56 protein-coding genes and 4 pseudogenes (1 of these 60 running past the window's edge) are annotated in these 57,671 nt (G+C 39.4%); 29 read left to right on the top strand and 31 right to left on the bottom strand.

The window, feature by feature from the left end; genetic code table 11:
• A protein-coding gene (locus PESP_RS17155) for a LysR family transcriptional regulator (protein WP_089349251.1) crosses the window boundary here: on the bottom strand, positions 1-309 show its beginning. It extends 585 nt beyond the left edge of the window; only the first 309 of its 894 coding nucleotides appear in the window; it begins with the start codon at positions 307-309; its stop codon lies off the left edge, out of view.
• Between the two features lie 101 nt (positions 310-410).
• Here PESP_RS17155 and PESP_RS17150 point away from each other — a divergent pair, with 101 nt between their 5' ends.
• The 7 genes from PESP_RS17150 (at position 411) to PESP_RS17120 (ending at position 5,393) form a co-directional block, all read left to right on the top strand.
• Entirely contained in the window at positions 411-1,403 is a 993-nt protein-coding gene (locus PESP_RS17150) for a zinc-binding dehydrogenase (RefSeq protein ID WP_089349250.1), read from the top strand.
• Between the two features lie 61 nt (positions 1,404-1,464).
• Complete coding sequence (locus PESP_RS17145) at positions 1,465-1,764, top strand: putative quinol monooxygenase (RefSeq protein ID WP_089349249.1); 300 nt, start codon at positions 1,465-1,467, stop codon at positions 1,762-1,764.
• Between the two features lie 148 nt (positions 1,765-1,912).
• Entirely contained in the window at positions 1,913-2,137 is a 225-nt protein-coding gene (locus PESP_RS20735; RefSeq protein WP_342744503.1) for a VOC family protein, read from the top strand.
• Between the two features lie 93 nt (positions 2,138-2,230).
• Complete coding sequence (locus PESP_RS17135; protein ID WP_174694399.1) at positions 2,231-2,968, top strand: type 1 glutamine amidotransferase domain-containing protein; 738 nt, start codon at positions 2,231-2,233, stop codon at positions 2,966-2,968.
• Between the two features lie 73 nt (positions 2,969-3,041).
• A complete protein-coding gene (locus PESP_RS17130) occupies positions 3,042-3,626 on the top strand; it encodes an NAD(P)H-dependent oxidoreductase (protein ID WP_089349248.1) in 585 nt (194 codons plus the stop codon).
• Positions 3,627-4,148: 522 nt separating this feature from the next.
• The gene (locus PESP_RS17125; protein ID WP_089349247.1) at positions 4,149-4,589 is read left to right on the top strand and encodes a hypothetical protein; all 441 of its coding nucleotides are present in this window, start codon (positions 4,149-4,151) and stop codon (positions 4,587-4,589) included.
• Positions 4,590-4,682: 93 nt separating this feature from the next.
• A complete protein-coding gene (locus tag PESP_RS17120) occupies positions 4,683-5,393 on the top strand; it encodes a hypothetical protein (RefSeq protein ID WP_125939520.1) in 711 nt (236 codons plus the stop codon).
• Positions 5,394-5,623: 230 nt separating this feature from the next.
• Here PESP_RS17120 and PESP_RS17115 read toward each other — a convergent pair whose 3' ends face one another.
• The 3 genes from PESP_RS17115 to PESP_RS17105 form a co-directional block, all read right to left on the bottom strand.
• Positions 5,624-6,064, bottom strand: coding sequence for a GNAT family N-acetyltransferase (locus PESP_RS17115; protein WP_089349245.1), 441 nt, complete (start codon positions 6,062-6,064; stop codon positions 5,624-5,626).
• A 75-nt stretch (positions 6,065-6,139) separates the two neighbouring features.
• Positions 6,140-6,931 (bottom strand): helix-turn-helix domain-containing protein, encoded by a 792-nt coding sequence (locus PESP_RS17110; RefSeq protein ID WP_089349244.1) that lies wholly within the window; start codon positions 6,929-6,931, stop codon positions 6,140-6,142.
• A gap of 299 nt (positions 6,932-7,230) precedes the next feature.
• Positions 7,231-8,115, bottom strand: a complete 885-nt coding sequence (locus tag PESP_RS17105) for a LysR family transcriptional regulator (RefSeq protein WP_089349243.1) — start codon at positions 8,113-8,115, stop codon at positions 7,231-7,233.
• 110 nt (positions 8,116-8,225) lie between these two features.
• On the opposite strand from PESP_RS17105, the gene PESP_RS17100 reads away from it, so the two are divergent.
• From PESP_RS17100 to PESP_RS20640, 3 genes are read left to right on the top strand one after another with little or no spacing between them, the layout of a single operon-like run.
• Positions 8,226-8,765, top strand: coding sequence for a DUF2938 domain-containing protein (locus tag PESP_RS17100; RefSeq protein ID WP_307725824.1), 540 nt, complete (start codon positions 8,226-8,228; stop codon positions 8,763-8,765).
• A gap of 21 nt (positions 8,766-8,786) precedes the next feature.
• A complete protein-coding gene (locus PESP_RS20645) occupies positions 8,787-8,930 on the top strand; it encodes a hypothetical protein (protein WP_245852286.1) in 144 nt (47 codons plus the stop codon).
• 8 nt (positions 8,931-8,938) lie between these two features.
• Positions 8,939-9,196, top strand: a complete 258-nt coding sequence (locus PESP_RS20640) for a hypothetical protein (RefSeq protein ID WP_245852285.1) — start codon at positions 8,939-8,941, stop codon at positions 9,194-9,196.
• Between the two features lie 44 nt (positions 9,197-9,240).
• Here the strand turns inward: PESP_RS20640 and PESP_RS17090 are convergent, their stop codons facing one another.
• From PESP_RS17090 to PESP_RS17080, 3 genes and pseudogenes are all read right to left on the bottom strand, one after another.
• The gene (locus tag PESP_RS17090; protein WP_089349241.1) at positions 9,241-9,744 is read right to left on the bottom strand and encodes a GNAT family N-acetyltransferase; all 504 of its coding nucleotides are present in this window, start codon (positions 9,742-9,744) and stop codon (positions 9,241-9,243) included.
• 42 nt (positions 9,745-9,786) lie between these two features.
• Positions 9,787-9,990: pseudogene (locus tag PESP_RS17085) on the bottom strand (GNAT family N-acetyltransferase); the annotation flags it as partial.
• A gap of 154 nt (positions 9,991-10,144) precedes the next feature.
• Positions 10,145-10,393 (bottom strand): annotated as a pseudogene (locus PESP_RS17080) (GNAT family N-acetyltransferase); the annotation flags it as partial.
• A gap of 170 nt (positions 10,394-10,563) precedes the next feature.
• Here PESP_RS17080 and PESP_RS17075 point away from each other — a divergent pair.
• The 8 genes and pseudogenes from PESP_RS17075 (at position 10,564) to PESP_RS17050 (ending at position 15,841) form a co-directional block, all read left to right on the top strand.
• Positions 10,564-11,076 carry a ZrgA family zinc uptake protein gene (locus PESP_RS17075; protein ID WP_089349240.1) on the top strand — a complete coding sequence of 171 codons (513 nt, stop codon included), beginning with the start codon at positions 10,564-10,566 and terminating at the stop codon, positions 11,074-11,076.
• 61 nt (positions 11,077-11,137) lie between these two features.
• Positions 11,138-12,472: a dihydroorotase gene (locus tag PESP_RS17070; protein WP_089349239.1), complete on the top strand. Its 1,335-nt coding sequence runs from the start codon at positions 11,138-11,140 to the stop codon at positions 12,470-12,472.
• Between the two features lie 17 nt (positions 12,473-12,489).
• Positions 12,490-13,398 (top strand): GTP cyclohydrolase FolE2, encoded by a 909-nt coding sequence (gene folE2, locus PESP_RS17065; RefSeq protein ID WP_089349238.1) that lies wholly within the window; start codon positions 12,490-12,492, stop codon positions 13,396-13,398.
• Positions 13,399-13,426: 28 nt separating this feature from the next.
• Entirely contained in the window at positions 13,427-13,669 is a 243-nt protein-coding gene (locus PESP_RS20545) for an LbetaH domain-containing protein (protein ID WP_214631493.1), read from the top strand.
• Positions 13,648-13,713: pseudogene (locus PESP_RS20770) on the top strand (hypothetical protein); the annotation flags it as partial. The gene PESP_RS20545 and the pseudogene PESP_RS20770, both read left to right, overlap by 22 nt.
• A gap of 135 nt (positions 13,714-13,848) precedes the next feature.
• Positions 13,849-13,986 (top strand): hypothetical protein, encoded by a 138-nt coding sequence (locus PESP_RS20635; protein ID WP_245852280.1) that lies wholly within the window; start codon positions 13,849-13,851, stop codon positions 13,984-13,986.
• An 18-nt stretch (positions 13,987-14,004) separates the two neighbouring features.
• Positions 14,005-15,630 (top strand): HAD family acid phosphatase, encoded by a 1,626-nt coding sequence (locus PESP_RS17055; RefSeq protein ID WP_089349237.1) that lies wholly within the window; start codon positions 14,005-14,007, stop codon positions 15,628-15,630.
• Between the two features lie 43 nt (positions 15,631-15,673).
• Positions 15,674-15,841 (top strand): SEC-C metal-binding domain-containing protein, encoded by a 168-nt coding sequence (locus tag PESP_RS17050; protein ID WP_089349236.1) that lies wholly within the window; start codon positions 15,674-15,676, stop codon positions 15,839-15,841.
• An 85-nt stretch (positions 15,842-15,926) separates the two neighbouring features.
• Here PESP_RS17050 and PESP_RS17045 read toward each other — a convergent pair whose 3' ends face one another.
• Together PESP_RS17045 and PESP_RS17040 are read right to left on the bottom strand one after the other, a co-directional pair.
• Positions 15,927-16,364: a hypothetical protein gene (locus PESP_RS17045; RefSeq protein WP_089349235.1), complete on the bottom strand. Its 438-nt coding sequence runs from the start codon at positions 16,362-16,364 to the stop codon at positions 15,927-15,929.
• A 1-nt stretch (position 16,365) separates the two neighbouring features.
• Positions 16,366-16,944, bottom strand: coding sequence for a DUF3299 domain-containing protein (locus PESP_RS17040; protein ID WP_089349234.1), 579 nt, complete (start codon positions 16,942-16,944; stop codon positions 16,366-16,368).
• Between the two features lie 80 nt (positions 16,945-17,024).
• On the opposite strand from PESP_RS17040, the gene PESP_RS17035 reads away from it, so the two are divergent.
• Both PESP_RS17035 and PESP_RS17030 read left to right on the top strand, forming a co-directional pair.
• The gene (locus PESP_RS17035) at positions 17,025-17,735 is read left to right on the top strand and encodes an ABC transporter ATP-binding protein (protein WP_371862738.1); all 711 of its coding nucleotides are present in this window, start codon (positions 17,025-17,027) and stop codon (positions 17,733-17,735) included.
• Complete coding sequence (locus PESP_RS17030) at positions 17,729-18,967, top strand: ABC transporter permease (RefSeq protein ID WP_089349232.1); 1,239 nt, start codon at positions 17,729-17,731, stop codon at positions 18,965-18,967. The genes PESP_RS17035 and PESP_RS17030 overlap by 7 nt, the downstream gene beginning before the upstream one ends.
• Positions 18,968-19,063: 96 nt before the next feature.
• On the opposite strand, the gene PESP_RS17025 is transcribed toward PESP_RS17030, so the two are convergent.
• On the bottom strand, positions 19,064-19,564 hold the full coding sequence (locus tag PESP_RS17025; RefSeq protein WP_089349231.1) for a lactoylglutathione lyase family protein: 501 nt from the start codon (positions 19,562-19,564) through the stop codon (positions 19,064-19,066).
• A 101-nt stretch (positions 19,565-19,665) separates the two neighbouring features.
• Between PESP_RS17025 and PESP_RS17020 the strand changes: the two genes are divergently transcribed.
• A complete protein-coding gene (locus tag PESP_RS17020) occupies positions 19,666-20,535 on the top strand; it encodes a LysR family transcriptional regulator (RefSeq protein ID WP_089349230.1) in 870 nt (289 codons plus the stop codon).
• Between the two features lie 60 nt (positions 20,536-20,595).
• On the opposite strand, the pseudogene PESP_RS17015 reads toward PESP_RS17020, so the two are convergent.
• From PESP_RS17015 to PESP_RS16975, 9 genes and pseudogenes are all read right to left on the bottom strand, one after another.
• Positions 20,596-21,717, bottom strand: a pseudogene (locus tag PESP_RS17015) (multidrug effflux MFS transporter); the annotation flags it as partial.
• Positions 21,718-21,768: 51 nt separating this feature from the next.
• Complete coding sequence (locus PESP_RS17010) at positions 21,769-22,527, bottom strand: IS5 family transposase (protein ID WP_089346266.1); 759 nt, start codon at positions 22,525-22,527, stop codon at positions 21,769-21,771.
• Between the two features lie 612 nt (positions 22,528-23,139).
• Positions 23,140-24,219, bottom strand: a complete 1,080-nt coding sequence (locus tag PESP_RS17005; RefSeq protein ID WP_089349228.1) for a heparan-alpha-glucosaminide N-acetyltransferase domain-containing protein — start codon at positions 24,217-24,219, stop codon at positions 23,140-23,142.
• Complete coding sequence (locus tag PESP_RS17000) at positions 24,203-24,841, bottom strand: hypothetical protein (protein WP_089349227.1); 639 nt, start codon at positions 24,839-24,841, stop codon at positions 24,203-24,205. The genes PESP_RS17005 and PESP_RS17000 overlap by 17 nt, the downstream gene beginning before the upstream one ends.
• The gene (locus tag PESP_RS16995; RefSeq protein ID WP_089349226.1) at positions 24,834-27,182 is read right to left on the bottom strand and encodes a GNAT family N-acetyltransferase; all 2,349 of its coding nucleotides are present in this window, start codon (positions 27,180-27,182) and stop codon (positions 24,834-24,836) included. Before PESP_RS16995 ends, PESP_RS17000 begins: the two co-directional genes overlap by 8 nt.
• A gap of 25 nt (positions 27,183-27,207) precedes the next feature.
• A complete protein-coding gene (locus PESP_RS16990) occupies positions 27,208-28,386 on the bottom strand; it encodes an MFS transporter (RefSeq protein WP_089349225.1) in 1,179 nt (392 codons plus the stop codon).
• Positions 28,383-29,702 carry a lysine N(6)-hydroxylase/L-ornithine N(5)-oxygenase family protein gene (locus PESP_RS16985; RefSeq protein WP_089349224.1) on the bottom strand — a complete coding sequence of 440 codons (1,320 nt, stop codon included), beginning with the start codon at positions 29,700-29,702 and terminating at the stop codon, positions 28,383-28,385. The genes PESP_RS16990 and PESP_RS16985 overlap by 4 nt, the downstream gene beginning before the upstream one ends.
• Complete coding sequence (locus PESP_RS16980) at positions 29,702-31,240, bottom strand: pyridoxal phosphate-dependent decarboxylase family protein (RefSeq protein ID WP_089349223.1); 1,539 nt, start codon at positions 31,238-31,240, stop codon at positions 29,702-29,704. The genes PESP_RS16985 and PESP_RS16980 overlap by 1 nt, the downstream gene beginning before the upstream one ends.
• A gap of 332 nt (positions 31,241-31,572) precedes the next feature.
• On the bottom strand, positions 31,573-32,250 hold the full coding sequence (locus tag PESP_RS16975) for a haloacid dehalogenase type II (RefSeq protein WP_089349222.1): 678 nt from the start codon (positions 32,248-32,250) through the stop codon (positions 31,573-31,575).
• A 551-nt stretch (positions 32,251-32,801) separates the two neighbouring features.
• Between PESP_RS16975 and PESP_RS16970 the strand changes: the two genes are divergently transcribed.
• The 3 genes from PESP_RS16970 to PESP_RS16960 all read left to right on the top strand — a co-directional run bounded on the left by PESP_RS16970 (position 32,802) and on the right by PESP_RS16960 (position 37,127).
• Positions 32,802-34,346 carry an EAL domain-containing protein gene (locus PESP_RS16970; RefSeq protein ID WP_089349221.1) on the top strand — a complete coding sequence of 515 codons (1,545 nt, stop codon included), beginning with the start codon at positions 32,802-32,804 and terminating at the stop codon, positions 34,344-34,346.
• A gap of 763 nt (positions 34,347-35,109) precedes the next feature.
• Positions 35,110-35,832: a hypothetical protein gene (locus tag PESP_RS16965; RefSeq protein ID WP_089349220.1), complete on the top strand. Its 723-nt coding sequence runs from the start codon at positions 35,110-35,112 to the stop codon at positions 35,830-35,832.
• Between the two features lie 728 nt (positions 35,833-36,560).
• The gene (locus PESP_RS16960; RefSeq protein WP_125939519.1) at positions 36,561-37,127 is read left to right on the top strand and encodes a hypothetical protein; all 567 of its coding nucleotides are present in this window, start codon (positions 36,561-36,563) and stop codon (positions 37,125-37,127) included.
• Between the two features lie 298 nt (positions 37,128-37,425).
• On the opposite strand, the gene PESP_RS16955 is transcribed toward PESP_RS16960, so the two are convergent.
• Positions 37,426-38,217: a DODA-type extradiol aromatic ring-opening family dioxygenase gene (locus PESP_RS16955; RefSeq protein ID WP_089349218.1), complete on the bottom strand. Its 792-nt coding sequence runs from the start codon at positions 38,215-38,217 to the stop codon at positions 37,426-37,428.
• A gap of 313 nt (positions 38,218-38,530) precedes the next feature.
• On the opposite strand from PESP_RS16955, the gene PESP_RS16950 reads away from it, so the two are divergent.
• Together PESP_RS16950 and PESP_RS16945 are read left to right on the top strand one after the other, a co-directional pair.
• Complete coding sequence (locus PESP_RS16950) at positions 38,531-39,436, top strand: LysR family transcriptional regulator (RefSeq protein ID WP_089349217.1); 906 nt, start codon at positions 38,531-38,533, stop codon at positions 39,434-39,436.
• Position 39,437: 1 nt separating this feature from the next.
• On the top strand, positions 39,438-40,385 hold the full coding sequence (locus PESP_RS16945) for a LysR family transcriptional regulator (RefSeq protein ID WP_089349216.1): 948 nt from the start codon (positions 39,438-39,440) through the stop codon (positions 40,383-40,385).
• A gap of 64 nt (positions 40,386-40,449) precedes the next feature.
• Here PESP_RS16945 and PESP_RS16940 read toward each other — a convergent pair whose 3' ends face one another.
• Both PESP_RS16940 and PESP_RS16935 read right to left on the bottom strand, forming a co-directional pair.
• Positions 40,450-41,457: a zinc-binding alcohol dehydrogenase family protein gene (locus PESP_RS16940; protein WP_089349215.1), complete on the bottom strand. Its 1,008-nt coding sequence runs from the start codon at positions 41,455-41,457 to the stop codon at positions 40,450-40,452.
• Between the two features lie 198 nt (positions 41,458-41,655).
• The gene (locus tag PESP_RS16935; RefSeq protein WP_089349214.1) at positions 41,656-42,540 is read right to left on the bottom strand and encodes a LysR family transcriptional regulator; all 885 of its coding nucleotides are present in this window, start codon (positions 42,538-42,540) and stop codon (positions 41,656-41,658) included.
• 111 nt (positions 42,541-42,651) lie between these two features.
• Here PESP_RS16935 and cuyB point away from each other — a divergent pair, with 111 nt between their 5' ends.
• Positions 42,652-43,377: a cysteate racemase gene (gene cuyB / locus PESP_RS16930; RefSeq protein WP_089349213.1), complete on the top strand. Its 726-nt coding sequence runs from the start codon at positions 42,652-42,654 to the stop codon at positions 43,375-43,377.
• Positions 43,378-43,395: 18 nt separating this feature from the next.
• Here cuyB and PESP_RS16925 read toward each other — a convergent pair whose 3' ends face one another.
• From PESP_RS16925 to PESP_RS16910, 4 genes are all read right to left on the bottom strand, one after another.
• On the bottom strand, positions 43,396-44,646 hold the full coding sequence (locus PESP_RS16925; protein ID WP_089349819.1) for an NADH:flavin oxidoreductase/NADH oxidase family protein: 1,251 nt from the start codon (positions 44,644-44,646) through the stop codon (positions 43,396-43,398).
• 160 nt (positions 44,647-44,806) lie between these two features.
• The gene (locus tag PESP_RS16920) at positions 44,807-45,325 is read right to left on the bottom strand and encodes an HD domain-containing protein (RefSeq protein WP_089349212.1); all 519 of its coding nucleotides are present in this window, start codon (positions 45,323-45,325) and stop codon (positions 44,807-44,809) included.
• A 136-nt stretch (positions 45,326-45,461) separates the two neighbouring features.
• Complete coding sequence (locus PESP_RS16915; protein WP_089349211.1) at positions 45,462-45,776, bottom strand: hypothetical protein; 315 nt, start codon at positions 45,774-45,776, stop codon at positions 45,462-45,464.
• Between the two features lie 198 nt (positions 45,777-45,974).
• The gene (locus tag PESP_RS16910; protein ID WP_089349210.1) at positions 45,975-46,841 is read right to left on the bottom strand and encodes a hypothetical protein; all 867 of its coding nucleotides are present in this window, start codon (positions 46,839-46,841) and stop codon (positions 45,975-45,977) included.
• 176 nt (positions 46,842-47,017) lie between these two features.
• Here PESP_RS16910 and PESP_RS16905 point away from each other — a divergent pair, with 176 nt between their 5' ends.
• Positions 47,018-48,112: a helix-turn-helix transcriptional regulator gene (locus PESP_RS16905; protein ID WP_089349209.1), complete on the top strand. Its 1,095-nt coding sequence runs from the start codon at positions 47,018-47,020 to the stop codon at positions 48,110-48,112.
• A 382-nt stretch (positions 48,113-48,494) separates the two neighbouring features.
• Positions 48,495-48,899 (top strand): MerR family transcriptional regulator, encoded by a 405-nt coding sequence (locus PESP_RS16895; protein WP_089349207.1) that lies wholly within the window; start codon positions 48,495-48,497, stop codon positions 48,897-48,899.
• A gap of 34 nt (positions 48,900-48,933) precedes the next feature.
• On the opposite strand, the gene PESP_RS16890 is transcribed toward PESP_RS16895, so the two are convergent.
• The 5 genes from PESP_RS16890 to PESP_RS16870 form a co-directional block, all read right to left on the bottom strand.
• On the bottom strand, positions 48,934-49,296 hold the full coding sequence (locus PESP_RS16890; RefSeq protein WP_089349206.1) for a DUF7674 family protein: 363 nt from the start codon (positions 49,294-49,296) through the stop codon (positions 48,934-48,936).
• A gap of 185 nt (positions 49,297-49,481) precedes the next feature.
• Positions 49,482-50,948, bottom strand: coding sequence for a DNA recombination protein RmuC (locus tag PESP_RS16885; RefSeq protein WP_089349205.1), 1,467 nt, complete (start codon positions 50,946-50,948; stop codon positions 49,482-49,484).
• Positions 50,949-51,713: 765 nt separating this feature from the next.
• The gene (locus tag PESP_RS16880; RefSeq protein WP_089349204.1) at positions 51,714-54,857 is read right to left on the bottom strand and encodes a DEAD/DEAH box helicase; all 3,144 of its coding nucleotides are present in this window, start codon (positions 54,855-54,857) and stop codon (positions 51,714-51,716) included.
• 437 nt (positions 54,858-55,294) lie between these two features.
• Entirely contained in the window at positions 55,295-56,257 is a 963-nt protein-coding gene (locus PESP_RS16875) for a transcriptional regulator (protein ID WP_089349203.1), read from the bottom strand.
• A 15-nt stretch (positions 56,258-56,272) separates the two neighbouring features.
• On the bottom strand, positions 56,273-57,511 hold the full coding sequence (locus PESP_RS16870) for an AAA family ATPase (RefSeq protein ID WP_089349202.1): 1,239 nt from the start codon (positions 57,509-57,511) through the stop codon (positions 56,273-56,275).
• Positions 57,512-57,671: the final 160 nt, after the last annotated feature.

Raw genomic sequence — 57,671 nt, 5'->3', positions numbered from 1 at the left:
TGTAAAAGAAGCTGACGCAGTTATTTTTATTTTTCCTTTTAACGTATTTGTTGGGTCGAGGTCATGTTCAATCTCATCGCTAATACTTAAAAGTCTTTGCGCATGGTTATATAGCTTCTCACCCGTAAATGTCGGACTAAGGGTCCGTGTTGTTCTATAAAATAATTTAGCACTCAGTCTGTTTTCGAGCGCTATCAACCTTTTACTCACTGCTGCAGCCGTTAGGTTGTGAGCATCAGCAGCCATTCGAATAGATTTAAGTTCAAAAATCGTACTGAATATCTTTAGTTCTTCTATTGAATCAATCAAATTATCAACCTTTTGGAATTAATCATTAAACTTTTAGTGTGTTTTTGGTTGTTAATTATGTTGATAACATCACTTTCGTCAATAACAAAGAGGAAATTATTATGAAAGCAATAGCTATTAATGGTCATGGTGACGTTAATGTTTTACATGAAATCGAAGTTGATGCGCCAAAACCAAAACGCGGCCACGTCGTAATAGATGTAAAAGCGACAAGTGTTAACCCTGTTGATACTAAAATCCGTCAAGGCAGTGAAGGCACTGCTGGTATGACTTATCCAGCAATCCTTCACATGGATGTATCGGGCGTAATCAGTGAAGTAGGTGAAGGTGTAACTAACTTTAAAATTGGTGATGAAGTATACGGTTGTGTCGGCGGTATCGTTGGCATTCCGGGTACTCTTGCAGATAAGGTTGAAGCTGACGCTGTATTATTAGCACATAAACCTAAAACGCTTAGCTTTGGTGAGGCGGCTAGCTTGCCTTTAGTAGCAATTACAGCATGGGAAGCTATTATTGGTCGAGCTGAAATCCAGCCGAGCGATAGAGTGTTGGTTCATGGTGGTACAGGTGGCGTAGGCCACATTGGTCTTCAGCTTGCAAAAGCACTAGGTGCACATGTTACAACGACTGTTGCAGATGAAGCTCGCGCAGAAACTGCAAAACAATTAGGCGCAGATGAAACGGTTCTATTCCCTACAGAAGAGCCAAAGGAATATGTTGAACGACTAACCAATGGTCAAGGCTTCGATACGGTATTTGATACAGTGGGCGGGCCCGTTTTACAAAACTCATTAATCGCTGCAAAACTGAAGGGGCATGTTATCTCTACAATTGGTTATGCTGATTATAACTTAACTGAAATGCACTTTAAGGCTCTAAGGTTAGACCTAGTATTTATGGCGATTTCAATTATTCATAACATCGATAGAGAGACTCACGGTGACATTCTACGCCGACTTGCTGGGCTTGTAGATAAAGGTCAAGTTAAACCTCTTATCGATAGTGTTTTCCCTTTAACTTTACAAGGAGTTAAAGATGCTCACACTCGTCTAGAATCAGGGTTAGCCACAGGTAAAATCGTAATCGAGCGTTAAATTTCAGCTATTTAATTAAAGGCTGTGTAAGCAGCCTTATAAACCAAGATAAAGGTTAAAAATGGACAATGAAGTAATGGTCGTTGTGGATATTCTATGTGAAACACAACATTACAGCACTGTATTAAATGCAATTTATGAATGTTCGAGTGACAGTATTCTTGAAGATGGATGCGAGCGTTATGATGTTTTCTCTGATGTTAATGGGTCACAAAGAATCACATTAATTGAAATGTGGCGTGACATAGATACTTTAGAGCAACATAAGATACTGCCTCATTATCTTCAATTACAAACGTCTTTAGAAGGTAGAGTGCTATCAGTCGATATTAAAGCAGCTCGTGTGTTTGAGGGCTTGTGATAAATGAAATATCTTCGCATATCAGATATTAAAGCATCACTAAGATTTTGCTTTGAGGTCTAGGGTTGAAAGCTCTAAAAAGGAAAGGCTACTTTGAAGCAAAGTTTTCTCTTATCTTTTAGCTGCACAAGGTGATGACAACGCTCAAATTGAACTTACTTATAACTGGGAGCCTGAGTATCTAAATACAGGGAGAAACCTCGGTCATATAGCCTACAGAGTTGAAAATATATACGAGACATGCGCTCATTTACAGGAACTAGGCATTGAAGTAAATCGATTTCCTCAAGACGGTCAAATGGCTTTTTTACGCTTTGCGGATAATATTTCCGTCGAGTTGTTACATGCAGGTGAGCCGCTACCAAAAAACTGAGACTTGAGCTCCAATGCCTAACAATGAAAGTTTGTAGCGTATTTTACAAGTAACCGACAAATCGGTTGGTTTAATTTATATGAGAAAGATAGTATGAAAATTTTATTATTATTAATGACACTAGTTTTCGCGGCTCCAAGTTTTGCTGCGGATAAAATCCTTTTCGTACTGACTAGCCACAATAAAATGGGTTCGTTAGATATGAAAACTGGCTTTTGGTTAGGTGAGTTAACACATCCTTATTACGTCCTTGCTGATGCAGGCTTTGAAGTTGATGTTGCTAGCATTGAAGGTGGAATGGCCCCAATAGACCCTAAAAGTCTAGATTTTTCAGATGAAGATAATGCTAGGTTTATAAATGATAAAAAGCTCATGGCTTCAATTATAAATACAAAAGCGATTGAAGATGTAAACAGTAAAGATTATCAAGCAGTAGTTTATGCAGGCGGTCACGGAACTATGTGGGACTTCTCGAACAATGAACTTATCAATAAATTAACTGTTTCAATATATGAGCGAGGCGGTATTGTAAGCGCGATTTGTCATGGCCCAGCGGCTCTTACAGACGTCAAGCTTAGTAACGGACAATACCTCGTTAAAGGAAAAAAATTAGCTGCATTTACTAACGAGGAAGAGTCAAATATAGGGCTAACAGAAGTTGTTCCTTTCTCACTACAGGATACATTAATGTCCAAAGGTGCAAAGCACATTTATGGTGCTGCATGGACGGTAAACGTTGTGAATGATAGGCGAGTTATTACTGGTCAAAACCCGCAATCAGCTCGTAAAGTGGGCGAAGAGATTCTAACTGGATTAAAAGGCATCAAATAGGCATTTAATGTCAGACACTTATCAATTAAAGGTTTTTAAGTGAATTTCAATAAAGAATGGGTAGTAGTACATAGTGAAAAATATCTTAATTTTAAATGGCGGTAAATGTTTCGCTCACTCTAAAGGTGAGCTTAACAATTCGCTCACAGCCTTTGCTGAAAACTTCTTTGTACAAAGTAACTGTAATGTTCGTAACACAACTATTGATAAGGGATATGATGTCGATGAAGAAATTTCTAAATGGCTGTGGGCTGACTTGGTAATCTTTCAGATGCCCGCATGGTGGATGGGGCCTCCTTGGACTGTGAAAAAGTACATGGATGAGGTGTTTACCAAAGGGCACGGTAAGTTATATGAAAGCGACGGTAGGTCTAGAAGTGATATTTCAAAGCAGTATGGATCTGGAGGCTTACTTCACGGTAAAAAATACATGCTTTCTGTCACGTGGAATGCCCCAGTAAATGCGTTCATTGATAGTGAGCAGTTTTTTGAGGGGACTGGGGTAGATGGTGTGTATTTACCCGTGCATAAAGCAAATCAGTTTTTAGGAATGAAGCCACTAGAAACTTTTATTTGTAGCGATGTTATGAAAAATCCCCAAGTAAAAGTCGATATGGAGCGATATAAACTACATTTAGGGGCAGCACTTAAGATCTGATTTAGCATTGTTAAGTATTTTTAAGTAGCTCTACTCTACGGACTTTATGCCTCATAAAAACACCTTGTTCTTTCTTACATGGTGTTTTACCTAGATAGTCAGCTGATATATGAAGCTACAGCTCCAAGTTATCAACGACTAGTTAATAACTTACTACAGAAAGCGTAAAAAAGTCTTTAAGTCAAAATATATGGGACATAAGCGATTTTTATGTGAATGTCTGCTCCTGGCACTGAGCAGAACTTCGGCAAAGAGCGAGAAACGGTCATTGAGATTGGCTAAATACCGTAGTTAATTGATTGGTCAAACTGCTTTTTGCGCGAATATTCATGAAGATGAACGGCGTAAGCATATTATTTTATTTAACTATACTTTAAAGCTTAAGAAAACATAGTGATAGTAATGCTTTAGGTTATTTGTTAAAACTAAATAACGTAGATAAATGAGCGTGGGGGTCGGCAGAAATATACGCGATGAGCTCACTATAAAATGTTAGGCGACTGAAGCGATAAGGAATCGAGAATGACAGAAGTAGCGGCATTATCTGCTGGAGACATTGAAGAATTAGTCTATGCGAAGCTTGAAGGATACAAAAATCAGAGTGTACTTGAGCAATACGCCATGTTCATGGGCAAAGCTCAAATTCTGGAATTTGGTTTAAAGGGGCTGCTCTCAAGAATGTATGGCGTTCCATCAGAGAGCATGAAAAAGTGGACTCTTGGAACAACCAAAAACGAGCTAAGAGATAAAGGCTTAAGGCCAGATTTTATTGCCTATCTAGAAATTATCGTTAATTATCGTAATGATATGGCGCATGAATTTCTTCTTAATAATACAATAACTCAATCAATGGCTAATTTCAGTGAGTGTAAGCTTTACGGTGATTTGTTTCGAGCAATCTATGAACTTGAAAAAATTATGATTCTTTATGACTGGTGCGAAGAGAACAATGGTTGGCAATAGCGCGCCTAAGCAAATGCATGTTGTCGGACTAGTTTTCCGCTGCGTTCCAAACCATCGGCAAATGCGGGCGTTAGGCGCTTTGGTGGAATATTTATGATAAGCAAAAAATTTTCTGATTCTCGTCGCCAAGTTCAAGAGCGATGGTGCCGCATGGAGTTCCAAAAGCGTTTTGGTAAAAAGTTAAAAGCATTACTTCTGTGGCGATTACACAAAAAATTAAACAAAGAGTTCCAGCTTAAAGATAAGGTTATCAACAACACAATTCTTACGTTTGTTGAACAAATGGAAAAGATAAACACTGAATATTTCCCTGCATCTCAGCAGTTTTTTAATCTGAGTCTTTACTTCCTTCTAGCCGAAAGAGATATCCAAGCCTTGAAAGCTGATGCTTTTGCGCATCCGAATGAGACGAAAAGAGGCATAGCTTTACGTACTCTATTGCTGACAATTTATGAGTGGGATATGACAAAGGTAACTGGTAAGAAAATGGGTTTTATCTTTGACTGCACTGGCTTATCAGCCGAATCTAAAAAAGAAGTCTCTAGTTCATTGAAGGAGCTTCGAAAAGCTCATAAAGTGACAGTTCAACAATTTCGAGAAATTCGACTTAACACTATAGCTCATAGAGACGCTGATGCATTAAACCAGTACAAAATTATTTCGAGGTTGGACATTAGAGATTTTTCAGGGCAAATTACTAATTTCTACCAAGCGTCAGATAGACTATTGAAGTCTCTAGTAATAGCAACGACAGAGATTGGGTCTCAACGCAGTTTATTTAATCAAATACTGCATCTTAAATAACGCGCCTAACAAACAATTTAAGAGTGATTCACCACGCTTGGTATTTTTGATTTGGGTTTGGTTTAGTCATTAAGGTGCTTAATTGAGCCTGTAACACCTCAATTGGGCATTACCAATGTCCGCTTATGGCACTTTGAGGAAGCTCGGCTTGGAACGATGAGCGGTCCGTCAATCTTAGGCAACAGCAAGTTAAATATATAAACTTGCTGTTCAATGATTAGATTTACTTATCAAAAAACACGAACAAACCCATAATCGGGTTCAAGCTCCCTACGAGTAATAGTCCATCCATTCTTTAAGTAAAAATTCATTGCCTGAGTGTTAGTTTCAAATGTTTCAAGTGTTGGTTTCATATTCCTAGAACGGATTTTTGTTTCAGCAAACGATAACAATATTGCTCCAATACCTTTTCGTTGCTGACTCGGTGATACCATCATGATATGAATTAAATCATCAATGATCACAACGTAACCTTTTACAGCTTCACTTTCATCAACGGCAACAAAAGTACTCTTAATATGTTGATCGATCTCATCATTAACGGCCCCACTGGATATGTAGCCATTAACCATATCCTCTCCCATAAATCCAGTGTAACAAGTTATAATTACTTGTTTGGATAGGTCTTTTAATGACTTAGTATCACTAATAATTGCTTGTCTAATTTTCATCTATATTTCCTGTAAAGAACAACAGGGCTAATATACACCTTGCTGTTTCAGTAAAATTGATCAAATGCGACAACCTTAACTGTTAAAGTCACCAAATAAATCAATGGATAGGTGCTTTTCAATTAAGTACCGTTTTGGAGTAACACCTATTGCTTTTTTTAACTGTCGAATCAGGTGTGGTTGGTCGCTAAAGCCAAATCGATAAGCAAGGTCGCTCCAGTTAATACTGTCAGTTTGCTCTTGATAGATAGCCCAAATAAGCCGATCCATTCTTATCATTTGTTCATATTGCTTAAGTGATAAACCCGTTGCTAATGAAAATTGACGCTCCAATGTTCTTCTAGAAATAGGCAGTAAATCTAAATTATTACCTTCATTGATGCTCAAACGAGCCTTATGAACATTTTCCCATACTTGTGTATCCACAGGAGAACTAAAAGCAAGTAGCTGAGACTCAATAATTTTTGCTGTTTCAATCGGTTGATTGATATCCATTTCATCAGTCCATTTAAAACAAGATGGTAAAGCTTGGATAACCTTATGACTGGATTCTATCGTTTGCTTGAACCCCAAACCAAATGCCCCTTCAGGAAAGAACTTAATTCCAATAAGTTGACGAGGGTACTCATCATCGACATAAAGAGTTTCGGTGTAAGCAGACAACCAATGGCCGCCTTGCACCTCCAATTTTAATCCGTTCTTATGGTAAATGTGTTGAACGGTTGAAGGAGATAAAATTGCATTTGCTGCGGGGTTAGGAAGTAGCAAAGCAGACATTTTGCTAGGGGTTGTTACTTGTAATGCCCAAATGTACTCAACATAAGGAGATAGAAGATCTGATGTTGGTTTAAGTTTCCACGTATTCATTCATCAATAATAATATAAAAAAGAGAATATGTAACACTATATAAGGGTAGTAACAGATTTAAGTTTCTCTGATACTCGCAACGGTTAAACAGGTGGTTAGAAGCCAATGATTTATATTGGCTGTGAGTTCAACCACTCGATGCAACATAAAATATTGATAATAAATGAACAGGCATTTTACTGTGTCGGATGGCGCTTCGCTTATCCGACCTACACTGGCACATATCTAACAGCTCAAGTTAATACTCCACGAACTTAGTTAATTCACTTTAACACCCTACATTTAACAGCAAATCCATTTACACATTAGAGCGGGTTGATTCTATAAACCCTTTTACATAATCAAGCTGTAAGTCGTCATCTCGCACGCCTACATTAACGCTTTTTTGCAGCCCTTTATTACCTATGCGGATGCCTTTTATACCTAAACGGCTTTCGTGTGATGACACTAGCCACTCGGGTAATGCTGCCACGCCACGATTGGCAGACACTAATTGCAACATCATTTCGGTGGTTTCTATCGGTACTCTGCGTTTAGGTTGCACGTTAGCAGGGTCTAAAAATCGGGTATATACATCTAAGCGGTTGTAGCCTACGGGCACGGTATAAAGTATTTGGTCTTCGAGATCGTGTGCTGTAACAAACGTTTTGTTGTATAGCGGGTTTTGCTCGCTCACTACAATACATAAATTGTAGTTAAATACCGACCTAAAGTTTAAGCCCTCTGTATTTACGGGGTCGGGGGTTATTAGTACATCTATTTCGTTGGCGTTTAGCGCTGCTATGCCATCAAACCTAAAGGCACTTTTTATTTCTACGTCTACCTCTGGCCATGCTTTTAAAAATTGCTGAATTTTACCCATTAGCCATTGCTCACACGGGTGGCACTCCATTCCTATGCGCATTATTCCTCGGCGGCCTTGGGCAAACTCTTGCAGTACTCGCTCGGCATATTCAAACTCTGCGACCATTTTGTCTGCAAGCGAAAGTAAATAAAGCCCCGCCTGAGAATACACAAGCGTATTGCCTTTACGGCGCCACAGCTTAACGCCAAATCGGCGCTCTAATTTAGCAATAGTATGGCTCACAGCCGACTGGCTTAAGTTTAAACTTTCGGCCGCGGCGGTCACGCTTTTAAGGCGATTAACCTCTTTAATAATGTGTAGATGATTACGTTCAAGCATTATGATTTATATTCATTCCAAAACCAGTTTTTACCATTAGTGTTCATAATGGTGTTTTGGTAATATTATCACATTACATAACCAAGTCTACGCGCTTTGCTCTTTGTGTTATGTATACTCAACAGCAAAACGCCTACCAATTTACGTATCGTCGGGAGACACAACACATGATCAACGACTCTATCTATACTTTTATATTAATAGGTATAGGGGGCACACTAGTGTTAGATATTTACGCGGGGTTACTCGCTAAGTTTTTTGCTTTACCCGCCACAAATTGGCGATTAGTCGGGCGCTGGGTAGGCCACATGAAGTCGGGGCAGTTTTATCAGCCTGCGCTACCTAAGGCCGAAAAAATACCGGGTGAGCTTGCCATTGGATGGGTTGTACATTACCTAATTGGCATAACGTACGGTTTAATATTAATGGTGTGTGTAAACACCCAATGGCTTGATTTGCCAACCATACTACCTGCTTTACTTGTTGCATGGTTTGGCATAGTTGCCCCCTTTTTTATTATGATGCCAGGCATGGGGGCGGGCATGGCCGGTGCAAAAACACCTAACCCCACAGTTACGCGCATAAAAAGCTTTGCAGGGCACACTGTGTTTGGCTTAGGCATGTTTTTAACCGCACTTGCATTAGCATAATTTTAAGTAGGAAAACAGTACATGAACGTTCTAAATTTAAGCACCTATTCTGCGCATATTAAAATAGTGGGCTTAATAGCTATTGTTATTTCAATAGCTGCGTGGAGCACAGATTTATTAGGCATTGTGTATGTGTCCCCTATTGTAGAGTGCAGCGATCAGTAATTGGCCTTTTGGGTTTATTATTAATAACGCCTGCGGTTACACACTGGATAGGCAAATATTTTGCTTCAGTAATTGGTTTTTTTGGCGCAACAGTCGCTGCTAATCAGCACTTTATGGGCTGGAAAAAAATATCAGCTGGCTCCTTTGAATTTAAAGATAACCTGTTAGTTGACCCATTTATTTTATCGGCCTTTGCACTAACAGGTATTATTGGACTCACTTATTTAGCAGTAACAGCCGCAAAGTTACCCGCTAAAACGGTTTAACATTCACCAAAGGCACATACACACTCATTGCGCTGTTTGTAGGATTATAGGCCTACTACAGCGCTGCGCCTTTCCATTAAAGCTACATTGCGCCATACGCCATGCAGCTGTCCTAATTTTTCTCGGTTTCCAACTTGCCTAAAACCATTACGAATATGTAGTGCAATGCTGCTTATGTTTTCAGGGAATATACTGGCTTGTAGCATCCATATACCGTTGCTTTCTGATTCCTTAATGAGTGCACAAAGCAATGCGTGCCCCAAACCTTTACCTTGGGCTTGGTTTGCAACATATACACTTACCTCGGCAACGCCCGAGTAAACCTCACGGCTAGAAACCGCAGATAACCCAGCCCAGCCAAGCACCTTTTCATCCTCAACTGCAACAAGACGACAACAGTTGAGCATAGAACTATTCCATTGCTCCCAACTTTTAGCTTCAGTTTGAAACGTCGCGTTGCCGGTATCAATACCTTGCTGATATAAGTTTTGAACGGCTAAAAAGTCGTTCTCTGAAAATGGTCTTATGATGACAGTATTTCCTTTCAACTATTATTATTCCTTAAAATTAGCGGTCTACTTATCAATGAGTTAACGGCTAATTTTAATAACCGCTAACATATCGTCTTCGTCCTCATCGAGGCCAACTTCTTCAAACCCAAAGCTTGAATAAAAGTCTTTAGCTATTGGGTTTTGCGGGTTATAACAAATTTCGATTTGTTCAAGCTTAGAAATCGTTTTAATCTCTTCAATTGCCATAGCCAGTGCTTTGCGCCCAATACCTTTATTTTGATAATACCAACTCCATTAAGTATGTGTTCTAAATTTTACGCCGAAAAAACAATTCAGTTCTAGGCGTAAATTGATGTAAATGGTTGTTCCCTTCACGAAATTTAAAACAAAGAAATGGGTTGTTTTAGCAAGTAAAATAGATCAGCTATTTATTGGAGTTGGTATAAGTTTGATCAACCATAAAGCGCCAAATAGAAACCTTTGTAGGGGTTTCTTGTACCCACATAAAAAAGCCAACAGGTGTACTATTTAAGTAAATCGCTCTACAGGTATACCCGCTATTGTAGTGCGCCTCAACCAACGACCACATATTACACGCTACGTATTCTTCTTGTGTTTTAGCAACCTCTAAATCGCATACGGCTTCGTAGTTATAGGCGGTGATATCTTCCAATGAGAGTTTCATGTTTTTCCTTAAAAAGTAACTAACCTAAATTTACCAGCACCTGTACCTATAAACAATAAATGGCTTTACCAGCCCAATAGAGCCTTAATTATTATCTTTTTAGGATATAACCAATATGTTATATTATAACAATTGCTGTATTTAGCTCTATTTTAAATAAGGGTTAGCTTATGAAAACGTTTACAAAAGGGCTGAGTGTTGCCCTGCTATTAAGTATGGGCTTTAGTGCTCATGCTCAAAAGCATGTGCATGGGGAAGGTGAGTTACTTATTGCCCAAGAGGGTAGCGTGCTGCAAATGCAGTTTATTATTCCTGCTGCTGATGCGCTAGGTTTTGAGCACCAAGCTGCAAACTCAGCAGATAAAAATGCTATTGATGTACTTGCCCAGCAGTTAAAAAATAGCAGCCATGCTATTGATATAAAAGGGCAGTGTATTTTACAAAGCACCGAAAACTCACTTGCTCACAGCCACAGTGATCACGATGACCACGATGACCACGATCATCATAATGTTGAAGCCACCTACAATTTTAACTGCAAAACGCCGGTTTTAGGCTTTTCGGTCACGTTGTTTAAGTTAATGCCTTCACTTAATGCGCTTAACGTGCAGTGGATTAGTAACGCAGGGCAAGGCTCAACAGAAGTGACGCGCAACAACCCTGTTATTAGTTGGCAAAGCTAATATTTAGCCGCCAACTCACACCTATTAAACATAAATTGCTGACTAAATAAGAGCTGAAAGCATGAAAAGCCAACTAATAAAAAATGCCCAATTGGTTAACGAAGGTAAAACGCAACTTGCTGATGTACGTATTACTAACCAATTTATTGAATGCATTGCCCCTAATATCACCCCGAGCGAAAACGATGATGTAATTGACGCTAAAGGCGCGTACTTACTCCCAGGTATGATTGACGACCAAGTGCATTTTAGAGAGCCGGGGCTTACTCATAAAGGCTCTATATTAACTGAATCACGTGCTGCAGTGGCCGGCGGAATAACCAGTTATATGGAAATGCCCAATGTTAATCCTTCAACCACAAACAAAGCTGCGCTTGAAGAAAAATACGCCATAGCCGAGCAGCACTCTTATGCCAATTACTCATTTTACCTTGGCGCAACCGAGCACAATTTAGATGATATTAAAGCGCTCGATCCTAAAAAAGTATGTGGCGTAAAAGTGTTTATGGGCGCATCTACCGGTAATTTATTAGTAGAGAACCCAGAAGCACTAGAGGGAATTTTTCGTGAATGCCCAGTGCTTATAGTTACCCATTGCGAAGACGGTAAAACCATTAGCAAAAACAATCAGCGCTATGAGCAGCAAGGCATTATACCTAACATTACCGACCACCCTAAAATACGCGACGCAGAGGCTTGTTATGCCTCATCGTCGTATGCGGTGTCGCTTGCTAAAAAATACAATGCGCAACTGCATGTATTACACATAACGACCGAAAAAGAGCTGAGTTTATTTACTAAAGGCGATATAGCCAATAAAAGCATTACCGCAGAAGCCTGTGTTCACCATTTATACTTTAGCGAGCAAGATTACCCAGCTTTGGGTAACTTAATAAAATGTAACCCTGCCATAAAAGCTAACACCGATCGTGATGCGCTTATAAACGCGGTTAAAAATAATCAAATAGATATTATTGCTACCGACCACGCCCCGCATACGTGGCAAGAAAAACAAACCGATTATGTTAATGCGCCAGCAGGTTTGCCCTTAGTAGAGCACGCACTTTTAAGCTTACTTGAGCATGTAAAACACAGCCGTTTAAGCATTGAACAAGTAGTTGAAAAAACCGCGCATAACCCTGCGCTGCGTTTTTGTATAAATAAACGAGGCTTTATAAAAGAGGGCTACTACGCCGACCTAGTGCTGGTAAGTACACAACACACCACAAAGGTGAGCCATGACTCTTGCCGCTACCTATGTGGCTGGACGCCTTTTGATGGTGTTGAGTTTTCTTCAAAAATAGTAAGCACTTGGGTTAATGGCGAGCGCCTTTACGATGGCAAAACGGTCACTAAGCCAAGTAAACCTGCTATGCCTCTTGTATTTAATCGTTAACCGGAATATTTAAATTTATGAATGCTAAAAGCCATTTGCCCGATATTACTTCGCAGCCTAATTCTCTTAATGCACGCCCACTACAATGGGTGGGTATGGAAGAGGTTTCACTGCCGTTACATATTTTAAATAACAAAGGTGAGCAACTACATACTCACGCCAAAGCAGGCATATTTGTTAGCCTTGATAAAGCAAATGCAAAAGGCATACATATGTCGCGCTTGTATTTATTGCTTAATGAACAACTGGCTAATAAGCCGCTCAATGGCCAAGTTTTAACAACTCTAGTTGAAGACATGCTGAGCTCTCAGCAAGGCTTAAGCTTAAGTGCCAAAGTAGATTTAGCTTTTGAGCTTGTAATAAATAAGCCCGCGCTTTTATCTAATCAATCTGGGTTTCAGGCGTATCCGGTGGCTATTAGCAAAACCATTACAAATGGCGTTATTAAAACCGAGCTTAGCCTAACAATTCCTTATTCTAGCACGTGCCCGTGTTCGGCCGCGCTTTCTAGGCAAGCGTTAAGCGACGCCGTAGCAGAGCAATTTACAGAGCAACAGCTTGATAAAAATGCCTTGTTAGAGTGGCTTACATCGCAGCAAGGCAGTGTAGCTACACCGCACAGCCAGCGCTCGTATGCGTATATAAACATGAGCTTACAAGGCGAGCAACTTCCTGATTTACCCACTCTTATTACGCAAATGGAACAAGCCATAGGCACGCCAGTACAAACCGCGGTAAAACGAGAAGACGAGCAAGCCTTTGCCAAATTAAACGCCGAAAACCTACTGTTTTGTGAAGATGCCGCCCGCAGGTTAAAGCACGCCCTTGAGCAAAATACAGATATTTGCGACTACCACTTTAAAGTTGAGCACCAAGAAAGCCTACATGCGCACAATGCCGTAGTGTACGACCAAAAATTTGCATAGCCACACTGTTAAATAGTAAGGAGTAAACATGTTAAGAAAAAATCCAAACGGCCACATGCCGAGCGTAGCGCAAAGTGCATTTATAGACCCAACAGCCATTATTTGCGGCAAAGTAATTATTGAAGACAACGTATTTATTGGCCCCTATGCAGTAATTAGAGCCGACGAAGTAGACGACACCGGCGACATGCAGCCTATTGTTATTAAAAAAAATTCAAACATACAAGATGGTGTGGTTATTCATTCTAAATCGGGGCGGCGGTTTCTATAGGCGAGCGTACATCTATAGCGCACCGTTCAATTATACATGGCCCATGTAGTGTAGGTGACGATGTATTTATTGGCTTTAACTCGGTAGTATTTAGATCAGAAATTGGCAATGGCTGTGTAGTAAGGCACAACTGTGTAATTGACGGGTTAAACTTACCAAACGATTTTCATGTGCCGCCAATGACCAATATAGAGCCCGGCTTTGATTTAAACAGCATAAGTAAAGTACCGCCAGAGTACTCAAGCTTTTCTGAATCGGTGGTCTCGGCCAATCACGATTTAGTAAAAGGCTATAAAAAACTGGCAAACGAACTCTAACAACAAAGGACTAAATACATGAAAGTGCTTAATGCATTAACGATTACTTTTATTGGCGCACTTAGTATTGGCTGTACCTCTAGCGTAACACCAAAAAATACAAATAGTGCCGCGGCTGAGCATAGCGCACAAATGGCAAACACAGCGCAGCCATTAAAAGTAGTAACGTGGAACGTTGAGCACTTAGCTTACCCCATTAATACAGGCTGTAAACCCAGAACACCTAGCGATATTGAAGCCATGAAAGCCTATGCAAATTCGTTAAATGCCGACGTTTTCGCCCTGCAAGAGGTGGCGTCTAAAGAGGCATTAAAGCAAATATTTCCCCAAAGTGAGTGGCAACTTATTGTGTCGAATAGGGCTGCAAGCCCCGCTTACACGTGCCGTAAAACTGGGGCTTTATCAACTCAGCAAAAAGTGGCTTTTGCAGTTAAAAAAAGCATTTCTGTATTAAAAAGTACGCCCTTTGAGCCGCTAGGTTTAACAAAAACAGGGCTACGTTATGGTTTACAATTAACAGTAAACTCGCCGCAAGGCCCCACCGATATACTTAACGTACACATGAAAAGCGGCTGTTTTGTAGATGACTACCTTAAAAGTGACTCGCCAGCATGTAAAACCTATGCCCAACAAGCGCCTGTTTTAGATAGCTGGATAGCAAAACGAGAAACTACAAACACACCATACATTGTACTGGGTGATTTTAACCATCGTATTTCTGCTCCCTATAACCGATTAACCCGCACTTTAATAAGTAATGAGCGCTCAACAAGCATAACAACTAAAAATTTACCTGGTTGCCAAGCACGCTATCCTGCGCCCATTGATCATATAATTGTGGGTAAAATGGACGCTACAAATATTGCAAACTCTGCTCAAGTACACCTTTTTAAGAATATGCAAAAAGAGGCTATGCTGAGCGACCATTGCGCGGTATCGGTTTCAATTTCAGATAATGCAAATGCACTATCGGCATCGGTTTTGTGGCAAACAACCAGTAAAGAGTATCAGGCATTAACAACTTACATGTATCAACAAGCTCAAACCGCAGTTGCGCAATTACCGCGCACTGCAACTAACTGGGTGGCCGTGATGGATGTAGATGAAACCGTACTTGATAACTCGGCCTATCAAAAGCAAACCGAACTGAGCGGTAAAGGTTATACCCCAGATACGTGGCAAGCTTGGGTAAAAAGCGAAAACGCAACGCTAGTGCCTGGTGCTAAATCGTTTATAGAAGCGCTTTACAAACAAGGCGGCAAAGTAGCCTTAGTTACCAACCGCGATAAAGCAAACGATGTACACACATGGAATAACCTTAAAGCCGTTGGCTTGCCAATAACGGTTGAAAACACCTGTTTAATGGGCCGCTCTGAGGCCGATAAAACCGCTGTAGATGGCACACACTTTATTAACGATAAAGACCTTCGCCGCCAACAAATAACACAAGGTAAAGCCGATTGCTATACACCTAAAGGCACGCAAAATAATTGGCAACAACCGCAGGTTATAAAATTTCAGATAGGTGATAACATAGAAGACTTTAGCGGCATCACGCAAGAATCGGCTAATATAAACACGTTACAACCAAAGCTTGGAAAGTCTTTATTTTTACTACCAAACCCTATGTATGGCTCTTGGTAGACACTATTTAACCAGAGCTCAGGTTATTTAAAAAGGAAAAAACATGACAGATAAACCTTCAACGCCAACCAGTTCAGGCTGCACTAACACAAGCTGCTGCCCGCCACCGCAAAGCCCTATTACGCGTGGTACGCCTAAAGTAGGGCGAAACGATCCGTGTGTATGTGGTAACGGCCGTAAATATAAAAAGTGTTGTGGTAAAGGTGCCTAACGCGCACTTATCACTTTTTATTTAAAGCTACAAAAATAGGGCTAACATAACGTTAGCCTTATTTTTATTTATAAGTTAAATGTATTTAACTCGCTGTTACTTCTATTTTTTGCTCTAGCGTAAAAGGCTTTGCATTTAAAAGGCCGCTTATTTGCACCAAAATTTCTGATTTACCGGGTTTATTAGCAACGTATTTTATGCTGTGTATTCCGCGTGTACGCTCTAATAATATTGAAGGCTTGCTGATAAGTTTAATACCTTGTGGCGCTACAAACTTAACACTTACCGCGCTGTAACGTTTAGGCACTAAGTAGCCAAAATTAGCTGTGCTTGTATCGCCAACATTTACTTGCGCTTGTTTAGCGTGCTTTACAGAAAAACGCTCAAATATAGGCGTCTGAAAGCTTTGACGAGCAAACGGATGAAACTGATTTAAGCCAACCCCTGAGTGAAATTCGCACGCATTAACGCCAACAGACGCACTTGCTAATACTAATGAGCAGAGCAGATATTTTTTATTCATATTATTCCTCGTACGGTAAAACTCGGTCTAACTTAAGCTCGTAAGCCGATGTACCTAATTCGTTTTCTACGGTATTTATTGTTATTTTCCCTTCAAACCAGAATGCGTCGTATAGGCTTTGCAGCTCAACGCCTTGTTCAAATTTAACATAAATTATTTGGTTTGGCGGCGGTGGTGGCATATGCAAACATGCCCCAAAGTAAGGCACTACAAAAAACTCACTAATGCGCTTACCTTCTTCAGATTCAAGCGGCACGATAAAACCAGGCACGCGAATCTTTTTATTATTATAGCTCTCAATTACTCGTGCGGAACTTAATGCTTGCTGATAGCGTTTATCTTGCTCGTTTTCGAACGGCTTAGCGTCTAGGCTATCGAGTGTGTCTTGCTCTGAGCCATCTTCAATTTCGGTTAAATACTCTGGCGGATTAAGCAGTGCGTCTAAATCGTCTTTAGGCATTAACTGAATCCACTCTATTTCTTCGTAGCTTGAACTTTTAGCCACTGACTCACAGGTAAATACTAAACTGGCTAAGGCTATAACAAACCAAGCAACCATTTTAGTTACATTTTTTGACATATTTTCATCTCAATTGGCTTAGGGCTTCAGGAAAAACGTTATAACATATCAGCCATTATCAAACCATAGGAGTCTCATCTTTGCCTAATACATTCTCTTCGGCCTCAACTCCCTTTGCCATACATATTAATCAACTTAACTATAAGTACCACAAAGCCGATAAAACCTCGTTTTATATTCCCACTTGGCAAGTAAAGCAGGGGGAGCAAGTGTTTTTACACGGCGAATCTGGCTCAGGTAAAACCACATTACTTAATTTGTTAGCAGGAGTGCTAACACCACAAGGTGGCGATATAACCTTGCTTGAGCAAGCATTTTCAACGCTTTCGTCAAAAAAACGCGATAAATTTAGAGCCCAGAACATTGGCGTGGTGTTTCAGCAGTTTAATTTAATACCGTATTTAAGTGTTTTAAAAAATATTCAGCTGGCGAGTTACTTTGCAAAAACGGGCAATACAAAAATAGAGCAAGAGGCGAGCGCACTGCTTTTAGCGCTTAAGTTACCGACTACTATTTTGCACAAAGCAGCAAATACACTAAGTGTTGGCCAGCAACAACGTGTGGCCATTGCCCGCGCTTTAATAAATAAACCAAAACTGCTATTAGTTGACGAACCCACCTCAGCATTAGACGCCGCATCGCGCGATGCATTTATGACCTTACTCATTGATTTATGTAAGCAGCACAGCATAACGCTTGTATTTGTAAGTCACGACATGCACTTACAACAATTTTTTGAGCTAAGTGTTGATGTAACTTCGCTTTTAAAAGAGGAGGGCAGCAAATGCTAGTATCGTTAGCGTGGAGCAGCTTAGCCAGTAGGCGAAAATCGGTCATACTTACTTTTTTATCATTACTTATAAGTATAAGCGTGCTGTTAAGTGTTGAGCATATTCGTCAACAAGCCAAAGAGAGCTTTAACAGAACCATTTCAGATGTAGATATGATAGTAGGCGCACCTAGTGGGCAGTTAAATCTGCTGCTTTACTCGGTATTTAGAATGGGCAGCCCCACCAGTAATATTAATTACAAAAGCTATGAAACCCTAAAAGGCAGCTCATTAGTTAAATGGGCAATTCCCATTTCGCTTGGCGACTCGCACCGTGGTTTTAGAGTAATGGGCACCAATAATAGCTACTTTGAACACTTTAAATACGGCACTAAGCAACCACTTACTTTTAATAGCGGCCAGCCATTTAAAGCATTATTTGAAGCGGTGATAGGGTCCGATGTAGCCAAAAAGCTCAATTATAAAATTGGCCAAAGCGTAGTGATTGCTCATGGTATTGGTAACACAAGCTTTACCCATCACGACAACACCCCTTTTATAATTAAGGGCATACTTAGCCCCACCGGCACACCTGTTGATAAAACCATACATGTAAGCTTAAACGCTATTGAGGCCATACATTTATCACCGGCAAAACAAGCTAAATTACTTAATAATGTAGACTCAGTAAACACCACTCCCGAGAGCATTACCGCAGTAATGCTCGGTTTAAAGTCTAAATTTTCCACCTTTAAATTACAGCGCGATATAAACAACTATAAAGCCGACAGGTTAATGGCTGTGTTACCCGGTGTTGCCATGACCGAGCTTTGGCAAATGATGGCAACCGTTGAAAACCTACTGCGCATTATTGGTATTTTGGTGTTGGTATCGTCGTTATTTGGCTTATCAACCATGTTACTTGCCTCTATGGCGCAGCGTAAAAACGAAATTGCCGTGCTACGTGTACTGGGCGCAGGGCCAAGCGTTATTTTTAGCTTAGTACTGGTAGAGGCCTTAATTTTAGTAATACTGGCAAGCATAGCAGCGGCAGCTTTGCTGAGTTTAACTTTATGGCTTTTAGGGGATTGGCTAGGCGCCACGTACGGCTTATTTTTAAATGCAAACATGCTTAATATAGAGACTTTAAAAGTAATCGCCGTTATTACTGTTGCGGCTATTATTACCTCAGCTATACCCGCGTATGAGGCCTATAAAAATGCCTTACATAGCTCGCTTGGTGCTAAAAGTTAACACCTTTAAAAATTTAATCATGTAATAAATAAAAAGGCCGCAGTAATAAATACTGCGGCCTTTGTTTTTAGCTAAACTTTTTTAAACTAGCTACGTTTAGTAAGCGCCTGCGCTGTAAATAAGCTCGTAGCTGTGGCTGTAAATCTCAAGGATGTTACCAAATGGGTCTTCCATGTAGATCATGCGGTACGGCTTTTCACCAGGGGAGTAGTAACGTGGCTCTGGCATACGTTTTTTACCGCCTGCAGCAACAATACGATCCGCTAAGCCTTCTACATCTGGGTCTTGTACACAGAAATGAAAGATACCGGTTTTCCAGTATTCAAAGTTGTCTTTAGGGTTTTCTTGGTCTTTAAATTCAAAAATTTCTACACCAATACGGTCGCCTGTTGAAAGGTGCGCTATTTTAAATTTTTCCCAATTTGGACCAAATACATCGGTACACATTTCGCCAATTGGGCTGTTATCTTCAGTGATCACGGTAGGCTCCATTATGGTGTACCAGCCCATCACCTTAGTGTAAAACTCTACGGCTTTTTCAACATCCGGTACTGAAATACCAATGTGCGAAAAACTACGTGGATATGTATGACTCATAATATGTCCTCTTTAACTGTGATTAGTTGATGAAGTTAGTTTACGAATTAGCCGTTATTAAGTAAAATTATCATTAATCATCATTTTGAGTATGTTTTGTAATGATAAACCCTACATGGTTAAACACGTTTTGTACGTTGGTTGAGGTAAATCATTTTACCCAAACTGCCGAGCGCCTTTTTATGACCCAATCGGGCGTGAGCCAGCATATTAAAAAGCTTGAGCAACAAGTAAACTGCGCGCTATTGGAGCGCCACGGCAAACAATTTACCCTTACCGTACATGGGCAAAACCTGTATCAACAAGGCAGCTTGTTATTAAAAGAATGGCAATTTTTAGAGCAACAATTAAAAGATGACTCGCCTTACAGCGGCCTAGTAAAAATACAATCGCCAGGTAGTTGTGGGCTACAATTTTATAGCCAGTTATTAGCATTACAGGCTGAGCATACCGAGCTTAATATTGATTATCGCTTTGCACCCAATATAAGTGTAGAGCAAGCTGTGGCAAACCACAGTGCCGACATAGGCTTTTTAACCCAAGCCCCCACGCTTAGCGAAGTTACCAGCCACAAAATAGGTAAAGAATCTCTATTATTAGTTACCCCCGCACATATTAAAAACCCAACGTGGGAGGTTTTATGTGAGCTTGGCTTTATTGGCCACCCCGATGCAAAACACCACGCACAGCTATTACTTAGCGAAAACTACAGTGAGTTTGAACATGTTGATCAAATTCAGCGCACGGGGTTTTCTAACCAAATAAGTTTAATACTGGAGCCGGTAAGTTTAGGGCTGGGTTTTACGGTTTTACCTGCGCACGCAGTAAGTGCTTTTAATAAACCTGCGCTTATTAAAACGCATCATCTAGCTAATCCAATCAGTGAAAATATTTATGTGTGTCATCATCGTAATAGGCCAATGGCAAAACGTATGAATACAGTAATTGAAGCAATAAAAACAGGGGAATAACTTTAAAAAGGCAGTACAGCCAGATTTATTTGCTGTACTACCTTTTGGGTTTTAGAGAGTTTAAACCTTAGACATATAGGCGCTTACATACGCCTTATTTTTAAATACTAGCCACAAAGTAAGCGCTATAAGGCCAATACTTAGCTGAATAAACCCTAAGTTTTTAATTAACGTATCTGGATTAAGCGATACAAGCGCCATGCCTATTGCGCCTGCAATCATAGAGCAAAACTGAATAACAGCTACAGCAGAGCCCGTATCCGTTGTTTGCTGCTCTAACATTAGGTTAGTACCGGGTACACGAGTAATAATAACGGTTAAAGTAGCTATTGCTGCCAGCGCACCAAAAATCCAAGGCGATAAACCGCCTATAAAAATAGTGCTAACACCACATGCTGTGAGTATTAAAAAGCTAGCGGTAATTATTTTTTTTATAGATACACGCTTAGAAAGCCGCATATAAAGCGTTGGCCCAAACGACGCGCACAGCGCATTAGCGGCAAAAGCATAACTAAAGGCTTGCTCAGATAAACCAAAGCCATTTATATACACGTATGAACCCGCAGCTAAAAACGACATTAACGCCATAGGCACAATAGTAAAAACAGCCAATAGCGATAAAAATGGCGGATTTTTAACAACCATAGCTAAACGCCCCCACGACTGAAATACAGACCCTGCGTAACGTGTATGCAAGGTTTCGCGGTAAAAAAAGGTAAAAAGCATAGCCAACGAACCAAATACCGCCAAAGCAGCAAACATCATATGCCAATTAGCAATTTTTAATAGCAATGCGCCCAGCACAGGGGCAACCATAGGAGCAATAATAACCAGCGACATAATAGTGGCTATAATTTTTTCTCGCTCGCGGCCATCGTACAAATCTTTAACTATTGCCGTAGCTACAACCGTTACTGCACTTCCGCCAAAGGCTTGTAATAAGCGAGCACCTATTAGCATTTCTACAAAGTTAGATAACGCGCAAAGTACGCTGCCTATTACGTATATTCCAAGGCCCGTAAGTAAAATAGGTTTACGACCAAACTTTTCGCTTAGCGGTCCCCAAAATAATAATCCTATTGCGTAGGCTGCAAAATATACGCTAAGCGTTAAGTTAACCATGGCTTGATTGGTATTTAGTTTCTCAACCATAGTAGGTAAGGCAGGTAAATATAAATCGGTAGTTAAAGGGGGAAATGCACTAGGGGTTGTTGATCTTTGTTTGTATTTTAGTCAGGTATGCATCGATAACCACATAATAGCGAATGCTAATGAAACCATTGATGCATAGTTCCTTTCTAATTTATCGTACCGAGTTGATACTGCTCTGAAGTGCTTTATTCGTGCAAACGCATTTTCAACTAAGTGTCGATACTTGTATAGATCCCAATCCATATCATTGTTTTTCTTGGTGTTATCTTTACGCCGAGGGATTAGTGGCTCACTTCCATGCTCAGTTACATAGTCACGAATTGATTGGCTATCGTAGCCCTTATCAGCAATCACATAGTCACTTTTAGGCGAATGTTTTATTAGGCTTTCTGCCATAACAAAGTCATTTCGCTGACCACCTGTTAATTCAAAGTGTACTGGGTATCCATAGCTATCAACGGCCAGATGAATCTTAGTTGAAAAGCCACCCCGACTTTTACCTATCGACTCATCTTTGTCGCTCTTTGCACCACTACTATGTTGATGTGCTCGCACAATACTGCCATCAATGAATAGCCATTCAGAATCAGTGATGAGGGCTAAATGTTTAAAAATAGTATTTAAAATGCCTTTCTTAGACCATAAGTTAAAGCGCCTAAACACAGTACTCCAAAGCCCAAAGTGTGGTGGTAAATCTCGCCAAGGAATTCCTGTGCGCATTCGATACAAAATACCTTCTAGCGTCATTCGGTGGTCAAATTTATTATAAACTCGACCACTATTGAGCATTAATTCTTTGAGCTTTAACCAGCGTTTATCTGTTAACATTGTTCTTGGCATAGCAACATCCGTTCTCGGTGGTATGTTTGATTTTTGGCGAAACCAATTATACCTTGTTGCTATGCCATTTACTTTTTCAACAAAGATCAACACGCCCTAGGGCGTGTTGATCTTTGATGATTGAATTTGCAGCAGTGTGTTTGGCTTTTAGGCAAGGCAGAGCCTATGAAGTGTGGTTATTCCACATAAATAGGCGATAACGCAGCATAAATGCCAAACATGCGCTGCCCTTCGGGTTCGGCCTAGGGGCGATAAACTCTTTGTTGCTCGATTTTTACTTAGCCCACTAGGTTACAAATCTCGCGCCGCGATTTAATCCCCCCTAGATTGAACAAATTTCAATCCGCAAAGATCAACACGCCCTAAAATAACTAAAAAAATTAACGTGCCAGTTTTGCCTAATACAGGCTGTTCTACTTTCAAACTAAACTCCAAACAAAATAACTGACGAATACACAATCTTGCATATAAATAACGAGGTAAATAAAAAGCACGACTGCACTCGTTAACTATTTTATATACTCTTAGCTCATGAGTATATTGCTCATTTTTTGGTGCACGTTTTGTTATGGCTGGCTATTACCTTACCGGTAACAGCCCAGAGAGTTTAGTTTATGCTGTACGCTTAGGCTTTTGCTTAATTGCGAGTATGGTTTGCTTAGTTTGCAAATACACTTTGTGCACTGCAAAGGTTAGTAAACCCATAAGGCCCATTAAGCACAGTGTTGGCCACAGTGACTGAGTGTGATAACCAAACACGCCCATAAGCCAGCAAATTAGCACCCATTGAATAATGTAAAGGGCCGTTACATGCTTGCTCGCATACAAAAGAGCCCGTGTAATAGGGCCGTTGAATTTATTACCAAATACATATTCTATTACAGCTAAACCAAATAAATTTAAACCGATTAAATAAATAATACCGCCGCCATTTAAATGGAAAAAATTGCCAAACTGCCCCTTAAAATCAGCAATAAGCCACGCTGTACCAATAATTAATAATGCAGCACCTAACTTTGCGCATACACTAAATAAGTACGCAGCATTATGCTGACTATTTATGTATAAACGCCCAAGCACGTAGCCGGTTAATATAGCGCTTATCCACGGAAACACCGGAAAATAAACTTGGTAGTTATTAGCAAAAAACAAATCGCTTATATACGGCGAAAGTGCAAACTGCTGCCCCCTTACAAACTGGCTTACAAGTGCAATAGCAATGGCTAAGCATGCAATCCATGCGGTTTTCCAACGGGCAATATTAAGTGCCCCAAATAGCAATAAGCTTACTCCGGCAAGTTGTAAAATATCACCTGTGAGCACCATAAATTGTAATTGCCCCGCACTGAGCGGACTTTGCCAGCCGTACGCATTTATAAATGCCTCGGGCATGGTGTTAAATACCTCAATGGGTAGCCAAAACTTTGCCGCATTCATTAAATACGCAAGTAGTAAAAGCTGTATGCCGCGCTTAATTAATAACATGGGTGTTTGCCTACGCGAAAGTGCCATAGATAGCCCCATTGCCACCAAAAACGAGGCTGTGCCTTTGCCAAGTATATGAATAACAGCGCCAAATAGGCTTTCACTTTGCAACTCCGTGCTCGAGTACATCCATAAAGTGTGTACTAAAATCATAATAAAAACGCTCGCACCTCGGGCAAGGTCAATCGTTTTAAGACGTGTGTTCATTGGTTTTAATATCCTTTTTTGGGCAGGTTTGGCATTTGTTATAACCTGCTAAATAATAACGACAGCACGTTAAGCGCTTAGGCGTTAATTTAAATGGGGTGTGTAAATTAAAGTGATTACTGATTAAGTTATGTAACTGTTGATGGCAATGTGTAATGTGCTCAGCACTTGCTAAATTTAAGCTATGAGCGCGCTCAAATGCACTGTTAAGGGTGTCGATTAACAACCGGCCTTGCTCTTTTTTACCCAGCGCATAGTTAATATTTATCCACTTACCTACACAGCTTACAAATTCAATTAGTGCATTACTTTGCTCAGCTTTACTTAATAAAGGCGCGCCTGTAAGGGTAAACCCACGGCTATACGCGCCGCACATTTTTAACTGTAACTGCATTGGATCATGCGTGTTGTGTTTGCACGTATGCCAATAACAATAGGCATAAATAGCTTGCCAACAAAGCTGCAAATATAAATGCCGGCTAATAAATTGCGTAGGCGCATGGGGGTAGTGCGCCTTGCAATGTGAAGCCAATACATACACTAAATTTAAGCTTGGATGAGCCGCAGCAACCGGCTCATTTGGGCAAAACAAAAAGTGCGAAAGGGTGTTAGGCTTAGCCATACAGCTTTGCCGATACCGGGTTATCTAAATTTCCTGCAAACTGTAAGCTGCCTGCGGGGTCGGTTAAATCAACCATTTGCTTATTATTGCCAAGCTGTAAGCGGTTTAAGCAGGAGTGTGCAAATTCATCACTAAAAAAGTCATACTCTTTAAAGCGCTCATTTAAGGCGGGGTTGGCTTGTTGGTACGCGTTTACACTTTGCGCAACGCCTTGCCAAAAATCGTGCTCGGTAATGCGCGCCTCTCTTACTAAAATAGCGACTAGGTATCTAAAAAAGCAGTCAAATACATCGGTAAATATACTTAGTAATTCAAGCTCTTTAGGCATGGCAATATGAATACGCGACACTTCCTCAGGTAAAGACTCAGTGCTATTAAGCAGCGCGACTTCTTCGCCTATGTCTTTCATGTAAGCGCCCACAGGCACTGAATTTTTAAGCTTTAAAATGAGGTTTTCGCCGTGGGGCATAAACACTAATTTATGGGCATAAAAACAATGCACTAAAGGAATAAGGTAGGCGTTAAAATAGCTTTGCAGCCAAGCGTGTGCGGTTAAACCGCTTTGATCTATTAATGCACCTGCCATACTTTTACCGTTGTTATCTAGGTGCAGCAATGCGGCCATGGTGGTGAGCTGCTCATTATTTTGTAAATTATGGTTTGGGTTTTCGCGCCATAAACACGCAAACATTTTACGATACGGTGTATCACCGAGTGCACTTTGCTCAAAAGTGTGATGTGCATACCCTAACGTGGCGTACTCTCTAAGTGCTGTAAAGTTACACGCGCTAAGTGTTGGGTCGTGGTTTACTTTATTAAACACCCAATCATTTATGGCCGGAGTGACCGCCATATATGCACGCGAAAGCCCGCGCATAAAGCCCATATTTAAAATAGACAGCGCCACTTTTAAATACGGTTTATGCGGGTGCGAGCAGTTATATAACGTACGAATAGATTGCTGCGCTTGATATAAATCGTCGCCTTCTCCTAAATACACTAAGCGGTTATTGGCAAACTCGTTGGCAAACACCACACTTAATTTATGTTGGTACTGCCACGGATGAGCCGGCATAAATAGGTAGTCGTCGGGGTTTAAGTTTTGCGCTTTTAGCGCTTTGTTAAACGCATCACGAGTGGTTAAATCAAGCTCGCCACTAATATGGCTTGGGTAGTCACTAAAGTATTCACTATAAGCAAAATCACATACTGTTTTGTGCGCCGCTAACCACAGCACTTTAAACGGTTTACCCACTTCTGGCGCATAGCGTAAAAAGTCGCTTTTGCTAAAACCAATTCGGCCATTATTAGCCACAAATGCAGGGTGGCCTTCGCTCATTGCAGCCTCTATTTGTTGCAGCCCTAATTTCGCAAGTTCGGCTGCGCTAAGCGTGTTGTTTTCGCGTTTATAACAGGCACTGGCAAGTGTGGCGTTAAGCTCTTCAAGGTAGGTGGCTAAACGCTCGCCAGTTAAACCCAGTGCAGGGCCTTGCACACTAAAAAAGTGCAGTACATCAAGCGCTACTTGCTCATTGTTAAGGTTATAAAAACATAAGCTTGGCTCGTCTATATCTATGTGGTTAAGCGCCATAGCGCGGCCATTAAATAAAAAGTAACCCCCTTCAATATTAACTTTAAAACCATGTGGGGTTTGCTCTGCAACCAATAATCGCTCGTGTACAAGCTCGCTAATGGCCTTACTTTGTAAGTGCCTGTTTGCCCACTGCCAGTGATCAAACTTTACATAGTCAGAATTTATATGCGCTTGGGTTTTATGATGTAAATTTACATGCGTTTCAAACGCGGCTTTATTACAAAATCCAAGGTATGCGTTTTTATCACCAAGAGTTATTTGCTTAGTATGCACAAAGCCTAAACGCTTATTTAAGGTATGAATTTTACTATTGGCAATATCGGGCTCTACCACTACCCGCGCATTATCGTTATGGGTAAAAATACTGTGCAATACGCACTGCATTATTTCAAAGCTAAAATGGCGTTTGGGCTTTGTATTTGGGGCAAGTAAAATATGCATGCCCGTATCGTTTGGCATTACCTCATAGGCAGCGGCAAGTAGCTTGTCGTGCTTTGGACTGTAAAGCTCAACAAGGGCAAGTAGCTCATTATTTTGCTCAATAACATACGCATGATGATGTGGGTTGTTAATTATATCTTGGTAGGCGCTGCACATTTGCTCGGGTGTGTGTTTACTCATACCCCAAAAATGCGCATAAGGCAGTGTAAGCCACTGACAAATAATAGGCATGTCGCTTTGCTGTAGTAACCGCATAGTTACATTACCTGTGTGTTGTAACGTGGTTACAAAAGATGAAAAATACATAAAAACTCCTAAATCTTTTTAATTATTAAGTGGCTGTGTGTGCAGTGCGGCCAACAAATTTAACCCGCCATAGCAAAATAGCGCCAAGGCTTGCAAAGCCAATGGCTGCAAAGTAAAAAGGCACGGTTGTATTAAAATATTCCACACTCATACCCACCAATAACGACGCTAAAATAACGCCAATATTTTGCGCAACATGCACTTTGGCAAAATCACTGCCGTAGTGAGCGGGCTCACTTTTGGCAAATAACATAACCTCTAATAAAACCATTACTTGAAACAGCGCAATACCGTAAAGAATGCGCGAGCTGACAACTAACCACACCGACTCTTGTGCCTGTAAATAAAGCCCAATAGCGCCAAAAATAAGCGCGCACAATAATGTACTGGTGCGGCTAAGCGTAGGAACAGGTAAGCGCTGCCTAAAGTGGTTAAACAACAGCATTAGTAGGGCTGAAAAAGCAGGAATGGCGTACACAAGCGCACTTTCAAACGCACTGCTTTGCGCGCTCATGCCCTGCCAATGGGTCGTAAAAAATGGCCTAATTAAAAATGCGCTAAAGTAAACCACCACGCTTATAAAGCAAAATTGCCAAATAAAGTACGGGGTACGAGTGCGCGGTTTTTCGCTTTCAATAGCGTGCTGATAAATACCTAGCTTTAAGCTCAGCATTAAATAGGCGCACAGCAGCACTTGTATTACATCGCCCGCCGCACTTAATAACAGTGCATAACGCGGTTCGTTTAAGCTAAAAAAGTACCCGCCCACTAACGCGCCACCAATAGCGCCAAAGTGCATAAGTACCGAAAACAACCCAATAATAGAAAGGTGCTTACTTTGCTGCTCTAAACGCAGTGCAAACGGATAAATAAGCAGGTAACTGGCCTTAAGTACCAACATAAACTGGTAATAAAACCAAAATTCCCACACGTTAGTTGCAAAATAACAAAGCAACCCAAAGCATGCGGCAATCACTTGCGTTACAAGCCAAAGCGCCAGCTCGTGGTATTTTTTAGCAACCTTTGCCCACAGGGGCAGCGCGAGCATAACGGTAATACAACAGTTAGCTACAAACACCCCTATAAGCGTGGGGTTACTTACAGAAAATTCGCTGGCAAAAAATTGCGGATAAAACGGCAGTAATAAGGTATCGCACACCACCGAAATAACCGTAAGCAAAATAAGCGCTAAACGTAAACTCATGCGGCATTACTCTTTTGCTGTGAATGAGTTTCTACATCGCTTAAATCAAAGCACTGAAATGCAATTTTTTGCTCAACCTGATACGGCGCATAACCGAGTATTTCGCGCAAAATTATACTGTTGCGGTAACACGCCATGCCTAAATCGGGGGTTACAAAACCATGGGTGTGCTGCTCTGCATTTTGTACAAATATACGTTTTTGGTCGGTATCTATTGCGTATTCACGGCTTACTATATAACGGCCTTGCTCATCTTCTGGGAGCTGCTGTGCAATGGGGTTTAAAAAAGCGGGGCGCTTGTATTTAAAGCCCGTGGCACAAATTAAGTAATCGGTTTTTATTTCAAAGGCTTCATTTAGCTCTTGATGGTAAAACTCAGTTACTAAACGCCCAGCGCTCTTACGCGTATTAGTAAGTTTGCTGTTCGTTTTAAATGTGGTAGAAATGGGCCCATCTAAGCTTTGCGCGTAAAGGGTGTCAAAAATGTCATTAATTAAATCGCCATTTATGCCTTTAAATAAGTTTTTTTGATTTTGGTTAAGCCAATCTCGTTGCTCAGTTTTTAAATTATAAAAGTAATCAACATACTCAGGTGAGGTCATCTCAAGGGTGAGTTTGGTGTACTCCAGCGGAAAATAACGCGGCGAGCGAGCTATCCAATCTAGTTGCAAACCTTGTGGCACGGCTTGTTGTAATAGGGTGTGATAAATCTCAGCGGCACTTTGTCCTGCTCCCACAACCGTTACGCGTTTAGCGGATTTTAGCTCATCAAGGCGGTGGCAAAAGTCGCTACTGTGCATTACGTTATTAGAATTACTTTTCACTGCACAATCAGGAATATATGGGGCAGGGCCGGTGCCAAGCACTAAGTGGCGCGTAACATATTGCTGCTCACCGCCTGGGGTATTACAGGTAACGGTATAGCACTGAGTTTGCTGGCAAAACTCAACCTTAGTTACACTTTGCTCAAAGCTTACGTTACTCAACTGCGAGCACACCCATTGGCAATAGAGGTTGTATTCTTTACGCAGTAAAAAAAAGCTCTCACGAATATAAAATGGGTATAACCGATTATTAAGCTTGGCATAATTTAAAAAACTGTACTGGCTAGTAGGATCGGCAAGGGTCACCAAGTCAGACATAAATGGCGTTTGCAAAGTAACACCTTCTAGCATCATGCCTGGGTGCCAATCAAATTGGCTACGCTGCTCTAAAAATAAGCTTTTAACGCCTTCTAGTGGTTCACTTAAACACGCTAACGATAAATTAAACGGGCCAAGGCCAATGGCTATAAAGTCATAAGGTTGGTTGCTCATTATTGTTGCTCCTTATACGTTTGCCACGCAATAGTGCTAATTTGCTCAAGCACGGCGCGCACATCGCTCAATTGGCACTGGGCATTGAGTAACGTAAATTTAAGGTAGTGACGGCCGTTAATTTTGGTGCGCGCAATCATGGCGTCACCCGTTTTTAAAAATGTTTGGCGTACGTGCAGGTTTAGGGTGTCGAGTAAATCGGGGTTATGTTTTAACGCCTCTGGCGCAAAGCGAAATACCAGCGCGCTAAGCTCTGGGTAATTTATAACGTCAAAATCAGGGTGCTCGTTAAGCACTATATGGGTTTGACGAGCAAGGCCAATTACTTTATCAAACGCTCGGCCAAGTGGCGCTTCCCCCATAGTGCGCAGTGTTAACCAAAGTTTTAAGGCATCAAAACGGCGTGTGGTTTGTAAGCTTTTATCAACTAAATTTGGTGTGCCATTACCGGCCTCCGCTAATGGGTTTAGGTAGTCGGCGTAGAGTGTAATATGGCTAAAGTGGCGTTTGTCACTTAACAAAAAGGCACTGCAGCTAACCGGCTGCATAAACGATTTATGGTAATCAATAGTAATTGAATCTACGAGCTCTATACCGTTTAAGGCACTGCGATGGTGCTCACTCACTAATAATCCGCCGCCGTATGCGCCATCTACATGGCACCAAAGCTGCTCTTTTTTAGCAAGTTTTGCTATGTCTTCAATAGGGTCAATTGAGCCAAAATCGGTCGTACCGGCGGTAACAACCACCGCTATAGGTAAATCGCCCTTGGCTTTAGAATCTGCAATTGCATGGTTAAGCGCGTCCATATCCATTTGCATTTTGCTGTTTGTAGCCACTGGGACTACCGCGTTATAACCTAAGCCCAATAACGCCGCAGCCTTTTGAATACTAAAATGCGCCACCTCTGAGCAATAAATACGAAAACGCGAGGCAACGTTTGGCAAACCTTGTAGTTTTACTTGATGATCGGGGGCATAACGGCTCACGGCTACTTCGCGTGCAACAAGCATTGCCATTAAATTCGATTGTGTACCACCACTTGTAAAAACGCCATCGGCAGTGCTCGGTAGCTTTGCTTTTTCACAGCTCCAATCAATTAATTTTTGTTCAATAAGGGTCGCGCCAGCGCTTTGATCCCACGTGTCTACTGAGGTATTGATTGCGCCAATTATGTGCTCTGCCACAACCGCAGGGTACGTAACAGGGCAATTTAAATGCGCCATGTAACGCGGATGATGAAAATACACAGCGTGATCTAAATACACGCTTTTAAGCTCGTTTAATACCGCAGGAAAATCAGCGAGAGGTTTGGTTAAATCTACATTGTTAACAGTGGCGGCAAGTGTATTAACCGCCACGCCAGAAAACGGCTTTTTTGCTTTTGCCATTGCTTGTTGCACAGCCGAAAGCCCCTGCAGCGACGCTATTTGATAATTAATAAACTGATCGAGATTAAATTGAGGAGGTAACCCGTTTTGTTCAAATAATGCTTGGTTTTCGACTGAGCTGAGCTGCGCCGATTGTAATTGTGACATATTCGCTCCTTGGTGTACTTGTTTTGGGGGTGGAGATCTTAATAGTAACAATTTGCATTTTCAATAATGATTAAGGGTTAGATATAAGCTTATTTTCGCATTTATAAGTGATTGATTGGTTATAAGTAATTACTTTTAAAACTAATAAAGTACATAAAATGAGCTACTCAAATATTTATAGTGCACTTTAATTAGTGGGGTTTGTTCGCTCGAGATTTGAAAATTGGGGAGAGGTTTATTTAAAACTTAGGTTTTTAGGCAGACTAAAAAATAAGGCTAAACCCTCTTTACAGCTAAAGCAGTAAAGAGGGATATAAAAGTAAAAATGCGGTTTAATTGATCTCTTCGAGCTTGTTTTCTAAATCCACTAAGTCAGTGGCAATAGTCGTTGGCTGAATTTCCCACGGATCAAAAATAGAGTCTTCTGAGCGTTTTATCCACGCACCGCGCATACCGTGCGAAATAGCGCCAGTTATATCAAACGGATTACTCGAAATAAGCCACGTATTTGCACCTGTTGAGTTGGTTTCGCGTAAAAAATGGCTGTAAACACCAGGATTTGGCTTAAATGTTTTCATATCGTCGGCGCTTACAACGCGTTCAAAAAGCTCACTAATACCAGCGGTTTCGAGCAATTTATTTACCGCATCAGCAGCGCCATTAGAAAACGCAAACAATCGGTAGTTTTGTGCTTTAAGTTGCTCAAGCCCTTTTTTAACATCATCAAAGGCCGGTAAAATTTTATATTGCTCAAGCAATTGCTGTTTTTGGTCATCACTAAGCTGCGTTTTATGCGCTAAACACGCGTAATCGAGAGCATGTTTTGTACATAATGAAAACGGTATATAGTTTTGCATTAATCCGCGCCTAAACGAATATTCCAATTGTTTTTCGCGCCATGTATTTGAAAAGTTTTGCGCGTTATCGCCAATCATATCTTCAAGTAAGGTCAGTACGCCATGGGTATTTATAAGCGTGCCGTATACGTCAAATGCGAGTGTAGTTGCCATGTTTGCTCCCAGTAAGTTTAAGTTACTTGCAGGTTAGTAGCTCTGAGCTTAACTTACTTTGAACACTTGCTCAAATTAATAAAGCTTATAATATCTGATCACACCAATGATTTTTAAGCTTCTTTATCGTAAAAAGAACAAAAGCTAAATAAAGCTCTTTTTCTTTGCTAATTTGAGTATGCAAAGCAAGTTCAGCACAAAAGTTTCTAACCAGTCGGTATTATTTTATACGGTTTGCTTTTTAAAATACCTACATGCTATGAGGGCCCATAAACTAAATTAGCTCATAGACAAGCACTTATTCTTTTCAGCATTTGTCATCGTAATAAATATGGGAACAGTACAACCGTCGAGTAAAATTATTAAGCTACCTAAAAAACTCCTAAATATCAGTAATTAAGTATTGATTACTTTGTTTTTACCTTGTATTTGATTAAATAAAAACGAAACAACAAACAGTATTATTAAATTAACTGGTATAATTGCAAACGCGCTTGTGTTTCATCTTTAAGGCGTATTAATATGAAGTCAATAAGGATATTGGAGTTAAATTGTTGTTTTCAAGAGTTGCAAGTAAGACTAAAGCACTAGTTAAAAAAATAATAAAGCCTGATGCTTTTAAAACTGCATGTGTAATCTCAGCCGTTCTCGTTATGGGTAATATCGCTTATAACGTCTCTAGTGTAAATTCCACAATAAAAGAGAATGCCTTAGCGTTCTTAAATCAAAGTAATGATCTCTATTTAAAGCAGCGGGAAGAAACAAAACGCGTATTATTACCTATAGTAAAAAATGAATGCCCGTCTCTTAAAAATGCAATGAGGAAGGCTGTTTATCACATAAATTCAATAGACGCTATAGGGCTATTCAATGGTGATGGTGTTGTGTATTGTGAAAGTATACGAGGTAAAAATAACCTTAACTTTTACAAGTTATTAAACGTTAACAAGCTACCAGAAGAAGGGTTATCTCTTGGCACCCCAACTTATATTAATATTCAAAGTATATTCAACTATTTCAACATAAAAAAAGATACGTACATTGGTATTGTTAGTCCTAAGCATCATTTACTAGATATTTTTTCAAAAACGCTGGAAAATCAACACATCAAATATCAGCTATTGCTCAATGGGGCTCTACTAGCAAAAAACACTGAACAAATAGATGGAGTAACTCTTAAAGCTAAGGATTTCCCTTTAACTATCAAGTATGAAAAGCAAATTCAGCTTTATCTTGAGCATATATTTCATAATTTAGTTTTACTTATAGTGTTAATAGTAACCACCTTTATAGTTACGCCATTTGCATTAAAATATTTTAAAGTAAGGGTGCTACAAAGAGATTTAAAATATGCAATTGAAAACGAAACGATTGATGTCTATTTTCAAGCTATTGTAAATTCAAAAACGAACAGCCCTATAGGGTGCGAAGCGTTATCTCGATGGAAACACAGTAAACTAGGCTATATCTCGCCAGCGATCTTTATACCAATCGCTGAACAGTTTCAATTAATAGATGACTTAACCGCGCTGGTACTAAAGAAATGTATTCAGATGATTGAATCTAACCCCGTCTTTTTTGCGAACAGGTACGTTAGTATGAACATTAGTCGCTGTTCTATTTTAGTCCCTGAGTTTATCTCTCAACTCGAACACATTTTAGAACTGCATCCTCGTACCGCTAAACATTTAGTACTAGAGATTACAGAGGAGCATAAATTTAATTTAGAGCAAGTGGCCGAGCTCAAAAAAAACTTAAAGCGTATAGAGCTATTTGGCCCTAGCTTTTCTGTGGATGACTTTGGAACGGGCTACGCAGGGTTAGACTTTTTACGAAACCATAAATTTAGAGCGATAAAGATAGATCGTGCATTTATTCATAACCTTGAGGAGAATTCGGATGCTATCTCACTATTAGAGTCTATATACGACATGGCTGCACACCTCGATTTAAAAGTAATTGTTGAGGGAGTTGAGAATAAAGAGCAGTTAGATATAGTACAAAGCATTGGCTTTAAGTATATTCAAGGTTTTTACTATCACAAGCCCAGTAATTTAGAAGCTTTTAAAACACACTACATGCTCGCAGATTTCTAAATAGAAAGCGTAACCCCCCCATTACACTTTGATTAAAAACCTAAGGCGCTTGGACTATACTCATTAAAATTAATAAAAGTTATAGATATCAAGCGCTAAAATACCCATTTCAATATCACTAAAGAGTTTTTCAACTTGCTTTTCGCCTGTATCCATAGCAGCAAAGAGTGGTAAAAAATGCTCTTGGTAGGGCGGTTAAATAACACATGGGGGCTTGAGAAAAAATACTGATAAGCGAATACGAATATTAAGTTTTAAATAAATCCATAGTTTATTAAGAATTCAAATACACCGAAGAAAATTCATTGAACTGTACAATGAGAGTGTAAGCCAAGGTAAGACTAAAAAACACTACGTAAAACTTCTAGCTGTATAAGTATTAATACGGTGAATGATTTTGAAAACGGTACATGCTATTAATATAGGCTGTGTTTGATTTAATGGAAACACTGTAATCGAAGGCAAGAATAGGTATTGTGATACCACAACATGGTAAAACAATAGCAACAAAGAAAATAAGTAACTTAATTTCTAAATATTACACAAAGCCATAAAAAATAGATAATTAAACGTTTATGGATTCGGACTAAAATAGTAGCGTCTCGTTGATTGATTATTAATTTATTGGTTTGAAATTTTCACTATCTGAATCTATGGGGGGATATATTTATAGACATAAATATATAGGCGCACTTAGTTAAAGCGCCCAATTAATAATCTAACTTATAAATTGAATACTAATAAATTTAGCATGGACGATATAATGAAAAAAGAAAGCTTAACTCAGCCCTGTAACCTCAACTTAAAAAACCAAGCTATTGAGCCTGAACAGATTTGTGTTAATAAAAGAGCGCATCCCGAGGTCGAAAATTCATTAAATGACACTGATATACAGATCCCAACAAGAAGAAAAGGTCGACTTTCTAGGTCAGCCTCAAAGTCCGCCGGTATAAGGGCTGATACTAAAAAAGATTTTGGCTTAAATTTAACTTCAAGTAACTGGGGCTTTGTGGCACCCAGCAAACAGTATGAAATGTTTCGTGCGGTTTCAACAAATCAGATAGAACAGGTGAAGCCTTTACTTGAGCAGGGAGCTGCTTTACGAGATATACCTGTCTATTCACTCGACTTTAGTAAATTCATGATGAGCCAAGGTAGTGCATTTATCAGGGGGGAAGTGAGTTTTCAACATGGCAGCTACACGAGGACTCTACCAAACTGGTATCTAGGAAGCGCTATTTATTTACTAGAAAATGTGGCTCCTGCCCTAAATGATGAATCTCTAATCAGAGATTTTTTTAGAGGGTTATGTGCAATCAACAATGAGAGAATAGGTAATGGTGATGTAAACGATTGCTTTATAATTAGGGAGCAGCTTTCTCTAGTACTCTTATGCACTCCTGAGGAGCTAACTATACTCACACGCATTTATAATAAGCTACGACTTGGCTTTAATCTTATATCCGTCGTAAAAATGAAAATATAGGCAAAAGCAGTCCTATTTTGTTAGCAAGTTATTACTAAAGCACTTAAAATTCCAGCATTTATGATGTCTTAATTATATTGATCTTCATGCACTCTACGTGCAGATAGTACAAATTAAATGTGCTTAACGGGGAGGGTAAATTATGTGATGTGATGTAATCTATTTTACCTCCTCCATCGTTTAGAGCGGACTACGTGATTTGAAAAGCTGATTTCTTACAATGTTCGCTTGGGTATTAGTATCATCCCCCTTTGATACCTTTGCTATTAAGGTTACTATGTTAAGCTATTATACTTCATTGGCTTGGCAATTTAGCTCATGGGCTCATGAAATTCGTACCTTTGATATGTATACCAACTTTTCATTATAATGAAACCTCATAAGCTGGCGATTGCATCTGGCTCTTAGTTTGTGAAAGTTACCCCAATATAGGTCTTCTGCATTATCCAGAAAAGTTAAGGCATAAAGCGCCCTTTCTGTTGTTTGCCATGGCACGTTAAAGTCAGCCTAAAACGGATAAACAAAATATGTTTTTCAATAAAAGATACTGAACTAGCAAAGATATATATTTAAAGCCGAAAGATAAGCTCAGTAATTTTTGACAATCATCAAAAATGAGCCTATCTGTTTCTTGTTGAGTGACTATGCTTTACTACTTGTATTTTAAAGGTTGTTTATTTCTCCCCATTTTTGCTGCTGAACACAGTCAAATAAAGGTCAATATAATTGTGATGAAGTTGAATGGAAGAAAAATTTTTCGACAATGGTTTCAATCATTAGAATGGCCTTATAGCTTTAAGTGCCAACTAATAAAAATTAGTAGTGACAGCGATATTTATTCATTGATAGGGTTTCACCCTTTCATCAAAATAATTGCTTATGATGAGGGTATTGAACTGAGGCTTATATTTGAAAATATTGTACCAAGTATACCATATTACGTTGAACCATCATTTATTGGCGATCTTGCTCCAGCGTATTCTAAACATGGCTTCTACAATGAGTGGGATACAGAAAAACACATCAAATTTTATTCATCTTGTGATGATTTGATTATTTACGAAAACATAAAACCTATTTTAGATTATATAAATGACTGTGTTCGTGATGGCGGAGGAGCAATATACTTAATAGCCTCTGGCTGTGGAACTGGAAATGGTGCGCTAACAACAACAAGTAAAGCCAGCTATAGATGTAAGCGTGCTTTAACATCAACTAATGAGCTAAATGATATTGTATTTTTTGCTAAAGCAAAGTCGAGCAATTATTTAAAGTTCAATTGGCACTGGTGCTAAAAAATCCCTGTGTACAAAACTAGATGAAAGGTTTTATCTTTTGTTATGGATTTTCACAAAAAAACTCAAGGCTGCCTATCAACTAAAATTTGAAATTACTCGTATTTACTGCTTTCTCACCATATTTAAAACACCTATTCAAATACTCCGATTACTGTTCATCAAACAATCCTTCATCCCTAGCAGTTTAGAAAGTATATTATTTATTAGTTGCAGCTAAACCCAACATGCGCTTTGTAAACCCCCATTACACTTTGATTAAATAAACGACTAGGTGCTTGCACCGTAATAATTAAAATTAATAAAACTTATACGCATCGAGCGCTAAAATATCCATTTCGGTATCACTAAAGAGCTTTTCAACCTGTTTGCCGCCTGCGCCCATTGCGGCAAATAATGGTAAAAAGTGCTCTTGGGTAGGGTGGTTAAATAACACATGCGGTGCTTGGTTTAAATAATCTAATAGTGCTGCTGTGTCTTGCGCTAAAAGCGTTTGTTCAACCCATTGAGTAAACGCTTTTACCATTTGCACACGGTTGGGTGTAGGTGGCTTTTTAAATATTTCGGGTAGGTTATGGCTAATTCCGCCGGAGCCAATAATTAATATATTTTGCTCGCGAAGAGGGGCAAGTAACTGTCCGAATTCGTACATGGCTTTTGCGCCTAAACGCGTATTTATAGACACCTGCACTATAGGAATATTAGCCTCTGGGTACATTAAGCGCAGAGGTATCCATACGCCATGATCCCAACCTTGGGTTGCATTAAGCTCGACCTCAATACCTTTTTCTTTAAAGCGCGCTGCAATAACGTTAGCAAGTGAAGGCTCGCCCGGTGCAGGGTATTTAATGTTATACATATTTGCAGGGAAATTATAAAAGTCGTGAATGGTTTTGGGCGCTTTGCCTGCAGTAATCACTATGTTGTTGCTTGTGTCATTGTTAGCAACATCAAAATGGGCCGAAAAAATAATAATAGCGCTCGGTGTTTTAAGCGTTTTCCCAAGCGATGATAAAAAATCAGAGGTGGGAGATTGCTTAACTGCCATTATTGGCGAGCCATGTGAAATAAATAAAGTGGGCTGAGCCATGCTATTTCCTAATGATACCAATGCGCAATAATACTTAATCATTTTTCTGGGCTAAACGTGTCGCTATCTGTGTTAAAAACTCTCATTTACGACTGCATGGATGCAGAAGGTAGAGCAATGCAGGAGCGATTGCCGAGAACAACTAAATAGCAAATTTTTTGCCTAGCTATCAACACGTTTTTCCATCCTAAAAATAGATCACTTAATTAAGCGAATTGGTATTAGTCTATTTTGATATAGCCATTTTATTGCTTTTTAATTTGGTGATAAATGTGCTATTTATTTATAAATTACAAACAACGTATTGTTAATTATGGACAAGTTAACCACCATGAAAACTTTTGTGAGCGTAGTGCAAGAGGGTTCATTTTCTAAAGCCGCCGATAAACTCGATATATCGCCGCAATTGGTGAGTAAATATGTATCAGCACTTGAAGAGGGGCTGTCTACCCGTTTATTACACCGCACCACACGAAAAGTAAGCACCACAGAGGCGGGGGATCACTATTTTACTCGCTGCCTACAAGTACTTGGCGATATAGATGACATGGAAGATTCGCTTAATAACTTAAGCGAAAACGTATCGGGTGTGCTGAGTATTAGTGCGCCTATGTCTTTTGGGGTTAAGCATTTAGCACCACTGCTGGTTGAGTTTCAAAAGCAATATCCAAATTTAAAGTTAGATTTAAAACTCACTGACCAATTTGTAGATATTGTTGAACAAGGCATTGATATAGCGCTGCGTATTGGGGTGTTAAAAAATTCATCCCTTATTGCTAAAAAAATAGCGCCTATACGCTTAGCGGTATTTGCATCGCCTGCGTATTTAAAGCAGCACGGTACACCCACTACACTACAAGAGCTTCAGCAGCATAACTATTTACGCTACGCCAACGCTGAGCCGACTAAAAGGCTTACAGGAGTCAATGAGCTTAAAAGCGAGTTTAAACTTGAAAGTAATTTAGTAGCTAACAACGGCGATTTATTGCTAAATACAGCCATTGCAGGCGGCGGCATTGCTATGCAACCTACCTTTATAGCTGGTGAGGCACTAGCACAGGGTAAAGTTGTGCGTATTTTGCAAAACCATGAGCCAGAGCCTATGGGGCTTTACATGGTGTACGCAAACAGGCAGTTTTTACCTAGTAAAGTGCGTGCATTTGTTGATTTTACGAGTGGCTATTATGGCGATGTGCCTTATTGGGATTTAGGAGAATGACATGTCGATAACCAATCAATTAGCGTTATTTGTAGATGTAGTGCAACAAGGCTCATTTGCTAAAGCCGCCGCATTAAACGATATGGATAATTCATCACTTTCTAAGCAAATTAAAAAGCTTGAAAGCAGCTTAGGTGTGCAATTACTTAATCGGTCTACGCGCTCGTTTTCGCTTACCTCAGCAGGAGATGAAATACTCCAGCAAGCGCAAATTCTTATAGATACCCTTAGTGATATTCATAGCATTGCCGACTCGTACCAAGCCAAACCTAAAGGCATTTTACGCATTACCTCAGGCATGTTTTTTGGGCAACAGTATATTCAGCCTGTTATTAATATATTTATGCAAAAGTACCCAGAGGTAAAAATTACCCTAATGCTGGATGATAAGCGCAACGATATTATTAGCGACCATTACGATTTAGCGTTTAGAATTGGCAAACTTGACGACTCAAACCTAATGGCAAAAAAAATATCTGATATGCACTTTGCACTGGTTGCCTCGCACGATTTTATAGCGCGCCATGGTATGCCAAACACACCTGAGGAGCTTTTAGCTTTGCCTGCGATAGTTTACGGCAATGGCGATGTAAGCCTAGATCAAGTTAAATTAAGCACACAACCACATGGTGATGAATACAAAACTCACAAAATGAAGGGCAATTATAAAGTAAGCGACGTACGCGCCATGCTTGATGCTACTAAAGCAGGTGTTGGGTATGTAATGCTTGATTTATTTAACCTAGAAAAACCCATAGACGAAATGGGTTTAGTGCCGCTTTTAACCAATTATAAGCTTTCGGCTTCTGGCGCGGGCATTTATGCATTGTATCCGCACCGTAAACAAACGCCACTAGTAAGCGAATTTATAAAAACTGTACAAGAGTATATTGGCAGCCCTGCATTTTGGGTTAACCATATTCCTAATTACAAACAACTTTATAAATAACAGGCATAAAAAAGCCCCGTAAGGGGCTTGGGTATACTCAAAAAAATTTTATACGTAAGGTAGCTTAAAAGCCTTCTAAAACCACTTTACCTTTCGCTGTTTGGGTTTCAAGGTGCTGATGCGCTTTGCGTAAATTGGCAGCGTTAATTTTACCTAAGTGCTCACCTACAGTAGTTTTAATTTGCCCTTGGTCAATCATAGTGGCTACGTTGTTTAAAATAACGTGTTGCTCTTGCATGTCATCTGTTTTAAATAACGAGCGAGTAAACATAAGCTCCCAATGTACCGACACACTTTTATTTTTAAATGGCACAATATTAAGTGTTTCAGGGTCATCAATAAGTGCAAATTGACCTTGTGGCTTCACTACTTTTTCAATTTCAGGTAAGTGTTGCTCTGTATTGTTTAAGCTTACTACGTAATCTACTTCGCTTAAGTTTTTAGCTGCAAATTCTTCACTTAATAGATTGCGGTGATTAATAATAGTATCGGCACCTAAATCTTCTAACCACGATATAGTTTCGGGGCGAGAAGCGCTTGCAATAATATTTAATTTAGTACGCTGCTTTAACAGCTGCACCATAATTGAACCCACACCACCGGCGGCTCCAATAACTAAAATGCTTTTAGAGTCATCGTTTTTAGATACGTTTAAACGGTCAAACAATAATTCCCACGCAGTAATGCTGGTAAGCGGCAATGCAGCGGCTTCGCCATACGAAAGCGAACTTGGCATATGGCCAACAATACGCTCGTCAACTAATTGAAACTGCGCGTTACTGCCTGAGCGAGTAATGTCGCCCGCGTACCATACTTTATCGCCTGGCTTAAATAACGAAACGTTTTCGCCAACCGATTTAACTACCCCAGTTGCATCCCAACCAATTACTTTATATTCGCCATCTGCTGCTGGCATTGCTTGGCGAATTTTAAAATCAACCGGATTAACCGATACCGCTTTAACTTCAACTAAAATATCGTGGCCGTGTGCTGTTGGCGTTTCAAGTTCAATGTCTTGTAGTGATAGTTCGTTTTCGATAGGTAAACTTTGTTGATATCCAATTGCTTTCATGGGAGTTGCCTCTTTAGCTAGTTAATACTCTGTGTTGATGACGCTATTTTGGCTTTATCAACGCTATTAAAAAAGAGACAAAACGCCCAATTATTATGGACGTAAAAATCCATAATAAATATATTTAAAATGCAGATTCATATTTCTATGAGCGCGTTAAATTAATAACGCCTATTTAACTGTAACGGGGGTTTACAGTTACTTTATATTAAGCTCGGTTAATTTATTCCATACACTTTCACCACCTGGGTGCAAAGCCGCATGATACCTGTAAGCATAGTAAGTTATTGGCACGCAGTGCTGCTCATTACCTACAACTACTAGGGTATTATTTTTAAGCTCGTTAGATATAACGTAGTCGGGCAGCCAGGCAATACCATTACCTGCTACAGCATGCACTTTTAACAGCTCAGTCATGGATGAAACAAACACTTTATTAAGCTTAGCGCCCGATATAATGGGCTCTAACTGCCGCCCCATGTAGGAGTCGAGGCTGTAGGCTAAATGCGGTATTGGCGTGTCAGTTTCTAGGTTATACATGGCTTTGCCGTTTAAATCGCACGCGCTTACAGGAAGCAGCTTAGCATTACCTATTTTTTGATGGCTAAATGGCGGTAGTTTAAGACGTTCGTTATCAAAGGCGATAAGTAAGTCGCACTCACCTTGCTCTAACGCTTCAGTGGCTTTATCTACGTCTATCGCCTCAAGGTTAAGTACTATATCGCGCTCATCTTGAGCTTGAAAGTCGGCCAACTTTAACGTTAAAAAGCTCGCTAAAGAGTGCGCCGCAGCCACCTTTACTGAGTAGTTTTGTTGAATCGAAAGCTCCTCAAGCATGCTGATTGAGGTGTTCATTTGATTCACTAAATTACGTGCTGTTATATGAAATATTTTACCGCTTGGGGTAAGTGTAATTGGCAGGTTTTCTCGGTCAATTAACGCAGCGCCGAGGGCATCTTCAAGGGCTTTTATGCGCCTACTAAAGGCAGGTTGTGTTATATGCCTAAGCTTTGCCGCTTGCGAAAAGCTTTTAGTATTCGAGAGTGTTAAAAAATCTTCTAGCCATTTACTTTCAATATTCATAGCAGCTACTTAGTTATGCGTTTTTAGCATGGGTGGTAAAATAATAGCATTATTCAAACTAAATAAAACACTATAAATTAAGCCTATAAACTCAATAACTGGAAAGCAATCATGCTCAGAACTCTTGGCGTATTAGGCGGAATGGGGCCTTTGGCTACTGCCTCATTTATGAATCAGGTAATTGCGCTATCACCTGCTAAAAATGATCAAGAGCACATACCTATGTTTATAAGGAATATCCCGCAAATTCCTGACCGAACAAAATTTTTAATGGGTATTGAAGATGAAAACCCATTGTTTGAGCTAAAAAAAGGTTTTAAAGAGCTAACAAGCTTAGGTGTAAGCTGTATTGTTATTCCGTGTAATACCGCGCATTACTGGTACGACGCATTAACTCAAAATGCCGATGTACACACCATTAGTATTGTAAAAAGCGTTATTAAACAAGTTAAAGCAACCAATAAGCAAAAAGTGGGTATTTTAGCCACTACAGCCACACTAAATATGGGTATTTATCAAAACGCATTTGAGCAGCACAATATTGATTTTATTGAGCCAAATACGCAGCAGCAAATGTCTATTATGGATGGCATAACCGCTGTAAAAGCAGGGGATTTAAATACAGGGCGCAACTTATTAAGCAAGGCTTACGAGTCAATGCTTGCCCAAGGTGCAGATTGTGTGCTGTTTGGCTGCACCGAAATACCACTAGTATTAACCACACAAGCTAAGCAATCGCCAGATACCTGTTTAGACACCATCGCTATTTTAGCGCAAGAGTGCGTTAACTGGGCATATGCAAACGCCCATCAATCAATGCTCTCGAGTGTGGCTTAATTAAATAGGGAGTACTAATTAATTGAGCTCTTTAGCAAAGCGTTTTCGGTAGCGTTTTGTAAGCTTAGCTGAGCGTATTTGATCGCTTATTAAAGTAAAAATAGCGGAGGCATTTGCCTTAACGTGTTTGCCTTGGCCAACTCGGCGAATTTGCCTTTTTACCAGCGCCATAGTGGCAAGCCCAGCAAGGCTTTTATCTTTAAAGGTAACACGCGGCATAAGCAGGTTTTGCGTTGACTGTGTTTGCCAGCTATTAACTAAATTTGGCTGATAGGCCAGTGCCGTGGCCATACCAACGAGCGCTACGCCTGAGCTAATTACTTTATTTGCCACATCTAACCGGCTAATGCCACCCGTGGTCATAATGGGTATGGTTGATTGCTCGCTAATTGCTTTAGCAAACTCTAAAAAGTACGCCTCACGTGCAAGTGTTCGCTCATCGCCTGTTTTGCCTTGCATAGCCGGTGCTTCGTAACTTCCGCCCGAAAGCTCTACAAAATCAACCTCTAATGTGCTTAGCACATTAACAACCGCTTGCGCGTCACTTGGTTCAAAGCCACCGCGTTGAAAATCAGCTGAGTTAAGTTTTATGGATACCGAAAAACTCTCACTACAATGTGCTTTAACGCTTTTGGTAATTTCGAGCAATAAGCGGGCACGGTTTTCAAGGCTTCCGCCCCATTTATCATCTCGTTTATTAGTAAGAGGAGATAAAAACTGTGCTAATAAATAGCCATGCGCAGCATGTATTTGTACGCCATTAAAGCCTGCTTTTTCTGCCTGTAAGGCTGTTTGTGTAAAACGCATAATTACATCGTTAATATCACTTTGTGTCATTGCCTTTGGCTGAGTAAATAAATGGGAATGTTTACCCACATCAAGCGCAATATCTGACGCACTAAAGGCTTTTCCACCCATATTTTTAAACACTTGGCGACCAGGGTGATTAATTTGCATAACAATTTTACAATCATTTTGCTGCGCTAAACGTGCAAGTTCTGCAAATGCTGTTATATCTGTTTGTTGCTCAAGTGTAAGGCCCCCTGGACCTGTCATAGCAAGGTGATCTACCATAACATTACCGGTAATAATTAACCCGCAGCCGCCTTTTGCCCATTCGCTGTATACATTTTTAAGCACTTGCGATGGCGTTTGGTTAGCCTCTGCGAGATTTTCTTCCATGGCTGCTTTTACTACTCGGTTTTTAAGCGCTAAGCCACTTGGTAAAGTAAAAGAGGTAAATACAGGCGATAGTTTATTTTTAGACATTAGGTAAACCATAAATTGACATTACAGGCACTATAACCTTAAAGTCAGCTTTAAGGTCAACCGTCATTTAGGCTAAGTTTAGAGTTAGGCAAAAAAAGAAACATATGCCATTAATTAAACTTGGGGAGTTTAAAAGGTCGATTTAAGCTAATAGAGAGGACTATTTAGCGATATAGTTAGCTCTTCTTCTTAAATACTCATTATGCAATGAAAGACTTGATGCTTTACAGATCCCAGCAACCTGATCTAGCCAGAGGAAGTACTCAGTCTGCCGCTTTAATGTCCAACCGGATGGTATTGCTGAAGCATTAGAGCATAGATCCGCTAATTTGATACGCTTTACCGAGTTTGGCTTTTTAGGAAGTGCTTTGAGCGTTTCTTCTCGTCGCTCCGCTAAGCATAACGACTTATCGTCTGAAAGTGCTTTTACTAACTCCAGACCACGATGACCGCAGGTTTTATAAACTTCTTCTGTCGTAACGTCAGTGTCCTCTAAAATATCATGGAGTATTGCGGCGCATAGTTCGTCGTCGTCATCAACTCCAGCTATATCTGTAAGCAGGACTGCAACTTCTATCAAATGGTTAATATAGGGCGAGCCATCTGATTTTCGCTTTTGCTGCTCATGATATTTTGAAGCCAGAGCTAGTGATTTAATTAAAAGCTTGTTTGAGCTCATTTTGCAACCTTCGAGTAATATTTATTATAGTTAAAACTGCAAAGCACAACTTCTTAGGTTGTACTAAAATGGCACTTTGAACATAGCCTCTAAATTTTAGGAACAGGCAAGTCTTGCATAACCACTCAAATTAGAATTACTTTATGTACTCATCATATTGACGTTGTAATTCTAACCAAGTTGCAGCGCCAACTTTTGTGGCTTTTTCAAGTTTGTCGGCAAGTGTAGAATCAACAGCCAAATTCCCTGCCATAAATTGCTTAAGGGTCTCAATTTCTATGTTTGATTTATCAGCGATGTATTGAATGCCCTTGGATTCAAATTTATCTAAGCAATTTCGCTTAAAAAAGTTTGAAGGGGGTTTTCGAAAGCCACCACCGGGTCGTTTTACTAGCTTTAAATCCTTTAGAGGAATCCTTTTGCTGAGCTTTAAAAAGTTATAATTGGTCACGTAATTTCTTTGCGCTCCTTTTTATACTTTGATGGTTTTTCTAAAAAAGGCCTACATTAAGTAGGCCATGACGAAAAAGTTTCTCACACTTTTTCTTATGCCCCTCCACGGAAGCAACACATGCTAATAATATAAAATACTTGCGACAGAATAAGTCGCAATATCGTTGTTTTTATTAAATATTGATCATTTAGTTGCTCAACGCAGCAAGTTTAAGAAGCCCACCCATGCATTATTCGAGTCTGGCTTTCTGAGAGTGAAAACAAATAACTCTACGGAACCTCCATTAATAAGCATATTAGTAATTGCTGTTAACTGTTCAACATCTTGAGGGTCTGAAATAAGCGTGTCGTCATCTAAAGATGCTTGCAAAGCAAACTTACTATCAAAGTCTCGACGGTCTAAATTCAAGTAAGCGATTGACTCATCTTGATATTGCGCACGCAGTTTTTTAATTTCTTTAGGGTGTTCATCCTCACCTAACTCTTTTAAGAGAAAGTCAATTGGATAGTCATTGATATTAATCTGCCAGCCTCGCTCAGTTTTAATTGCTTTATTCTTTAACAAATCTTGTTCAAGGTCGTATTCATCAATAACAGGTGGTTTATTTTCATGATAAAAATCCAATAAATGTTGTGATAACTTTTCACTCAATTGAAATTCTTTTTTGTCGGTTAATGTATGGGTCAAACAGTTTAAAGACTGCCATTTTCTTTTTCTTAGGGTATCTAATAACTCATTAGCCACTTTTTTTGCTGGAAAGTCGGCATAATCTTTGTGATTTATATGCCCTTCGTACTGAACGGCAAACAACCCTTTATCGCTGTTGTTAACATTTAATATATCATCAACATAAATCCAGTGAGGCTTAGAGTGTCTATCGGTAACGCCATCACTTGTTACTTTATAAGCTAATATCATTTGCTTGATTTTTATAGAATCGTTGGTATTTATTGGAATGAGGTATTTTATTTTTCGACTTGGAGTGATCAACAGGCCATCATTTTCAAATGAGCTGTACAACGTACTATTTTCATAGCTTCTAATGTGAAAGTCTGCTTTCATTAAATTTCCTTGCTGAATGTTTATTTAATAATAGAGAAGCTTGAGGGCCTAAAACATGGGTTACGGGGCTTTTAAACAACTTCCTTATCATCGTTATCGCGCAGAATAACCCAAAGTACACTGCTATAAAAGTGCTTTTATATATAAAATAGTGCAATTACCCTATATACATAGATATGGTAACCTACTGTTATTATTTAATTTATGATAATATTTATGTAACTTTAAGTTATGATAAGCGCCCAAAGTTGATGCCAACGGCTAAAGGAAAAACTCTCCCTCGCATTATTAATATGATGCAACTCATCCCCATTACTCCTAGATGGACAACGGCCAAAATTTTACAGTCAAGCCTTCAAGATAGAGGCTTTACAGTGACAAAACGAACTGTAGAGCGAGATTTAGTTGAAGTGGCTGACTTATTTGGGCTAGTAAGTTCAGATTCACCAGACGGGTACAAATGGTCTTATTCAAGAAAACGTTCTGATATTTTCTTACCATCGATTTCTGCAGAAGAAGCTTTATCACTTCAGCTAGTAGAGCAACACCTCCAAGATTTTTTCCCTAGGGAAGTGTTTTCTCAGCTTGATGCTATTTTTAAAAAGTCAAAAGATACGCTGGTAAGATCACAGTTATTGCACTCATGGCCATCGAAAATTGCGAGTTTGCCACATGTTTTAGCTTTTAAACCATTAAACATTGATACTGGAATCAAATCTCTAATTACCCAAGGAATATTAGAGCAAAGAAAAATGGAGATAACTTATGGTGGTTCCGATTCTGTCCATCTTATTTCACCGCTAGGTATGTTGATAAGAGACACTAAGCTGGTTCTTATTTGCTACTTTTATGACTATAAAGAACCTAGACACCTTCTTTTTCATCGAGTTAATAGCGCTAAATTATTAAATGAAACGTTTGATACTGACTTTAATACTTTAAAATACTCTCAAACAGGTGCTGTTGGTATATTAGTAAATGCTGAGACAATTGAAGTAAAACTCGCTGTAAAAGGCTATGTCAAAGAGCTATTCAAAGAGTCAGCTATTAATGCTAGTCAGAAAATTAATAACGAAAGGACTTTGCCTGATTTGACTACTCAAAATGATTGGGTAGATGTTTCTATTCAATTACCCCATACCTTAGAGTTGGAGAACTGGCTCATGGGTTTGTCAGATCACATTATTGTAAAGGCACCAGAGCAGCTAAAAGCCAGAGTTATAAGACGGATGATAAAATCATTAGGGCACTATGGAATTAGCACCGAATAAAATACGCGACCTATTTTGTCGTAGTTAGGCCTTAAGGTATTTATATGAAATAATTAAGGTAATTGGAGAAAGTAATGTCTTGTTCTTGTGAGGTTAAAAATTTAGAAACCGTTTTTAAATCAAAATACAGAAGATTGCTCTTTCTCGTATTTTTAATAATTTTTGCTAGCGGGCTTACAAGTTTTAACAAAGATAAAAAAATTCAAGAACTAGGAGCTGCAATACGAAAGTTAGAGAACTCAGTTCAAACTATTAAAAGTAAAAATAGCGCTTACATGGAGTAAGGTTGTAATGTGTACTACCGAGCGTTCTAATTTATTAAAGTGAAATAGATCGCTCGTTAACTTTAAGGTCAACCGTCATTATAGGCTAATGGGTAACAATGAAAATAGGTGAACTTGCTAAACAAAGCGGTACAGCAGCCAGCACTATAAGGTATTACGAAAGCATAGGTTTACTGCCAGCGGGCGTACGAAACAGCAATGGCTATCGCCAATACACAGTAAATAGTGTTGAGCAGCTAAAAATAATTAAGTTTGCACAAAGTTTAGGGTTTTCACTTGAAGAAATACCCACACTACGTAAGCCAAACAAAGAGCTAGATCACACTGCTATTATTGAGCGTCTCACTCAAAAACAACATGAGGCCAACGCACTAATAGAGCAGCTACAGCGTAAATCAGAGCGTATTGGTAGTTTAATTAACCTACTAGATGCTAGCTGGTCTAATGGAGAGTGTATTGGCGATGAAAAAATAAATGAGCTCTTGAATGAGGTCGAGTATTAAAGGCGTAAGCTAGTACATGTGAGCTTTAGTTGTATTAGTTTAACGGCGCTCTACCATGAAAATTGATATAAAGCGCTTGTAACTTGGCTGGTACTAAAGGCCAACCAACTGCAATAGTATAAGAACTTGCACCCCAAAATAGTGTTTCTACGTAATATACGTCTATGTATTCAATTACTTTTGCGTCTGCATTTAATAACTTTTCAGCCATGTAATTTAAATAACGCTGGGCTTGTTCAGTATAAGCGAGAGTAACAGCCTGTGTTGTGGCTTTAGAAAATGCCTCCATTCTAAACGTGGTTTCATCTTCATCATAGATGCTCATTAACGCTTTAACTTCAGGAAATTGAACGCTGATTTCGTTCAATAAGTTATAAACTACATCATCATTTTTCATAAATTGTGCCCTGAGCTTAAAAGTGCAAAGCATTTAAGATCGTGAAATTGCCCTTTCCAAAAACCACTTTGTCGCCTTGTGCCTTTTGGATTAATAGGGGTTAACGTTAACCTTTGTGAACTTAGTAACGGGAAAATCATTAACCCTCCTTTACTTTATAAATAAAAAGCGACTGTATAGTAAGCCTAATCAAGCTCTAGCTGGGCTTTTTCTACGCTTTCGTTTGGTAACTCTTTTTGAACCGATACCCCTAGCTCTTTAAATTCAGAAGCTTGTTTAATTAAGTTACCTTTACCACGGTATAGCTGAGAGAACGCTTTATCGTAGCTTTCTTTTGCACGGTCGAGCTGTTTGCCTACACCTTCCATACTTGTTAAAAAGCCATTGAGCTTGTTGTAAAAACGCTCGGCACGATTTGCCAGCTCTTTAGAATATTTAGTTTGCTCTTCAAAGCGCCACAGCTGTTTAACAATATTTAAGCTGGTAAGTAGGGTGGTTGGCGTAGCAACTAAAATATTTTTTTCGATGGCTTGTTGGTAAATATCGCTTTGGTATTTAAGCGCCTCTACAAATGCAGACTCAATAGGGACAAACATAATAACCACTTCAGGTGAATTGATACCAGGGAGTCGATCGTACGATTTACTCGCAAGTTCGCTAATACGCGATGTAACGGCATTTACATGCTCTTTAATTGCTTGGCTAGCCTCTAATTCGTTTTCGGCATTAACGTAACGGGTATAGGCATTTAGCGATGTTTTAGCGTCAATCACTAAGTGGCGCCCCTGTGGTAAATACACAACTACGTCGGGGCGCAGTCGGCCATCTTCGGTGTTAAACGATACTTCGCGTTTGTAGTCGCTACCCGCACGCAGGCCTGCGCTGTCGAGTACGTTTTCGAGCATCAATTCGCCCCAATTACCTTGGGTCTTTTTTTGCCCTTGCAGTGCATTACTGAGCTTATCGGCTTGCTCGGTAATAGCTTGGCTTTTGGCTTGTAGATGCAATAGCTCAGTTTTAAGGGCTGCACGTTGTTTTAAATCTTCAACGTGAATAGATTCCATTTTATCTCTAAAGCCTTTTAGCTCCCCTTGTACTGGTTTTAATAGTTGCTCAATGCTTTCTTGATTTAGGGTTTTAAAACTTTGCGATTTTTCTTCTAAGATTTTATTAGCGAGGTTTTCAAACTCTTTTTTAAGCACATTTTTACTTTGCTCTATTTGCGCGAGTTGCTCGGTAAAGTTTTGCTGTTTTTGCTCAAGCGTGGTGCGCATAGTATTAAGCTCTACATCTCGCTGGTTATATTGATCACGCAGGGCTGTTAGTTCGCTTTCGGCTTTACGCCAAAAATGGTTGTATTGAACGCTTTGTTTTTCTTGCTCGCTAAAGCGGGTTTTAAAATGCTGGGCTTCGTCGCGTTGCTCTTGATGAGTTTGCTCAAGTAGCTCGTGCTCATCTATTAGCTCGCTGTATTGTTGCTGTTTGTTGTCATACTGGTTTTGTAATAACGATAACTGCTGTTGTTGCTCGCTTACTTGTTGTTTTAATTTATTGCGAGAAGGTAACGACACCAGGCCATACAACACAAGACCCGATGCAACACCGACACTAGCGCTTAGCCAATCAATATGAGTTAGTAGCTGAGTAAACATAAAATAAACTTATAAAATTTAGAGACATGCCATCATAACGAATAAGTATCGTGTGGGGTAGGGGAGAAATACAGGCATAAAAAAAGCCAGCTTAAAAGGGCTGGCTCAATCATTACTAAATTTAGTAACCAATCAGGGTAATCAACATGAAACTTGTATTAACTGCAATTAATCAACAAGCATAATAGTAGACGCCCGCAATTAAGTTAAGTTCCAATAACCTATAAATATTTATAAAAATTAATTTTGGGCATAAAAAAAGCCAGCTTAAAAAGGGCTGGCTCAATCATTACTAAATTTAGTAATTAAACGGGGTAAATCAACATGAAGCTTGTGTTAACTGCAATTAATCAACAAGCATAATAGTAGACGCCCGCAATTTAATTAAGTTCCAATAAACCTATAAATATTTATAAAAATTAATTTTGGGCATAAAAAAAGCCAGCTTAAAAAGGGCTGGCTCAATCATTACTAAATTTAGTAATCAATCAGGGAAATCAACATGAAGCTTGTGTTAACTGCAATTAAACAACAAGCATAATAGTAGACGCCCGCAATTAAATTAAGTTCCAATAAACCGCTAAATATTTATAAAAATTAATTTTAGGCATAAAAAAAGCCAGCTTAAAAGGGCTGGCTTAATCATTACTAAATTTAGTAACCAATCAGGGAAATCAACATGAAGCTTGTGTTAACTGCAATTAATCAACAAGCATAATAGTAGACGCTCTCATATTAAATTAGTTCAACTGTTTATTTAAAAATTTAACTTTTTATAAGTGATAGCATTTGTTGTTCATCAAACGATGTGAAGCTCATTGATTTATCGGTAAATAATGCATCAACCAAGGCTTGTTTATCTTGCTGCATTTTAAATACTTTTTGCTCAATTGAGTTGCTCATTATTAGCTTATACACAAACACAGGGTTTGTTTGACCTATACGGTACGCACGATCGGTCGCTTGCTTTTCTACAGCGGGGTTCCACCATGGATCAAAGTGAATAACCGTATCGGCTTGGGTTAAGTTAAGGCCAGTGCCTCCCGCTTTTAAACTAATTAAAAATACCGATGTTTTGCCACTGGTAAATTCATCTATAACTTTGTCTCGATGGCGTGTTTGCCCTGTGAGCATACTAAAGTTTATGTTTATTTCGTTTAAGCGCGCTGCAATTAAATCAAGCGCAGAGGTAAATTGGCTAAAAATAATAACCTTACGTCCAAGGCTAAGCATTAACGGTAAGTGAGTAGACAGCCACTCTAATTTTGCAGAGCTTGCTTGGGTTTCTGGCTCAATTAATTTAGGGTGGCAACAAATTTGCCTTAGCTTTAAAAGCGCCTCTAAAAATGCGAGTTTACTTTTTTGTGCGCCTTGTTCAGCAAATAAATCTATGAGCTTTTCTTCGAGCGCACGAGTTATGCCTTGGTACATTTCTTTTTGTTTAGGCTCAAACTCAAACTCTTTTAATAACTCGGTTTTTTGCGGTAGTTCTTGTGCTACTTGCGCTTTGGTGCGGCGCAGAATAAACGGCATTATAAGCGCTTTTAATTGTTCTGCTCGCTCTGAGTCGGCCTCGCGTTCAATAGGCGTTTGAAAATGCTGTTTAAAGTGAGCCTGCGAGCCTAATAACGAGGGCATGGCAAAGTCGAGTAACGATTTAAGCTCAAACAAGTTATTTTCGATTGGGGTGCCACTTAAGCATAACTTAAAATCGGCGTTTAAACGTTTAACTAGGCGCGAAACCTGAGCTGTGTCGTTTTTAATATATTGCGCTTCATCTAAAATAATATTTTCAAAATAAAGCGGAGAGTAATAAGCAATATCGCGCTTTAAAAGCGGATAGGTAGTTAAAATACACTGTGCTTGCGCTAAATGCTGTAATGGCTCATTACGTTGCGAGCCAAAAATAGTGGTGACTTTAAGGCTTTTTGCAAATTTTGTTATTTCGTTTTGCCAGTTACTTACCAAACTGGTAGGGCATACTATAAGAGTAGGGCCTGCTTGGGGGCGGTTAAAGCTACTGGCTAAAAAGGCAATAACTTGCAGTGTTTTACCCAAGCCCATATCGTCTGCCAGTATGCCGCCTAATTGATGGCGCTTTAAAAAGCTTAACCAATCAACCCCTTGCTGCTGATAGTCTCGAAGCGTTACTGAGTCGTTTAAACCATGTAAAGCAACCGCAGGCATAGCATGCTCAGTGGTATTTAATTCATTAAGGTAGCGCTCTAACGATTCATCATGAAGCGTAATATTTACAGCAGTGTGTTTTACCAGTTCAGGTAAATAAGAAAGAGGAATATTAAATTCATCGCGAGTTTTTACAAACTCAAAGCGTTGTTTAAATTCGTTTAGTAAATTAATAGCCTCTTTACTAATAACCCCAAATTGACGCCCAACCGGGTAGTAATAAAACAATTCACTTTGGCGATTTAACGACTGATAAACAGCATCATCAGTATTAAATAAGGCACTTGCTTTGGCATCACTTAAATGTACTTTGCAATGCATTTGATGTCCAGCAGCTCGGTTTACATCGAGCGTTACAACGCCTTGCGGATCTGCAATATTTACTTTAGTTTGGCTAACCTGCCAACCGCGTTTTTTAAACGCAGGAAATACTTCATAAACTAACCAGTGTAAGTGGATAGGTGATTGTTTATTAAATACAAACTCGCTTTGTAAACCCCCTTTACAAAACTCAAAACCCAAATTTACTAACTCATTGGTTACGGTATTTTCAAATGCACTATTAATTAAATTAGCAGGCGCAGAACCAGCTAAATAGTTTTTATTTTTATATTTAAACAATAACGATAACTTAAGCTCTTGCTCAGCCATTGTTACTTTTAAAACAGCATTGCCAAGCTGCTTTATAACAGCTTGCTCGTTGTTTGGATGAGGAATAACACCGGCACCAAAGTTATCAGCAAGTTGCTTATAAATACGGTCAAAGTTTGCGTCGTGCAATGCCGGTATTGATTGTAAATGAGCTATTTCGTCGGCACTAAGTTGAGTGCGGATACGGCCCACTTTAAAATGCTCAAGATCTAAATAAGCAGGGGGGGTAGTTTTAATGAGCGCCCAATTTTTACTGTGCTCAAGTTCTATTATAAGCTGCGATAATTCGTTTTGCTGCTGCCAATTAAAACTAAGTGCCTGGCCTGTTTGGGCTTTTATAGCAACACGAGAGCGTTGTAAAAATAATCGTTCGGTTGCTATAAGTTGCTGCAGTGCACTAAAGCCCCATTGTCCTTTTAACTCAATATTTCCGACTGCATTTTGAGAGCGTATCCAACTGAACAATCTAAAGTCGCTCTCGAGTAAATCGTTAGGTGTTACAAAGCTATTTAATTGCTGCTCAGTTAAATTACGACCCAACGTGTAGTTATTATTTTTATCATAGTTGGCTATTTTTGGGGTTAAAAAAACTTTATTGTTTTCTATATCAAGTACAAACAAAAGTACTTGCGAGGGTGGGTTCGAATTAACACTTTTTAGGGCTGCAAGCTCGCTAAACCAGTCGTTAATAAAGTAGTCTTCACCGTATTCACCCGAGTGCTCTATTTTAAGTTTAAACAAAATAGCAGCTAAGTGGCGACACTTAGTTTTAGCGTTACATGTACAGTGGGTATCTACCGAATAACCAGTTGGTATTTTATTGATCTCAATACGTTGGTTAAATGATGATCCGCTATCGCCTTGAACGGTGGAATCAATAACCGAAAAATCACTGCTGTGTTCTAACCAGCTGATTTGGCCATTTTTATAATATTCTTTACCCTTATCGAGCACATTGGGTCTAAACAGTTTTTTAATAAAACGCTCAGAAAGAGGAAACAAAGTTGCCTGCTCATTTTTTATTTCTTCAAAAATAGCCAGTAAATCATTTTTTGATAAGTTAGCAGACATGTCACTCTAAGCATTAAATTTTTAAAATAATTCTGCCAGTATATTCTTTAACTGCACGTAGCAAAAGCAATATTACCGTTATATAAACTGGTTGGAGCTGCTAGCTTAGTAAAAAATCGGTTTATAGATAAAAATAAAGGAACAATAGGTAAGTTACATCATAAACACACGGTAAATGCATACTATTAAAACATTTTATTAACAATACAGGGGCATTACAGATCAGTTTTTTACTAACAAATACGTTTAAAACTAAAAAACGGCTTATATTACAGATTAAGTTAGTAAAACTTTGATCTATATAGGTAGGAATGAGTTAATTGAGGGATATTTTGATAAAACAGATCACGTTTTTACTAAGTAAGGCCGCCCTTAGATCAGTATTTAACTAAGCTAAAAGCGGCTTTGGATCATTATTTTACTAAGCAGTAGTAAAATTAATTAAACGCATTTAAAAGCTTTGTAAGTTGCTCTAAACGTTTGTCGGTCATTACTTTGTTATCAATTTTAATTGAAACATCACCGCTCTTTAGGTTGCGTTGTACGCTAATAAACTCGTTTTCTAGCACGGCTTCACGCTTAGCAGCGGCTTGTGGCTCTGCCGTTAAACGTCTTGTAATGGCCATAGCACGTTTGTCATCGCTTGCTATAGCGTTTATCTCGTCATCAGAGTGAAGCGCAGCAACTAGGTTATTAAATGCCTGTTCGTCGCGCTCCTTTGCGCTAACAAGCTTTTTAGCAACTTCTCTACCCACATGGTTAGCTGTTGGATAAAGTGAAATTACATCGGCAGGAATTTGCTCGTACGCTTTAATTGCATCAGCAACTGCCGTATGCGAAACGCCCTCAATAGCTGATATTTCGCGATAAGAACCCTTTTTACCTTGCTCAATTAGCTCGTTTTTAGTGTGTTGGTAAGCTTGGCCTAATTCCCACAAACTAGGGGCAATGTATTGATCTGACGATACAGCTAATATTTTAGCGTCTTCGTCTGTAAAATCAGGAGAGCTTAAAACAAGATAATCGGCATTAGCTAAAATACAGGCTTTACGTCTGCGTGAACCTGCAAGCACTAAGCTAGTATTTCCTTGATCCCAAAGTAATGCAGGGTGCTGATTACGGCCATCTTCGCTAATTGCAGGTAATATGTCAGATACTGACTTTTCGTTTAATAGCGATTGCACACGGCGGTTTTTACCGTAAACCGTGGTGCTAGATTCAATATCTGCATGAGCAATTACTTTACACACTAGCGTAATTTCGCGTGTTGGATCGCTAGGTGCTGGCATTCTTATTACATCGCCCGCATTAGCTTGTTCTAATAACGCATCAAGGCTGCTGTTTCCTACAGCCGTTGCAAATGGATCTAAGCGGGTGTCGTTTTTACGTTTTGTAGCCATTTTTATGTAACATCCTTACTTAGTATTATTTAATGATGATTGGGTAGATTCCCAGTTAGATCGAATGAGCATTTCTAGCTCATCAACCACATCTTTAATATTTTCTTGAGCACGTAAAAGCGATTCACGACTTGCTAAACTGTCGGATGCTTTTTGATCAAATATAGTATTAAAAGACGAAGAACTCGCTGTAATGGCAGAGCTGTGATTTATAGGGTAGCTCATTACTTGGCGGCCAAAGGCACTACGTACATCTTTAACAATATCGCGCTGAGAGTGGTTACCTTTAACATAGTTGGTAACTAAAAATTGCATAAAGTCCCAACCATCGTGGCCAAGTGCTGCAACAGTGTGGTAAATCTCACCTAAACGCTTTAAATATTTGTTGTTAGCATCAAAGTCTACCGCTTCCGGATGAACCGGTATAAGCATAGCTGTTGATGCCATTAAAGCATTATAAAACATAAAGTTAAGAGTAGGTGCTGTATCAATAAGTATAATATCAAACTCGTCTTTTACAGGCTCAATAACTTTTTCTAATAACTTATGATAATGACGAGTTTGCTCATAATTTGAGGTGTCTTTTAAAAGCGTTGCTGTTTCATGCTCAAAGTAAAAATCATCCATGCCTGATGGTAAAACACGAATATTGGGAATGTGAGTAGTTACAAAAGCGCTTGAGACAAATTCTGGCCAGGTTTCACCTTCATCAAGGTCAATACAATCACGCATTAAATCACCCACAGTTACAGGGTCGTGATCGTTTGAAGGAAAAAAGCTAGATGAAGAACCTTGAGGGTCTAAGTCAATAATACCAATGCGATAACGTTTAATGTTAGTTGTAGCTAAAGCCGCTGCAATATTAACCATACTAGTTGTTTTACCACACCCGCCTTTTAATGAATTAATAACAATAACCTGAAGTTTATCGTTAGTAGTGCGATGATCTGGCTGAATATCCATAATATCAGCCATGGCAAAAATATTAACTAAGGTGTAAGCATAGTGACCATTAGCACCACGTTTAATATTAAGATCGTCAAAGTCACCATTGTCATGACGGCGTTTTAAGGTACGATTATTACAACCAAGTAAATCTGCAGCCGCTTTTTGAGTGTAGGTTCTTAATTCTTTTTCTTCTGATTTAAGATGAGCGCGGTAATGTTGTATACGTCCTTTTAGTGATTTTTCAGCAACTTCGGCAGTTGCTTTTAAAAGCCGGTAAGTACTTAACGCGTTATTATTGATAGACATACTTTCTTCCTCAAAGTTAGGCAGTAAGTATAATGTCCATTATATTAGCTGTAAACAACTATTTATGACGACATGCATTTTATTTAGAAGACATTCAAAATTATTTTTACACCATTAATATTGCTTAGTATAAATAAAGAAGTTTAAAGGTGGTTAAATA

Source organism: Pseudoalteromonas espejiana DSM 9414 (assembly GCF_002221525.1).
GTDB lineage: Bacteria > Pseudomonadota > Gammaproteobacteria > Enterobacterales > Alteromonadaceae > Pseudoalteromonas > Pseudoalteromonas espejiana.
The sequence above is the reverse complement of the archived record's forward strand: the minus strand, read 5'-3'. Positions and strand labels throughout refer to the sequence as shown.

What these genes read in the sequence shown, in the direction of transcription:
- PESP_RS17150 (WP_089349250.1), top strand. Translation starts at nt 411, where the DNA reads ATGAAAGCAATAGCTATTAATGGTCATGGTGACGTTAATGTTTTACAT.
- PESP_RS17145 (WP_089349249.1), top strand. Translation starts at nt 1,465, where the DNA reads ATGGACAATGAAGTAATGGTCGTTGTGGATATTCTATGTGAAACACAA.
- PESP_RS17135 (WP_174694399.1), top strand. Translation starts at nt 2,231, where the DNA reads ATGAAAATTTTATTATTATTAATGACACTAGTTTTCGCGGCTCCAAGT.
- PESP_RS17125 (WP_089349247.1), top strand. Translation starts at nt 4,149, where the DNA reads ATGACAGAAGTAGCGGCATTATCTGCTGGAGACATTGAAGAATTAGTC.
- PESP_RS17120 (WP_125939520.1), top strand. Translation starts at nt 4,683, where the DNA reads ATGATAAGCAAAAAATTTTCTGATTCTCGTCGCCAAGTTCAAGAGCGA.
- PESP_RS17115 (WP_089349245.1), bottom strand. Translation starts at nt 6,064, where the DNA reads ATGAAAATTAGACAAGCAATTATTAGTGATACTAAGTCATTAAAAGAC.
- PESP_RS17110 (WP_089349244.1), bottom strand. Translation starts at nt 6,931, where the DNA reads ATGAATACGTGGAAACTTAAACCAACATCAGATCTTCTATCTCCTTAT.
- PESP_RS17105 (WP_089349243.1), bottom strand. Translation starts at nt 8,115, where the DNA reads ATGCTTGAACGTAATCATCTACACATTATTAAAGAGGTTAATCGCCTT.
- PESP_RS17100 (WP_307725824.1), top strand. Translation starts at nt 8,226, where the DNA reads ATGTATACTCAACAGCAAAACGCCTACCAATTTACGTATCGTCGGGAG.
- PESP_RS20645 (WP_245852286.1), top strand. Translation starts at nt 8,787, where the DNA reads ATGAACGTTCTAAATTTAAGCACCTATTCTGCGCATATTAAAATAGTG.
- PESP_RS17075 (WP_089349240.1), top strand. Translation starts at nt 10,564, where the DNA reads ATGAAAACGTTTACAAAAGGGCTGAGTGTTGCCCTGCTATTAAGTATG.
- PESP_RS17070 (WP_089349239.1), top strand. Translation starts at nt 11,138, where the DNA reads ATGAAAAGCCAACTAATAAAAAATGCCCAATTGGTTAACGAAGGTAAA.
- folE2 (WP_089349238.1), top strand. Translation starts at nt 12,490, where the DNA reads ATGAATGCTAAAAGCCATTTGCCCGATATTACTTCGCAGCCTAATTCT.
- PESP_RS20545 (WP_214631493.1), top strand. Translation starts at nt 13,427, where the DNA reads ATGTTAAGAAAAAATCCAAACGGCCACATGCCGAGCGTAGCGCAAAGT.
- PESP_RS20635 (WP_245852280.1), top strand. Translation starts at nt 13,849, where the DNA reads ATGACCAATATAGAGCCCGGCTTTGATTTAAACAGCATAAGTAAAGTA.
- PESP_RS17055 (WP_089349237.1), top strand. Translation starts at nt 14,005, where the DNA reads ATGAAAGTGCTTAATGCATTAACGATTACTTTTATTGGCGCACTTAGT.
- PESP_RS17050 (WP_089349236.1), top strand. Translation starts at nt 15,674, where the DNA reads ATGACAGATAAACCTTCAACGCCAACCAGTTCAGGCTGCACTAACACA.
- PESP_RS17045 (WP_089349235.1), bottom strand. Translation starts at nt 16,364, where the DNA reads ATGAATAAAAAATATCTGCTCTGCTCATTAGTATTAGCAAGTGCGTCT.
- PESP_RS17040 (WP_089349234.1), bottom strand. Translation starts at nt 16,944, where the DNA reads ATGTCAAAAAATGTAACTAAAATGGTTGCTTGGTTTGTTATAGCCTTA.
- PESP_RS17030 (WP_089349232.1), top strand. Translation starts at nt 17,729, where the DNA reads ATGCTAGTATCGTTAGCGTGGAGCAGCTTAGCCAGTAGGCGAAAATCG.
- PESP_RS17025 (WP_089349231.1), bottom strand. Translation starts at nt 19,564, where the DNA reads ATGAGTCATACATATCCACGTAGTTTTTCGCACATTGGTATTTCAGTA.
- PESP_RS17020 (WP_089349230.1), top strand. Translation starts at nt 19,666, where the DNA reads ATGATAAACCCTACATGGTTAAACACGTTTTGTACGTTGGTTGAGGTA.
- PESP_RS17010 (WP_089346266.1), bottom strand. Translation starts at nt 22,527, where the DNA reads ATGCCAAGAACAATGTTAACAGATAAACGCTGGTTAAAGCTCAAAGAA.
- PESP_RS17005 (WP_089349228.1), bottom strand. Translation starts at nt 24,219, where the DNA reads ATGAACACACGTCTTAAAACGATTGACCTTGCCCGAGGTGCGAGCGTT.
- PESP_RS17000 (WP_089349227.1), bottom strand. Translation starts at nt 24,841, where the DNA reads ATGGCTAAGCCTAACACCCTTTCGCACTTTTTGTTTTGCCCAAATGAG.
- PESP_RS16995 (WP_089349226.1), bottom strand. Translation starts at nt 27,182, where the DNA reads ATGTATTTTTCATCTTTTGTAACCACGTTACAACACACAGGTAATGTA.
- PESP_RS16990 (WP_089349225.1), bottom strand. Translation starts at nt 28,386, where the DNA reads ATGAGTTTACGTTTAGCGCTTATTTTGCTTACGGTTATTTCGGTGGTG.
- PESP_RS16985 (WP_089349224.1), bottom strand. Translation starts at nt 29,702, where the DNA reads ATGAGCAACCAACCTTATGACTTTATAGCCATTGGCCTTGGCCCGTTT.
- PESP_RS16980 (WP_089349223.1), bottom strand. Translation starts at nt 31,240, where the DNA reads ATGTCACAATTACAATCGGCGCAGCTCAGCTCAGTCGAAAACCAAGCA.
- PESP_RS16975 (WP_089349222.1), bottom strand. Translation starts at nt 32,250, where the DNA reads ATGGCAACTACACTCGCATTTGACGTATACGGCACGCTTATAAATACC.
- PESP_RS16965 (WP_089349220.1), top strand. Translation starts at nt 35,110, where the DNA reads ATGAAAAAAGAAAGCTTAACTCAGCCCTGTAACCTCAACTTAAAAAAC.
- PESP_RS16955 (WP_089349218.1), bottom strand. Translation starts at nt 38,217, where the DNA reads ATGGCTCAGCCCACTTTATTTATTTCACATGGCTCGCCAATAATGGCA.
- PESP_RS16950 (WP_089349217.1), top strand. Translation starts at nt 38,531, where the DNA reads ATGGACAAGTTAACCACCATGAAAACTTTTGTGAGCGTAGTGCAAGAG.
- PESP_RS16945 (WP_089349216.1), top strand. Translation starts at nt 39,438, where the DNA reads ATGTCGATAACCAATCAATTAGCGTTATTTGTAGATGTAGTGCAACAA.
- PESP_RS16940 (WP_089349215.1), bottom strand. Translation starts at nt 41,457, where the DNA reads ATGAAAGCAATTGGATATCAACAAAGTTTACCTATCGAAAACGAACTA.
- PESP_RS16935 (WP_089349214.1), bottom strand. Translation starts at nt 42,540, where the DNA reads ATGAATATTGAAAGTAAATGGCTAGAAGATTTTTTAACACTCTCGAAT.
- cuyB (WP_089349213.1), top strand. Translation starts at nt 42,652, where the DNA reads ATGCTCAGAACTCTTGGCGTATTAGGCGGAATGGGGCCTTTGGCTACT.
- PESP_RS16925 (WP_089349819.1), bottom strand. Translation starts at nt 44,646, where the DNA reads ATGTCTAAAAATAAACTATCGCCTGTATTTACCTCTTTTACTTTACCA.
- PESP_RS16920 (WP_089349212.1), bottom strand. Translation starts at nt 45,325, where the DNA reads ATGAGCTCAAACAAGCTTTTAATTAAATCACTAGCTCTGGCTTCAAAA.
- PESP_RS16910 (WP_089349210.1), bottom strand. Translation starts at nt 46,841, where the DNA reads ATGAAAGCAGACTTTCACATTAGAAGCTATGAAAATAGTACGTTGTAC.
- PESP_RS16905 (WP_089349209.1), top strand. Translation starts at nt 47,018, where the DNA reads ATGGTAACCTACTGTTATTATTTAATTTATGATAATATTTATGTAACT.
- PESP_RS16895 (WP_089349207.1), top strand. Translation starts at nt 48,495, where the DNA reads ATGAAAATAGGTGAACTTGCTAAACAAAGCGGTACAGCAGCCAGCACT.
- PESP_RS16890 (WP_089349206.1), bottom strand. Translation starts at nt 49,296, where the DNA reads ATGAAAAATGATGATGTAGTTTATAACTTATTGAACGAAATCAGCGTT.
- PESP_RS16885 (WP_089349205.1), bottom strand. Translation starts at nt 50,948, where the DNA reads ATGTTTACTCAGCTACTAACTCATATTGATTGGCTAAGCGCTAGTGTC.
- PESP_RS16880 (WP_089349204.1), bottom strand. Translation starts at nt 54,857, where the DNA reads ATGTCTGCTAACTTATCAAAAAATGATTTACTGGCTATTTTTGAAGAA.
- PESP_RS16875 (WP_089349203.1), bottom strand. Translation starts at nt 56,257, where the DNA reads ATGGCTACAAAACGTAAAAACGACACCCGCTTAGATCCATTTGCAACG.
- PESP_RS16870 (WP_089349202.1), bottom strand. Translation starts at nt 57,511, where the DNA reads ATGTCTATCAATAATAACGCGTTAAGTACTTACCGGCTTTTAAAAGCA.